This is a genomic window from Salinibacter ruber DSM 13855 (assembly GCF_000013045.1).
GTDB classification, from domain to species: Bacteria; Bacteroidota; Rhodothermia; order Rhodothermales; family Salinibacteraceae; genus Salinibacter; species Salinibacter ruber.
Genome location: NC_007677.1, coordinates 2,755,598 through 2,813,268, shown reverse-complemented (window position 1 = coordinate 2,813,268; position 57,671 = coordinate 2,755,598). Strand labels below are relative to the sequence as shown.

The following is a 57,671-nucleotide window of genomic DNA, read 5'->3' as shown; positions in this document are numbered from 1 at the left end:
CCCACACGCGCAAAGCGCCCCGACCAGAACGAGGACCAGTGGAAGTGTCAGCCGACGAGGCGGAGACGGAAACCGCATGAGAAGAACCTCTTGTCTTCCTGGGAATTCCTCCAAGGCGCCGGCCGGTGCGGAGCTGCGTTTCAGGGAGGCCCTCGGAGGCCTGATTGAGGTCGTCATCGGGACTCTCCTTTCAGCACTCACGCGCCGGATTGATCCGAAGAATCGTTGTTGTCGTCCGCCTCGCTCCCCGATACGTTGTAGATCATCGCCAAACGGGCCCGGCTCTCGCCCCCAATGGCCGCCGGAATGACGACTCCGTTACGGACATGCGGCGTACGCCCCAAACCGCCCGGCCCCTCCCGCTGTTGGGGATTTGCATTTCATGTTGAAAGAAAGCTCCAATCATGGCTCAGTCAGGGGACCGATCTCCAACGGCACGCCTGGGGCTTCTCGACGCCACGATGGTGGGGATGGGGGCCATGATTGGGGCGGGCATCTTCGTTCTTACGGGACTGGCCGCGGAGATTGCGGGGCCGGCGGCCATCCTGGTCTTTGCACTCAACGGGGTGGTGACGGTCCTCACGGGCATCTCGTACGCGGAGCTCGCGAGTGCCATTCCGAAGAGCGGCGGCGGGTACGTGTTTGTCCGAGAGGTCTTTTCGGGGCCGACCTCGTTTCTCATGGGGTGGATGCTCTCGTTTGCCTACATGATTGCGGGGGCGCTCTACGCGCTCGGGTTTTCCTCCAACTTCGTCGAGTTCGTCCACCTGTACTGGGCGGGGCTGCCCACGGGGCCCGTGTGGCACATTCTGTACGCCCTGACGGTGGTCGGCCTCTTTGCCCTGCTCAACGCCGTCTCCACGGAAGCCAGCGGCGGGGCGGAGACCGTCGTCACCATCATCAAGATCATCATCCTGCTCGTCTTCGCCGGGTTTGGCGCCTTTGCCGTGGAGGGGAGCAACTTCGAGCCGTTCTTCGCGAAGGACGACTCCTCGGTCGCAATATTGAAGGCGATGGGCCTCACGTTCATCGCCTTCGAGGGGTACGACCTCATCGCCACCGTCACCGAAGAGGTCGAAAACCCCCGGGAGAACATCCCGAAGGCGATCTTTATCAGCCTCGTTGCCACGGTGGCCATTTATCTGATCGTCGTATGGGTGGCCATCGGCACGCTCGGGGCCGAAGAGCTCGGGCGGGCCGGCGAAACGGGCATCGCGGAGGCCGCGACGAGCTTCATGCCGACGATTCCGCTGCTGGGGGAGGGCGCCGCGCTCATCGTCTTCGGTGCCGTCTTTTCGACGGTGAGTGCCCTCAACGCCGTCGTCATCGCGTCCAGCCGGGTCGTGTTCGCGATGGGGCGGGAGGATCAACTTCCGAATCCCCTCGGCCAGATCAGTGCGCGGTTTGGCACCCCCCTCGCGGCCGTCGTCGTGAGCGCCGCCGTGATGCTCGGAAGCGTGGTCTTCCTGCCCATCGAGCAGGTGGGGCGCGTGTCGAGCCTCTTCTTCCTCGTCTCGTTCGTGGTGGTCAACTGGAGCGTCATCCGCCTGCGCAACCGGCGCCCCAACATGCGCCGCCCCTTCGAGATGCCGTTCTACCCGGCCATCCCCATCCTCGCCATCGTGTTAAACCTCGTGCTCGCCTACTTCCTGCTCCGCGACGACCCGTACACGCTGGTGCTGGGGGTGGGGTGGATCGCAATCGGCGGTCTCGTGTACGCGGCACTGCAGTGGCGCCGGACGGAAACGGAGGCGGCCGGGGCGTAATCCCTCTCTCATCGATTCCTGCTCCCCCATGAGCGTATCCGGAAAAGACCTTCGCATCATTATCGCCGGCGGCGGCGAGGTTGGCTTTCGCACGGCCGAATTTCTCGACGAGCGCGGGCACGATGTCGTCGTCATCGAACGCGACCCCGACCGGTGTCAGGAAATTGCCGACGAGTACGTGGCGACCATCATCGAGGGCGACGCGACCCTGCCCGAGATCTTCCAGCAGGCCGGGCCGGAACAGGCCGACGTTCTGGCGGCGATGTCGGACCATCCGCTGACCAACCTCGCCGTGTGCATGATCGGCCAACGGATGAACCCGGACCTCCACACCGTGATGCGGACCGATGCCGAGACGGGCAACGCCCACGCCGAGCTCGTCGACGCGGTGATCTATCCGCGGCGGGCCAGTGCGCTGCTGGCGGTCAACGCCATTTTGTCCGGGGATGTGCGCTCGCTGGAGCACGCCATGGGGGTGCTCGACATCGCGGAGGTGCGCATCGGGGAGGACGCGCCGGTGGTGGGCAAAGTGCTGGACGAGATCAGCCTCCCGGAAGGCAGTCTCGTGGTGAGCGACGTGGAGGGGGCGCGCGTGGCCCGGGCCGACACGGTGATGAAGGCCGGCCAACGCTACATCGTGGCCGCCGAGCCGGACGTCATCGAGGAGGTGATGCGGCTGCTGCGAGGATAGCGGCCCGCCCCCAATCGTCCTGTGACAAGGGGCCCGGTCCGCACGTCCCTCGGGGTGGAACGGTCAACGGGACGCGCCTTGTTCTCTCTTCACATCAGTCTGCCTGGGTGGCCCGCTCGGCCATTTCGGCCGCCTCCTCCCCGTGGCGTACCACGATGATCGGCACGTTAACGGCCTCTACGATCTGTTCCGGCATCGTGCCGAAGAGCACCTCTCGGACCGAGGGCTGGGTCTCGCCCAGCACCACGAGGTCGTGCTCGCCGGCCCACTCCACGATGGTGTCGGCCGGGCTGTCGGCGGCCACGGAATTGAGTTCCAGCAGGCCCGCTTCGATGCCGGCGCTCCGCATCCTCTCCGCGGCGGGCTCCAGCACGTCCTCGCGCGAGGCGGCGGTCGTTTCGTCTCCTTCGAGAATGTGGAGGAGAGTCACCCGGGCGGTGCCGTCCTGGCAGAGGTCGGCGACGAAGGGGGCGATCTCCCGCACGTTCTGGATCCCGCGCAGCGGCACGAGGACGCGGCGCAACTGCTCCACCGGGCCGGGAATCAGCACGGCGTCGCAGGACTCCTCCACGCTCACCCGACTGATGGTGTCCAGCTCGTCGCCCGTAAACACGAGGCGCGTGGTGACCTCCGCCCCGGCCTCTTCGAACCGCCGCGCCGCCGCGCCGAGCGTGTCCTCGGCCTCGGCGCCGAACTGGTCCCGCGCCTGGGCCGGGCTCGTCTGCTCCGGCACCGAAAACCACCCGAGGAGGACCACGCGCAGGGGCGACAGTGCGTCGATGAGTGCCGGCGACAACGACTCCGGTTCGGGCAGTTCCACGTCCACGAGAATGGAGGACGGCGGCGTAATCGAGCTCATGACGACGAGATCTCAGAAATGGTGACGGCACGCGCGTAGAGGAGGTACCATCCTGCCGTGGCGAGCAGGATCCCGCCCCCGATTGCAATCGACAGCGGGTTCATGAAGGCCACGAGCCCGAAGCTCGTGAGGGCGCCGAGGACGGGCACGACCGGATATCCGGGGCACCGAAAGGAGGGCTGGTACCCACTGGGGGGCGACTGCCGAAGGACGAGGAGGGCCACGCAGATGAGGCCGTACATGAAGAGGTGCAGCAGCGAGGCGACCTCGGCCAGCACCTCCACGCGCCCGAAGAGGATGAGGGCCACGATGATTCCGCCGGTCAGGAGCAGCGCCACGTGCGGCGTGCGGTACCGCCGGTTGATGCGCTCGACCTGGCTCGGCACGAGCTCATCCCGGCTCAGGGCGTAGATGGAGCGGGAGGCGCTCAGGATGGAGGCGTTGGCGCTCGACAGCGTGGCGAGCAGCCCGCCGCCCAGGAGGGCCGCGGCGCCGAACGTCCCGGCGATGCTGCGCCCCACGTTCACGGCGGCCGTTTCCCCCATCTCGGCGAGGGACTCGCTGCCTAGCAGGCTGGTGCTGATAAAGATCGTGAGCACGTAGAGCGTCCCCACGAGCAGCACGCTTCCAATCATCGACCGGGGCAGGTTTCGGCTCGGGGCCTTGATCTCCCCCGCCACGGTGGCAATCTGCACGAAGCCGAGGTAGGAGGTAAACACCAGCGCCGCGGTGGTCAAGACGGGCATGGTGCCGTACGGGAAGAATGCCTCCGGCGTCTGCTGCCGCCCGAAGACGCCGAGCGCATCCAGCCCGCCGTGGCCGAGGAAGCCCGCGAGGATGGCGAGCAGGCTGCCCACGATCCAGTTCTGCAGGTCGCCCGTGTTCTCCGTCCCCGTGACGCTGACGCCCGTCAGGAGAATGCCCATGCCGAAGGCCAGGCCCACCACGGGAAGGGGGAGGGTGACGCCCAACTCGCGGGCCAGGTCGGACAGGTAGTGCCCGAAGCCGATCAGGTAGAACGCCGAGGCGAAGATCAGGCCCAGCCACTGCCCGACGCCGACCATGCAGCCGAGGAGGGTGCCGAGGGCGCGGGAGACGAAAAAGTATCCCCCACCGCTCTCGGGCATGGCCGTAGCGAGTTCGGACGTGGGCAGGGCCACCAGCAGGGCGATGACGGCCCCGATGGCGAAGGAGAGCATGGCCGCCGGCCCGGCCCTGCCTGCCGCGAGCCCCGGAAACACGAAGATGCCGGCCCCGACCATGGTCCCGGTGCCGATGGCCAGGGCGGGGACCAGCCCGAGCGTACGCTCCAGTTCCTCCTGGTTCGCAGAAGACTCCGGCATACGATTCGTGGTGGTTGTTATCAGGAGGGATATCGACCGACGATCCGGTGCATAGCGTCCAGCCGGTTCCCGGCATCGTCAGGCCAGCACGTCCCGGAACGAAATTTCTTCGGCGGCCAGCACGAACACGGTTGGCGGCAGGCCTGCGGTGCGTTCGTGCAGGCGGGTGTAGTACGTCACGTAATCGCCCTCCTCGTCCGGCGTCGCCATGCCCAGAAAGACAATGTCGGCGTCGGCGGAGGCGTCGTGCACGATCTCGTCGAAGATGCGCCCGTCGGCCTCAATCACGTTGAGCGCAGCGCCCGTCCGCAGCTGGTCCAGAATGGGGCCAACCGTTTGGCGCTGCTCTTCGGCCTCCTCGTCGTCGTCGGCCACGACGTTGACCCGCACCTGTGCGTTCTGCCACTCCAGGTTCGTCTGCAACAGGTAGGCAAGGATTTTCATGAGGCCGCCATTGCCCTTGAGCCCGCTCCACCACACGTCGATCCGTTCCCGATTCCCAAAGCCCTGATTGCCCCCGCGGAGGACCGCGACGTTGCGCCGGGCCGCGTACAAGTGTTTGATGAGGGTGCAGAACTGCTCGTGGTGGGTCGGGTCCTCGGTGTGCCCGAGCATGATGGTGTTGGGCTTGAGCACCCCGAGCCCGTAGTCCTCAATGAGCCGCTCGCCGCCCGCGAACGGATCCTCCGCCGTCGTGGTGCGGACGAGGCTCTGCACGCCCCGGCTTCCGAGGTACTCACGGAGGGTGGCTTCCGCCTCCCGCTGCGCCTCGAAGTCCGACGCCTCGCTCGGGCGAAGCACCGTGCCCACCGTCATGAGCGCCTGGTTGTGCGTGAGGGCGCTCGCCAGCTCGATAACGGGCCAGCGCCGCCGGGGCGCGCCCGAGAGCACGAGGATGTGCGGCCGCCAGTTCTTCGGGTCCGGGTCGGCGTTGAGGTGCAACAACCCCGCTCGGGTCAGGCTCATCCAGAGGCCCTGCCGCACGTCGCCCCACGTTGCGCGCAGGCTGCGGCGCTGGAGCCAGGCGAAGACGGCAAACACGAACACGATGGCAATGAGCGTCGCCCACCAGTTGATGAGAAACATGACCGCCGTACATCCCGCCGCGCCCAGCAGCGAGAGCGACCAGTGCACCTTGAACTCGGGCCGGAAGGAGGGACTGTCTAGGAAGGTCTCCACCCCGGCGGCGACGTTGAGCACCGCGTACGTCGTGAGGAAGAACATCGTGAGGACCGGGGCAATGGCGTTGAGGTTGCCCATCATGACGGCGCCCAGGGCGAGCCCCAGCGTGAGGACCGTACCGCCCCGCGGGATGTTCTCCTCGCCGGCCCCCTTCCCCAGCCACTTCAGAGACTGGGGAAGGACGCCGTCGAGCGCCAGCGCCTGCAGCACGCGCGGGGCGCCGAGGATTGACCCGATGGCGCTGGAGAGCGTGGCGCCCCAGACGCCCAGCAAGATGGCGTCGCCCCACCACGCCATCCGCCGCATGATGAGCGTGTCTTCGATCAGGGTCGCGGAGTTGGCCCACAGGCCCAGCAGAAGGGGCAGCGTCATGTAGACGAGGTACCCCACCCCCACGGCCCCGAAGGTGCCCCACGGAATGGCCTTATTGGGGTTTTCGAGGTCGCCGGACAGGTTGACGCCCGCCATGATGCCGGTCACCGCCGGAAAGAAGACGGCGAACACCTCCCAGAAGCCCGCGGCCTGATTGGCGTCTACGGCCCCCCACATCCGAATGTCGGATTGCTCCACCGGGCTCCCCGCCACCAGCGACACCAGCGAGACCACAATGGCCGCGAGAATGAAGTACTGCGCCTTGATGGCGATATTCGGAGACCCGAGGGCGAGCACCGCCACGAGAATCGTGATGATGAGGCCCACGATTTGAATCCCAGAGAGGCCCAGCACGCTCAGTGTGCTGAGCGTCGGAAACGCGTTGATGACGCTTTCGGCAAACCCAACCGTGTAGAGGGCCACGGAGAGCCCCTGTGCGATGTAGAGCGGGATGCCCACGGCCCCGCCGATCTCGATCCCAAGCGACCGGCTGATCATGTAGTACGCCCCCCCGACGCGTACCCGCTGGTCCGTGGCGATGGCTGCGATCGAGAGCGCCGTGAGGAAGGTAATGCCCGTCGAGATGGTGACGATGAGCAGCGTCCCCAGCAATCCGGCATTGCCGACCACCCACCCGAACCGCAGGTACATGATGACGCCGAGGATCGTCAGGATCGACGGCGTAAACACGCCGCCGAACGTTCCGAGGCCGCCGGGCTTTCCCGACGCCACGACCTCCTCCTGGTCGGCCTCGGCGGAGCGTTGGAGTGAATCGAGGTCGGGTTTCATTGCCGGGAGCGAGTGGTTCGAAAGAATGAGTGTCGGTTCCCTTCACGCGAGCGTACTCCGCACGCCTCCGCGCTACTCTTCCGGAGACGTGGTCAGCCCGACCGTTTCTTTGAGGCGCTTCACGCCCTCCACGGCCCGCACCGAAAGGGTGTTCGGCACGTAGCGGCGCACCATCAGGACCGAGCAGTCGGCCCGGTCGGCCACCACGTCCGGGATGGAGCCGAAGAGCACCTGGCGCAGGCTCCACTCGCGCGAGGCGCCGATAATGGCGAAGTCGTAGTCCGCCTCGGTGAGCGTGGCGTCGATGCCGCCGGTGACGCTGTCGGACTGTCGGACGAGATACTCCACACGGTCGGTGTCGACGAGGCCCTGGACCGTGTCGTCGAGCGCTGCCTTCTCGTCCTCGACGTCCACGTCCTCGCGCACCACCCGAAGCAGATGCACCGTGGCGTCGGTAATGCGGGCGACGCGGACGGCAATTTCGAGACCGAGCTGCGCGTGCAGGCCGCCGCCCCAGGGCAGGAGAATCTGGTCGACGGAGTCAAACCCACGGTCCTTGAGCACGCCGAGATCCGCCGGCAGATCCGAGACGATGCGCTGGATGGGACTGTTGTAGATGCGGCCCACGTTGAAGCCGCCCTGCCAGCCCATCAGCAGCATGTCGGACGTCTGGGCCTGCGTCTCGTCGATCAGGCCGCCGAACACGTCGTGGGCGACGTCGATGACGGACTCGATGTCGGTCGCCTCAAGAGGAGTGTGGTCCAGGTCGTTTGTTGAGGGGCGAGCTGCTGCCTCCTGGGGCAAGTCGGCAATGGCGCGCTCCAGGGAGGGCCGCTCCGTAAACTGCGCGCGGGCGGACCGGAGTGGGGTTTGCAGGGGCACGTCCACGAGGTGGATGCCGGCCACGTGGCCGCCCTCGGTCCGCCCCGTGGCGATGTACCGGCCCAGTTGCAGGAGGTCGTGCTCGTGCTCGGGGTTGGCCAGCGCCACCGACACGCGACGTGGCCCGTCGGCGTCGACGGCCCGCTCAGCCGCCGACAGCACCTCCGGCACCTGCACGGCGAACTCGGGCGCCGGGGCCGCGAGGGCACTCCAGCCCTGCGCCGCCCACTGCTCGCGAAATTCGGGGACCGCGTGCTCAATCTCGACGCGGCTCCGGCCCCAGACGTAGTACCAGCCCAGGCTCGCGAGGATGAGTACGACGATGGCGATCTGGGCGAAGGGGCCCGAGTACAGAATGATCCCGATACACGCGAGAGCGGCCAATCCTTGTACAAACGGAAAGCCGGGCGTGCGGTAGGAGGGCTCGTACCAATCCGGCTGCGCCACGCGCAGGGCCACGCACCCCACGTTCAGCGCCGCATAGCTGTAGAGCTGCAGCACGCTGGCAATCTTGGCGAGCTGCTCCAGGCTTTCGATGAACAGGAATGCCAGGGCCAATACGCCCGTCAGCAGGATGGCGCGGTGGGGCGTCAGGAGCGTCTCGTGGATGGCGCTCAGCCAGTTGGGCACCATGCGGTCGCGCGCCATCGCCAGGTTGATGCGGGAGGAGGCCATAATGCTCGCGTTGGCCGACGACACGGTGGCCAGCAGCCCGGCAAAGATGATGGCGCCCGCCCCAATCGGGCCCGCCAGGGTCCGGGCCGCCTGCGTGAGCGGATCCCGCACCTCGCCGATCGTCTCCTGCTCGAAGATGCCGCCGATCACGAGCAGGATCACGACGTAGAGCAGCGTCACGAGGGCGACCGAGCCGATGAGCGTGCGCGGCAGATTCTTGGCGGGGTTCTTAATCTCCTCCGCCACCGCCGCAATTTTCACGAATCCGAGGAAGGAGACGAACACGAGGGCCGTCGTGGACGCCACCGGGGCGCCGCCGAAAGGAAAGAACGGCGTGAAGTTGCTCCATTCGATGTAGAAGGCGCCGATGCCACAGAACGCCCCCAGGATGCCCATCAGGGTGAGGACCACGATCACCTGCATCTGACCCGACTCCTTGGCCCCATACACATTGATGGCCGTAAGCAGAAGCCCTCCTGCGAACGCGCCCCAGAACGGCGTGAGGGGCAGGAACTGCGACAGGTACTCCCCGAGCCCGAAGAGGTAGAACGAGATGGCGAACGTGAGGCTCAGCCAGATCCCGACGCCCGAGATGGCCCCGAGCGCCGGGCCGAGCGAGCGGGAGACAAAGAAGTAGTCGCCGCCCGATGTCGGCATGCCCGTGGCCAGCTCGGCCGCACTGGCGGCCGTGATCATGCAGACGATGCCCGCCGCGAGGTAGGAGAAGATGGCGGCCGGCCCGGTGAGCTCTAGGGCCACGCCGGCGAGGAGAAAAATGCCGGCCCCGATCATGGTGCCGGCCCCGATGGTGAGCGCGTCCCAAAAGCCGAGCTCTCGGCGGAGATCATCTTGTGCCATCGGCGAGTAGAGAGCGGTTCAGGAACGTAGGGTGAGGGCGGAGCGGGGCCCGTTGGGTGGGCTCCATTGCGGAGGGGGCGTGACGTGCGGCAACGGGTGGCGGACCGTCTGCCTCCGCTTTACATGGCACGAAGTGATATAGTACGAGATGGGCCGAGCCCAATCAATTCCCTTTTGCGCACAAACGCCAGTCTCCTGGGCTCAGTCCGGAGCCGGTCTCACAGGGTCGGGAGGGAGTCGAAGAATCGCTCCGGCTCGGCGAGGATGCTGGGTTCGAGACTCAGATGCTGGGTTCGAGACTCATCGATCTGACGGGTGCTTCTACTGCCCGTCGAAGAGATTTATTTCATCAGTCGCTACGCTCGGAATGACGCATCAGGACGGTTCTTTTGCGTGTCTACTGGGTCAGGCCAATGCGGATTCCCGCCCCGAGTCGCGCACGAACATGCAGGTCGAGTCGGTTTGATCCACGAGGCGGCGGATCGTGTCGAAGTCCGGCTCGGGCTGGAGGCCGAAGATGTTCAGGTCGGCCTGCGGCGCAGCCTTAATGTAGGCGTCGAAGGGATCCGTGCCCACCACGGCGGTGGAGTCTGGGAAGCGGCCCAGGTCGATCAGCTTCTCCAAGAAGTCCTGTGCCGTGCCCTGCTGGTCGGGGTCGGCGACGGCCGTGACGAGGCGCATCTGCGCGTCCCAGTTCTGCGACAGCTTGTAGCCGGTGAGGAGGGCGAGGTCGAGGTTGCCAATCTCCATCGAGATGCGCCAGTCCGGGCTCCGGTCGCGGATCCAGACGTTGATGGTCTGGCGCTGGCCCAAGGCGGCCCGCGGGTGCGGCGCGTAGAGCAGTGTGCCCACGTTCTCCCGGTCCGCCTCCGCGATGACGTGGCGGTAGTCCGCCTCCCGCTCGGGGGAGGTCGGCATCCGCAGAAATACGATGTTCGGGTTGAAGAAGGCCCCGCGGAGCGCCTGCATGCCCGCCCGCAGCCCCTCGGCAAAGCCTCCGGCATCGATGACCGTGGCAGAGGTAAAGATATCGCGCTCGCGAAAGGCCGCGGTGAGCGTGTCGAGCTGATCGGTCAGCACGTCGGGCCGTCCGTTTGGGCTCAGGCCCACAATCTTCACCGAGCCCTGCGGCGCAGTGAGGTCTTGCAATGTGAGGAACGAGCCGCGGAGGGCGCTGCTCTGCTCCACCGGCACCAGCAGGTTCGGCTTCCAGGCCCGCTCCTGCATCGTGGGCAGCTCGGTCACCTTCTTGGCCGCCCACTCCGCGAGCGCCACGAACATGCCGCTTCGCACGTCCTCGAACGGCGCGTCGAGCTGGTGCCGGGCCAGAATCACGTAGAAGCCGAGGGTCACGACGAGCGCGACGACGCTGACCGTGGGGTTGATGATGAACATCGCCAGCAGGGACCCGGCGAGGCCGAGGAACGACACCCAGATGGGGATGCGGAGGCGGGGCCGAAAGCTCACAAGGCCGAGGCCCTGCTCGATGAGCACCGCCGCACAGATCATCGCGTAGGTGACGAGGAAGAACATGGTGATAAGCGGCGCAATGGCGTTCAGGTCGCGCACCATGAGGGAGGCGAAAATGATGGCCCCCGTCACCATCATCGAGTGGCGCGGCTCGCCGTCGGGGGCGAGGTGGGCGAGCCAGTCCGCTTTGGGCACGACCCGGTGGGCGCCCATGGCCTGCAAGATGCGCCCCGCCCCCACCAACGAGGCGAGGGCCGAGGAGAACGTGGCGCCCAACAGGCCGGCCAAGACCGCCGGGGGCCAGTACGCCTTGTCTACCATCACCGTGTAGCTGCTCACCATCTCTTCGGGCGTGGCCGATAGGGCAAGCCAGACCGCCAGCACGACGTAAATCACGAACGACACGCCGACGGCCGCTAGGGTGCCCACCGGAATACTGCGCTTCGGGTCCTTGAGGTCACCGCTCATATTCGCCCCGGCCATGATGCCGGTCGTGGCGGGAAAGAAGACGGCGAAGACGATCCAGAACGAGTTGGGCCGGGTCGGGTCCGCGGGCGTGCCCGTGAAATCGCCCCAGAGCTGGACCTCGCCGAGGCCGTACTGCATCGACCCGGTGGCGGCCGCCGCGGCGATGGAGACGAGCGAGGCCCCGATGAGGGCCATGATGAGGTACTGCACGCGGATGGCAAAGTCGGCGCTCACGTACGCGATGCCGTACAGGGTGGCGAACGTGGCGATGTCGACCAGGAGGGCCGGATGACTGGGGAAGACGAAGAGCCAGCCCTCGCGGAAGCCGAAAACGTACATCGTCACCGCGAAGGCCTGCGAGAGGTACCGGGGGATGCCGACGCTTCCGCCCACCTCCAGCCCCAGCGATTGGGCAATGACCGCGTAGGCCCCGCCCGCCCCGATGCGGATGTTCGTCGTGATGGACGACATCGCGAGGGCGGTGCAGAGCGTGATCGCAAACCCAAGGGTAATGATTAGCAGTCCCCCGAGCAGCCCTGCGTTCCCAATAATCCATCCCTCTCGGAGGTACATGATCACCCCGAGAATTGTGAGCACCGTGGGGGTGAACACGCCGCCGAACGTGCCAAACTTCTTGCGTCCCGAGATGGGCGCCTCCTCCGGCGTCATGCGTGCATCCATCTCGGCGGTGTCGTCGGGGGCCGCTTGGGCATCCGGGTTGGATGGGGCAGGGGGCGTTTCTGCCCCGTTGTCCGGCTGGGGGGCGGTCATGGCTGCGGCGGCGATCGGTTGTTTCGTAGAACAATGGCACCGGGCGGGGTCCCCTGTCCCCGTCGCGAATTGCGCCCCTCGGACCGGCCGCTGTGGGGAAGACGGCGAGGCCGGGAGGGGCGCCCCGTACTCGTGCGAGACCACGGAGGCGCAGGGAGCGGCAGGAGCGGTCCGGGCCCCCCGTCGGTTGGCTCGGGGACACCAGGTGCCGCCGCACACAGGTGGCTGGCGCCGCCCCCGGTCGCCGTTAGCCGGTCGCCGTCAGCCGGTCTCCGTCGCGTCGGCGGTTTCGTCGTCGGGCGGTTCCGGAGACGACTCTTCGATCTCCAGAATCCCGTCGCCCTTCGTCTGCTCCACCTCCGGGGTCTTGTGGTCGCGGCCGCGCGTCTCCGTGCCCGCCCCGACGAGGGCGAGGAGCCGGTCTTGGGGGCGCAGCCGAAACTGGTTCGTCTCCGACACGATCTCTAACGTGTCGTTCTCGCGCAGGATGAAGAGCGGGATGACGGACTCGTCCTCGTACTCGTTCGACAGGTCCTCGTGGCTGTAGTACTCCTGCGTCTCGTCCGACGTCTCGTCGCTCAGCGTGAGCACCTCGATGGTGTCGCCCCGATTCAGGCAGGCCTTCAGCAACTGGTAGCTGGTGTCCTCCCCGAAGAGCGGGCGGCCGCGAAGGTGGCCGGGCATCACGCCCTCCCCGCCGTGACGGCTGTCGGGCTGCGCGGCCAGCTGGTAAATGTCGGTGCTCTCGAAGACCTCCGAAAAGTGGAGGGCCGTCAACGAGGCCACCTCGTCGTTTGGGATCGTGATGAGCAGGTGCCCGATGCCGCTGAGGGTGATCTCGTCGACGATGTTCTCCGACAGCGCGTTGCCCTGGTGCGCCGTGAGGCCCTCCTCGCGGGCCGACCGGACGTGAACCGGGTTGTTGTCGAGCAGGGCGACGGAGTAGCCGAGCTCCTGCACGTGCCGGGCCACCGTGCGCACCCAGGGGGCCGCCCCCACGAAGAGGAGGCCGTTCGGGTTCGGCTCGGCCAGGTCGAGCCACCGGGCGAGGGGGGCCAGCGTGAGGCCGTAGATGGCCACCGTGCCGACGATCACGGCAAAGATGACCGGCACCATCCCGTCCACCGCCCCGGGGTAGACGGGGCGCAGCTGGTACGCAAAGAGCGAGGCCACGGCCGCGGCCACGATGCCCCGCGGGGCCAGCCACGACAGGAACGCCTTCTCCTCCCACTCCAGGTTCGACCCGAAGGAGGAGACGAAGACGGCGAGCGGGCGCACGATCACGACCAGAATGCCCAGGAAGATGAGCACCCGCAGGTCGATGTACTCCAGGGCGCTCATCTCCAACCGGGCGCTCAGAAGCACAAAGAGCGACCCGATGAGCAGCACCTGCAGGTTCTCTTTAAACTCGATGATGCGCTGCACGGACACGTACGGCTGGTTCGCCAGGGCGATGCCCATGAGCGTCGTGGCGAGCAGGCCGGACTCGTGCTGCAGCACATTGGCGACGACGAAGGCCACGACCACCACCATCAGGGTAACCGGGTTCCGGAGAAAGTCGGGAACCATGCGCCGCCGCAGGATCACCACGAGCAGCATGGTGGCCACCACGCTGATGCCCAGGGCCACGAAGATTTCGAGGCCGAGCCCGATCGCAACGTGCTCGGCGGCGGCCGAGGTGCCGGCGCCCGCCCGCGCCGGGTCGTTCATCAGGATCAGGGTCTCGAGGACCAGCACGGCCAGAATGGCCCCCACCGGGTCGATCGTGATGCCCTCCCACTTGGCAATGGTGCCGACGCGGCCTTTGGGCCGGACGTGGCGCAGAAGGGGGACGATGACCGTCGGCCCCGTCACCGTCAGGATGGCCCCGATGAGCACGGACAGCCCCACATCGAACTCCAGGATGTAGTAGGCCCCGGCCGCCCCGAGGCCCCACGTGAGCAGCACCCCGATCGTGATGAGGTTGAAGACCGTACTGCCCACCTCCCGCAGCTCGGAGAGCCGGAGGCTCAGCCCGCCCTCAAACAAAATAATTCCGATGGACAGGGAGACGAAGGCGAACAGCCAGTCCCCGCGGAGGGACTGCGGGTCGAGCACCCCCAGCACCGGGCCGGCGAGAAACCCGACCAGGAGCAGCAGGAGGATGGAGGGCAGCCGAAACCGCCACGCGGCCCACTGTGCCCCAATGCCCAGCATGACGACGACGGTAATGTTGAGGAGAATGGATTCAGGCACGGCCTGGAGGGCGTCGGCGAGAAAAACGCGAGCTCGGAGCGTTCGGAACCGTAGAGTCCAGCACAGCTCGTTGACCGGTTGCACCCCGGCGCCCCGATCATCCGGAGCGAGGGGCCGGAAAAGCCGGCGACCCGGTGGAACCAAAAGGGATGGATGTACACACTACTGACGAATCGCGTGTGTGTCCCCTCGCGTCCGTGGGCGGCCCATCGGGGGGGCGCTGCTCGGACGAACGCCACAGAGCCTCCGAAGAAATTTCGCAGTGAACGGACGTGGAAGCGCTTGCGGTTCGGCGTGGTCCCCGCTTTTATAAGCACACCGCGCCCTTTTTTACAAGCTGTCTCTTCTTTTCCCATGGAAGGCTCGAACGCAACCCCGCAGGCGAATGGCCAGGCCGAATCGTCCGACGGCTTCTTCGGCGAGGTGAATCAGATGTTTGACGAAGCCGCCGCCCGGACCGACCATCCACGCGGCGTGCTCCACCAGATTCGGGCCTGCGACAACATCATCCGGTTCGAGTTTCCGATCGAGCGGGACGACGGCAGCATTCAGGTCATCCGCGGCTACCGGGGGGAGCACAGCCACCACATGCAGCCCACGAAGGGCGGCATCCGATACGCCCCCAGCGTGAACGTGGACGAGGTGATGGCCCTCTCGGCCCTCATGAGCTACAAGTGCGCCATCGTGGACGTCCCGTTTGGTGGGGCCAAGGGCGGGGTGTGCATCGACGCGCGCAACTACTCGACGACGGAGCTGGAACGCATCACGCGCCGGTACACCTTCGAGCTCGAGCGAAAAGACTTCATCGGCCCCGGAACGGACGTGCCGGCCCCCGACTACGGCACGGGGCCGCAGGAGATGGCGTGGATCATGGACACCTACAACCAGATCGGCGACGAGGACCTCAACGCCCTGGCGTGCGTCACCGGAAAGCCGGTGGGGCAGGGCGGCGTGCGGGGCCGCACGGAAGCGACCGGGCGCGGGGTCTACTACGGCATCCGGGAGGCGTGCGCGTACCCGAAGGACATGAAGCGCCTCGGGCTGGAGATGGGGCTGGAGGGGAAAAGCGTCGTCATCCAGGGGCTGGGGAACGTCGGCTACCACGCCGCCCGGTTCCTGGAAGACGGAGGGGCCAAAATCGTAGGCATCGCCGAAATCGAAGGCGCGATTCACGACCCGGACGGGCTCGACGTGGACGACGTGGTGGCCCACCGCGAAGAGACAGGGTCGATCCTGGGCTTCGCCGACGCCGAAAACATCGAAACCTCCGCGGCAGCGCTCGAACTCCCCTGCGACATCCTGATCCCGGCGGCGCTGGAGGGCGTGATTACGACCGAAAACGCCCCGGACATCCAGGCGAGCATCATTGCGGAGGCGGCCAACGGCCCCGTCACCTCGGAGGCCGACGAGATTCTTCAGGAGAAGAACGCCATGATCATTCCGGACGTCTACCTCAACGCGGGCGGCGTCACGGTGTCGTACTTCGAGTGGCTCCGGAATCTCTCCCACGTGCGGCACGGGCGCATGAGCCGCCGCTTCGAAGAGCGCAACGCGGAGCGCATCCTCCGGGCCGTGGACGAGCTGACCGCGGAGGACTTCAGCGAAGACCTCCTGGAGTCGCTCATCGAGCAGGTCGGCTTCGGGGCCGGCGAGCGGGACCTCGTGCACTCCGGGCTGGAAGACACCATGAGCCACGCCTACGATGAGATTCGGGCCATCCGTGAGAAGAAGGGCGTCGACATGCGCACGGCGGCCTTCGTGAGCGCCATCGACAAGATTGCGGGCTCCTACGATCAGATGGGCATCTTTCCGTAGTGCCGGGCACGATTCCGTTCACCGCGACGGAGACGGAAGATCCGGTAAGGTTTGGTTGACAAATCGTGACAATCGCGTTATGTTGAGGGTAGCCTCCACGATGGACTCCCAACCTTACGGCGTCTCCTGCCATGCACACGGTTCGGCGTCTCGTCGGTCTCCTCGTCGCGGTCGTGCTCGTCAGTACACCGGGGGCCTGGGCCCAGCTCCCGTCCAACGAGCTGGAGGGCACGTGGAGAATGGTGTCGCAGGAGCTGGTCTACCCGGACTCGGTCGTGGACCAGAGCGGCAGCTGGGGGGCCAACGTTAAAATTCTGAACTCGACCCACTTCGCCTGGGGGCGAGAGACGAAGGATGGGGAATCGGTGCTCGCGGGGGGCGGGCGCTACGAGTACCACCCGGAGCGGGACGTGTACGTCGAGCACATCCAGTACCACTCGGATCCCTCGATGAATGGGGTCACCCTTCGCTTCGAGGCCCGGGTGGAGGGCGACACCTGGTACCACATCGGAGAGGTGGGAGACTACAAGCTGCGCGAGGTGTGGAAGCGGGTCGATCCGAGACAGGTCCAGGCCGAGCTTCGAACCGACACGACGAGAGGCGAGGGAACGGCTGTCGGCGCCGGAGACCCGTAGACAGCGTCGCTACGCCGTGCGGGTCGGGGCGTGTGCCGCGATGGACGAGACGGCCGTATCCGTGCCGCCTGTGGCCGCAAGACGAGGGGGCGCGGCGAGGTTTCCCCCCGCGGTCGGCGGTGTCTCGTCCGAACGGGTGGCCGCCCATGCGGCTGCCCACCCGTCGCGTGGCCTCCTCACTGCAGACAAGAGGCCGCGCAGGACACTGTTGATGGGGGACGTAGACCCGAACGGCCAGAGCGTCCATCACCGGCGCGTCGCGTCCGTCGTGCCTTTACTTCTTGGGGGACCGGCAGATGCAGGCGCCGGTGGTGTGGTCTCGTGTCTTGGGGCGGCCGTACCGGTAACTGTCCATCAGTTCGGAAAGGAAGGGCGGGCCGGAAGGGGCGGTAGGGCACGCTACGATGCAAGGAACGACCCTCCTGTCGGTCTTGCGGATGGGCGGCTCGGCCGGAGCGCGTCGCAGTCGGAGGCATCCCGGAGGCACTGGGGCGAAGCCTTTGGGTTTTCTCGCCACAGGCCGTATCCTGACGAGCGTCCGCTAAAGATCTCTAGCGCTTCGGGCGGGGAACGCCCCTCCGTTCGTGTGTTCTACGTCGCTTTCGACCGTTGTGATGTCCGTCCGCCTCGCGCTCAGTGTCGCCGCCGCACTCGTCCTGTCCCTAACCGCCTGCTCGACCGACGCCCCCATGACCACAACCTCTCCCGACGGCGCCCTCACCATTGGCGTTGAGTTGCAGGACGGGCGTCCCCACTACCACGTGGCGGCCGACGGCGACTCGCTCGTCGCGTCGTCGCCCCTCGGCTTCGAGCTGGACGGGGGGGCGCCCCTGCGCGACGGGTTTGAGGTGGTCGGGACGACCCGGCGCACGGTGGACACGTCGTGGACGCCCGTGTGGGGCACACAGGACTCGGTGCGCAACCACTTTTCCGAGCGCACAATTCGACTGCGGGAGACCGACGCGCCGAAGCGGCGGCTGACCCTCGTCCTGCGGGCGTACAACGACGGGGTGGCGTTCCGCTACCGCTGGCCCGAACAGCCCACCCTCGACTCCCTCCGCATCGCGTCGGAGGAGACGCAGTTCCGCCTCACGGCGGACCACACCGCCTGGTGGATTCCCGACGACTACGACAACTACGAGTGGGTCTACCGCGAGACGCCGCTCAGCGCCATCCGCGACAGTGCCTCAAAAATCAGCTACAACTCGTACCTCGAAGAGGTGGACGGGGGCGCGCCCGACACGAGCGAGAAGGAGGCCGCCCCCGGCACCGTCAACCCGCCGCTCACGCTGCGCAGCCCGGACGAGAAGCGGTACCTTGCCCTCCACGAGGCCGCCCTCACCGACTACTCGAGCATGACGCTGCGGGCCGACCCGGAGACCGCCACCACGCTCCACACCAATCTCGTGCCCTGGCCCGACGGCGTGAAGGTGAAGGCGAGCGTGCCGCACCAGACGCCCTGGCGCGTGATTCAGGTGGCCGATCGGCCCGGCGGGCTTATCGAGTCCCACATTCTGCAGAACCTCAACGAGCCCTCGAAGATTGAGGACCCCTCCTGGATCGAGCCGATGACGTACGTCGGCATCTGGTGGGGCATGCACATCAACAAATACACGTGGGACCGAAGCGGCACGCACGGCGCCACCACCGAGCGCACGAAGCGCTACATGGACTTCGCGGCGGCGCACGACATCGACGGCGTACTGGTGGAAGGGTGGAATGAAGGCTGGTCGACGTGGCTGTCCGGCGATAGCTTTTCGTTCACGGAGTCGTACCCGGACTTCGACCTCCAAGAGGTCGTGGCGTATGGACGCGAAAAGGGCGTGGCGCTCGTGGGCCACCACGAGACCGGGGGCGACATTCCCGCCTACGAGCGTCAGCTGGACGACGCCTTTGCGCTGTACGACTCGGTGGGCGTGCCCGCCGTGAAGACCGGCTACGCGGGCCCCATCCGGCCCGAGGGCGTGCACCACCACGGCCAGCAGATGGTCAACCACTACCGACGGGTCGTGAAAAAAGCCGCCGAGCACGAAATTGTGCTGGACGTGCACGAGCCGGTCATGGGCACGGGCATCGAGCGCACCTGGCCCAACATGATGACGCGGGAGGGCGTGCGCGGCATGGAGTACAACGCGTGGGCCGAGCCGAGCCCGCCGTCGCACACCGTAACCCTGCCCTTCACGCGCATGCTGGCCGGCCCGCTCGACTACACGCCCGGCGTCTTCAACCTCACGCCCGAGGAGACGATGCCGGACCACCGCGTGCTCACCACGCTGTCGAAGCAGCTGGCGAACATGGTCGTGCTCTACAGCCCGGTGCAGATGGCGGCCGACCTCGTCGAGAACTACGAGGGCGAAGAGGCCGTCGCGTTCATCGAACGGGTCCCCGCGGACTGGTCGGAGAGCCACGTCCTGAACGCCCGCATCGGTGAGCACATCTCCATCGCCCGCCAGGCGGCGGAGGGGGAGGCCTGGTACATCGGGACGACCACAAACGAGGAGGCGCGAACCGTCGAGGTCCCGCTCGATGTGCTCGATGCGGGGCCGTCGTACGTCGCCCACGTCTATGAGGACACGCCGGACGCTGACTACCGGGACAATCCGCACGCGTACCGGGTCCGCCGCGGCCTCGTCACGGCGTCCGATACGATCGAGGCCGACCTAGCGCGGGGCGGGGGGCAGGCGGTGATCCTGGACCCCGCGACGGCGGAGGACGAGGCGCAGTACGACGCGCTGGAGTAGAGGAATTCCCCGAGGCGCGTTTCGGACGGGGGCCTGCCCGCTGGAAAAACGGGCTGGTTGCGTAAATTTGGCCTCCGGAATCCGCACTACAAGTTCGTCGTCCGCTCCACGGCACCGCTGTAGTGCTCCTTCCAGCCCTCGATGCTCTCCTCGGAAATATTTTCGATCTCGTCGGCGATGTCCTCGATCGACGCCCGGACGCCGTCCAGTTCCTGTTTCACCATTTCCTCGTCGGCGTCTTCGGGCAGGTACATGTTGATGGCGGCGAGCTTGTTTTTGAGGACGTCCGAGAGCATCTGCTGAATCTCACGGATGGACTGTCGGCGCACCTGACGCTGGCGCCGCCGCACGGCCCAGAAAATGAATCCGTGCACGACGCCGATGCCGACGGCAATGACCGCGATCAACCGCCAGAAGGCCGGGCCGGACGGGCCGGAGGCGTACCCGACGCCGAAGATGATGCCAAGGCCCGCGGCACTGAGCCAGAGTTCGATGTGCTTGACGAAAGAGGACGGCAGTCGCTCCAACATGACGGGGGCACAGAAACTGAGCAATGCGATGTCGCGGTGCACAACACTGTCCCGCAAATTCTCGGCCATCGTTGCGGCACGACAGGGGAGGGGCCCGAACGGAGAGACCGAAGCGGCCCCGTCCCCGAGGCAGACGTCGCCGGTCGGAGGGGAGCGAGTTGTAATACTGAGGGGGCCGCGGGGCAGCGAGGCGGGAGGGGGACACCTGTCGGCCAGACGACCATCTGGCCAGAAGGGACGGGCAAGGTGGGGTCAATACTTCAGCCCCAGAGAGACGAACAGGCGGCGGCCCGGAAGGGTGCGGCGGACCGGCGTGGAGCGAGGGCCCGTCGGGTCGAGGCTCCAGTCGAAGGCGTTGTGGCGGTCGAGCACGTTTACGAGGTTCAGCCGAGCCTCGAGGGTGAAGGTACGGAGACGGGTCTCCGCCGAGAGGCCGAGGTCGAGGCGCGAGAAGGGTGAAAGGACCTGGTTGCCGGGCCGAGTCAGGTCGTATGAGAGATCCCGGGTGTCTCCCGCGAGGGCGAGGTAATCGTAGTAGGCGCGCCGCAGGGCCCACGGACGCTCCCAGGTGCCCTGCCAGTGGGCATGGGCCTCAAGGCCTTCGGCGAGCGACACGTCGAGGTCGGTGGTGAGACGGACCGGCTGGGACCACGGGGCCGGGACCGACCGGCCGCCAAATCGGCCCGGGTAGCGGCGCGTCACGCGGCTCCACTCGGCACTGGCACTTGCCAAAACGCGTTCGCCCTGACGCTGCACGTGAACGGCTCCGCCGTAGGCACGCCCACGGCCTGCGGCCATGAAAGCAGACTGGTCCCCGAATCGACGAACGTCCCCCGACGTGCTGCCGATCGGAGAGTGCACGAGTCCGGCGTAGTCAATGTGGAGGGTGCGCGGCTGCCACTTGTGATACAACTCGAGGCGAGCCGTCCACGGGTCTGAGGGGGTAAGCAGGACGGATCCGGCGGTGTGGAGCGCCCGCGGCGGGGCGAGGGACCGGTCGATGGGCAACCAGAACTGCACCGATGGCACGACGGACGTGGGACCAGTGCCACTGATTTCGGACTGCATCATGTACTGCCGGTAGAGGCCGCCGGCCAGGCGCACGGCCACCCCGCCCAGCGGGGTCGAGGCCCGGTCGTACCGCAGGGAGAGCCGCGGCTCGGCGTAGACGGTGCGCCGCGGTGCGACGTACGTGAGGCGCGTGCCGGCAGTGGCGGTCCAACGGAGCCCGAGCGACGTCTCGGCCTCCAGGTAGCTCCCCACCTGCCAGGCGCTCGTCTCGTGCGCGATGGCCCCGAGGAACTGATTTCGTGTCCGAAACGCGCCGCGGTGATGACGAGGCTCCAAGGCGGCTCGGAGGCGGACATTCGGGGTCAGGCTCGCGTCGGCCTCGATCCGAAGTCCCCATTCTTCGATTTCGTTTCCCTCTCCCGAATGAGGGCCCGCCCGTAGGTCGAATGACGGAGGGGTGAGTGTGCCTCCCTCCTGCACGGTTGAGTCTCGAAATCCGTAGAGCGACTCGGCGTCGTGGCGGCTTCCCCAAAGCTGTGCGCTCCCCGTGACACGACTCCCCACGACCCACTCGTATCGACCCTGAAGGGCCGTATTGGTCCAGTTGTACCGTTCACGGGAGAGCAAGCGGCGATCCTGACCCTCTGGAGTCGACAACGTCGTCGCCACGTCTGTACTGAGCCGGGTGGAACCGTGATGCCCCGACACGTACAGCTCCTGGAAGGGCGTCAGTTCCTGCCGGACCGCCGCGTGGAGGTCGGAAAACTGAGCGTGCGGCGCCTGAACCTGGCTCGATGACGATTGGAGTCCGTTCGTGCCTCCGGGCCACGTGGCGGTGAGAATAGGATCGAGGGCCGTGCGCGCGTTGAGGAGGCGCCGCAGCGAGGGGGTGCGGTAAATGTCCCACAGACTTCGGCGAGCGGCCACCATGGCGCGACCGGTTCTCGTCCCCGACTCATTCCAGCTGGCCTCAGCCCGCCCATTTGCACTGACGGGGTCGAGGGTGGCCGCGGCGTAGGCCGTGCCGGAGCGGGAAAGATCGTGGGTGGCCTCCAGCACGCCGGCGGTGTAACTACCCTGGGCCACGCCGAAACCGGTCTTGTGAACCGTCATTCGCTCCAGGGCTTGTGGGCTGAAGGCGCCCAACAGACCGCCCAAGCTCACGGGCTCCCGCACGGGGGTCCCATCGAGCAAGGTGACTTGCTCCCCGCCGTCGCCGCCCTGAATGTTGAGCTCGGCAAGCGGACGATTGAGCGACACCCCTACGCGTTGGCCGGCGGCACGAACCACGTCCGGGGTGCCCGCACTGGAAAGGTGCCTGAGCCCAGACGCATTTACGGTGGACTTGCCGAGGCGGGCGGAGGGCAGGCGCCGCTGCAGGCCGTCCACGACGATGGGCTCGGTGTCCAGCACCCGCCGCGAGAGGGACACTCGGATCGTATCACGACCGTCGGGAGGAACCCGCACGCTGTCGACGGCCGTGCGGTAGCCGACGTACGTCACGACGAGGCGGTGCTTGCCGGCTAGGACGGGAGCCACAGTAAACCGCCCAGCCTGATTCGTGGCTGTTCCCGTCCCGGCGTCGGCGAGGAGGACGTTGGCGTTCGGGAGGGGCTCGCCGGTGGCCGCGTCCACCACCCGGCCGGCGACGCGGCCCACGGGCGGGGCTGTCCTGCGCGACTCGACGAGAAGGTAGCTGCCGCTGGCCGTGCGGAGGTAATCGACGCCCGTCCCGCTAAGGATGCAGGAGAGCAGGGTCTCCACCGGCACCTGCTGCGAGCGGCAGTAGACCGAGCGGCCCTTGACGAGGTCCGTCGAGTAGGCGAGGTCGGCGTTGGTGCGGCCCACGAACCGCTGCAGGGCGGTCTTGAGGGGGACGTCGCGGAGGGCAATCGTGTACGTGGCGACCGAACGGGTCGAGTCTGGCGCCTGGGCCTGCACCGGCGTCGCTCCGGCGAAGAGAAGCCCAAGAACCAGACACAGCCCTGGTGTGCTCCACCAAGTAGAGGGAGGAGACAACCCCGAAGTAACAAATGAAGTGAAGCCACCCTGCATTATGGGAATTAGCTGGTTGCGCGAGGGCGGGCGGGAAGGGGCTACTCAGTCCCGAACCAGCTCGTATCCCTGGCTCGTCTCGCGGTAGGTGAGGCCCTGTACGATGCAAACGTCGCGGAGCACGTCCTCCAGGCGAGCATCTCGGGCGTAGTGGAGCGTCATCGTGTCGGTCTCGGCCGCGGGCACCTTAAGGCGGAGCGACACGCCGAAGCGGTGCTCCAACTCGCGCAAAATGGCCGGGAGCGACGCCTCCGCCAGTCCGAAGCCGCCGGTCCGCCAGGCCTGCACGTACTTGAGGTCGGTGAGGGTCGGGGCGCTCGGGGGGGCGTTCCGACCGGACACTCGGCTCGCCTCGCCGCGCTCATCGAGCACGACCGCTCCGGTCTCCGAGGAGGTTCCCGCGACCCGTACTTCGCCGCTAGCAACGGCCACGCGGGTCTCCGGTGTGTCGTCCTGCGGACGGGCATGAACGTGAAATTCGGTCCCGAGCACCTCCACCTGGGCGTTTGGAGTCTCGACCCGGAAGGGCCGGTCCCCGTCCACAACGGAGAAGAAGGCCTCCCCTTCCAGCCGAACCTCGCGGGCGGAGGCCTCCACCAGTGGAAGCGTGGAGAAGCCCCGCGCATATTCGATCGTGGTGCCCCCGTTCAACTCGACGGTCGAGCCGTCCGGCAGGGTGATGGAGGTGCGCTCCCCGGCCGCCGCGGTTACGGAGGCCGGCTGGCTCCACCACAGGGCGCCGCCCCCGACGAGACAGAGCACGAGCGCCGCGACCGTTAGGACCTGCGTCCAGCGCTGGCGCCGACCGGCTGCGGAGCCCGGAGCCCGGGCGGGGCGGTCGTCGGCCCGTCGCGACGGGGGGGACGTGTCGGAGGGCCCCTCCTCCGCGTCGGCAGCGTCGAGGTCGAGGCGGCCGGCAAGCTGGTCCCATTCCTCATCTACGTTGTACGCCTCGGCCCGCTCCTCGTCGGTGCGCTGTAGGAGGCGCCAGATGCGTTCATTGTCCTGCTTCTCGTCGCCACCGTCGGCCGGGTCGTCAGAATGGGAGGAAAGCGAGGGCATATCCATGGGCGATCGGGAAGCCATCAAGGGGCAAATAGTGACGTCTGTGTCCGTCTCTCGTTCAGAGCGCGGAGTCACGGCTCGGACCGTACATCTGGACGGTATTCACCAAGACGCTCGCGCAGGGTACGCATGGCCCGGACGATGTGATTGTTGACCGTGTTCGGCGACACGTCCATGATCTCGGCGATCTCGTCGTGACTGAGGTCCTTCTGCCGGCGCAGCGTCAATGCCTCGCGCTGCCGGTCGGGCAGTTCCGCGATCCATCGTTCGAGCAGGGACCGAAGCAGATCGGCGTCGAGGGTCTCGTCCGGAGCGGGCGGGGAGGCATCGGGATGGGCGTCCCGCACGTCCTGCTCATGATCGCGGCGTACCGCCTCGTCGCGCTGATGGTTGTACACGCGATTTCGGGCCATCTGAAACACGTAGGCCTGAAGCGAGTCGACCGTGTCCATCCGGTCGCGAATCGACCAGAGCTTCGCAAATGTATCCTGCGTGATGTCGTGGGCGAGAGCCTCATCCTGCACCATGCCGCACACGAAGCGAAAGACCGGTTCGGAGAGCCGCCGAAAAATGCGTTCGAAGGCCGCCTCGTCGCCCGTCCCAAGGCGGTTCCGCAAGACGTCGAAGGAGAGCTCGTCGTCTTCCGGGGGCGAAGCACCCGCCCGCGGCGCAGCGCCGGGCCGGGGCGTCGAATCCTCAGACGAGGAGGGGGACATCGTCATCGGAAGGGCGAAACAGCAATGGATGAAGAACCACCGAGAGAAACTCGTCGATCAAAAGTTGTCCGACCCAATAAGCACGTCCATAAGCATCCGTTAGACCCGTACGATCTTGATCACAACCACCCATAGTAATGAAAATAATGTAACAAGACTTCTCTTCGTAGACGAGAGCGCACCAGGACGCCGATCCTCCACCCACTCCGCGAGCGTCGATCATAAAAAACGCCGGACCTCCCCCCCTGGGTGAGGGAGGAGATCCGGCGCGGCCACGGGTTGCTAGGGGTCTTCTCCTTGAAGGAGAAGGAGGCCCGTGGGACATCGGTCATCGGACGTGGAAGCGCCTTTAGTAGCCGCCGCCTCCCCCGCTGCTGGAGCCCACGTCACCCTGAGAGACGACGTACTGCAGGTTGGCGGCACTCTCGTGCACGTTCACGTAGATGCCGTCGCTGTTGAGGACGTCGTTCGGTACAATCTGGCTACTTCGCGCCTTCGAATCGGTCCCATCCACCGGGCTGAGGTAGTCCTGAATGGCGCCCCCCGAACCGTGAATGTGGGCCGGGTGGGAAACGGTGGCCTGCGTCGGCCCATCCCCAAATTCGCCGTCGCCATCCGGGTCGAGCCGGACAGTGACGAGGGTCTGATCGGCCGTGAGTTCACGGAGTCGAAGCTGGCCGGGCACGCCATTCGAAAAGTCGCCGTTGTTGGGCTGGGCGGTCAGCTCCTTCGTGTTCGTCGTCGGGTTATCGGCCAGCGAGAGTCCCGCGCCGAGTGTGCCCGTCGCATTGGACCCGATGTCGCCCTGGGCGACAATGTTGCCGAGGTTTTCGACACTCTCGTGGATGTTCACGTATCCATTGAAGCCCGCAAGGGTATCGAAGGACCGGTCTACGAGACGGGCCGAGGTGCCGTCGTTTGCCTCGTTTCTATTCGTTCCGTCCAGAGATGAGAGGTAAATCGCGATTTCTCCATCCCCCTCGTTGTGGATATGCGCCGGGTGCGAGACGCTGGCCCCGGTCGGGCCGTTGTCCAACGACAGCGTCACGAGCGTCTGGCTGTCGTTGTACTCCCAGAACGTGACGGTTCCCTCAACCCCGCTCGAGATGGCGCCGCTGTTGGACTGGGCGGCGAGGTCGTAGCTTACGCGTCGCGGAAAGCTTTCCGGAATCAGCACGCCGCCGATGACGTGGGCGACGCCGTTGCTGGCCTCAACGTCGGACTGGCTCACCGGTACGCCCCCGACCGTGAGCGTGCCATTCTCGGATCCGATCTGGAGCTCCTGGCCCTCAACGGTCGTGACGCTCTCGCGTCCCTCCAAGTCGCTGGCGGTGAGCGCCTCCCCCTGCACGACGTGGAAGTTCAAGAGGTCCCGAAGAGGGTCCGGGTTGTTGGTCAGGCTCTGCACGTCGACGTTGTCGAACGCCGGATTGGCCGGGGCAAAGACCGTAAAGGTGGCATTCTCATTGCCAAGGGTTTCGGCGGGATCCGCGGCCTGGAGCGCGGAGGCGAGGGTGCCAAGGTCGTTGTCGTTACTGAAAACCTGGATTATTGAGAATTGCGGGTTCGTCGTCCATTGGAAGCAGGAATGCAGTAACACAGGAATGCAGCAACGAAGGTGATCGGAGGCAGGCCCGTCGGTCCAAATGGACGTACGGGGCAGAAACACGAGCAGGAAAAGGGACCCCCCGACACGTGGTCGGACGGTCCCTTTTCCGGTTCGTGTGATACGTGACGCTAAGCGGGGATGCACTAGTATCCGCCGCCCCCACCTCCACCGCCGCCCCCGCCGCCATCGTCGCCGCCACTGGCATTGGCGCCGATGTCGCCCTGCGCGACGACATTGCCAAGCTTCGCGGCGCTCTGGTGAACGTTAACGTAGCCGTCGAAGCTCGTCAGGTTGTCGTAGGAGCGGTCGACGAGCTTGCTGCTCCGAGCCGCAGGGTCGGTGCCGTCAACAGGGCTGAGGTAGATTGCGATGTTACCCCCCTCCGATGCACTGTTGTTGTGGATGTGCGCCGGGTGGGATACGCTCGCTCCCGTTGCATCGTCCTCGTACTGCTCGTCACCGTCGACATCGAGCTTCCAGGTGACGATTGTCATTCCGTTGGTCACCTCGTTAAACGTCACCTGGCCCGGGATGCCGTCCGGAGCGACGCTGCCATCGTTCGAGCTGGCGGACAGTGAGTACGTCGTTGATTGGGGATTGTCCACTACGTTGAAGCCTTCGCTGGTCTGGCCGTCGGCGTTGGCCCCAATGTTGCCCTGCGCGACGACATTGCCGAGGTTCGCGGCGCTCTGGTGGATGTTGATGTATCCGTCGAAGTCGGCAAGCTGATCAAACGATCGGTCCACGACCCGAGCACTTGTCCCCCCTCCGCCGGTGCCGTCGATTGGGCTGAGGTAGATCGCGATGTTACCCCCCTCCGATGCACTGTTGTTGTGGATGTGTGCCGGGTGGGACACGTCTGTGTTTGTGGCTCCACCGTCGAGTTCAAGCGTGACGAGTGTCTGGTTGGGGCCCAATTCCCGAAAAGTGGCCGTGGCGCTCACGCCGTCGGAGAGCGCCCCGTCGTTGGACTGGGCCGACAGGTCGTAGCTCACTTGGCGGAGAGGCTGATCTGCATTCATTCCCGAATCGCTGCTGTCACAGCCGGCCAGTACCCCGAGGGCCAGTGGAAGAAGGCAGAGGATTGGGAGGGTGGAAGTACGGAAGACGTCCATGAGACTAAACTTGGTGTGTATCCGAAAGAACATGGGTTAAAGTGTTAAGAGGCTCCTTCATCCCGGAGCCTTCGCTGTTGCAGCCTACGAGGACGGGCCCGAAGACCAGCAGTCCCATCCAGAGACCGATCGTCCACCGGTTCTCTGGAAGAACAGATTGAGGGAAGGTGAATCACATGGTGGCGGGATTCGTGTCGGTCGAAGGGCTACATGTAGGCTAACCTTCTATTTGCAGTTCTACGACACGGAGGAGACAACCAATACCCATCGGAGAATGAAACGGGAGCGTAATAGGGGGACCGACCGAGTCTTTTTCCGTCGGTCGTTGGCCGATGCGTCCGTTCGGTCTTGCGTTGACGAATCCCGTGCTACCACCTACCTTCATGGAGCAATTCCCTGCCCCAACTCTCTTGCACGACCCTGCCTGTCACATGAGCGACCCCGACGACACCCCTGCCGACACGTCTTCTCGTGATGACCGGTACGACGACCTGGAGCGCCGCCGCGCGGAGGCCGCCAAGGGGGGCGGGGAGGAGCGCATCGAGCGCCAGCACGAGAAGGACAAGCTGACGGCCCGCGAGCGGCTCGACATTCTGCTCGACGACGACTCGTTCGAGGAGCTCGGCACGTTCGTGCGCCACCAGGAAACCAACTTTGGCCTCGACGAGGACCGCCCGCCCGGCGACGGGGTGGTCACCGGCTACGGCACCATCCAAGGGCGCCTTGTCTACATCTTCAGCCAGGACTTTACCGTCTACGGCGGGTCGCTGGGCCGGGCCCACGCCGACAAAATTGTGAACGTGATGGAGAAGGCGCTCGAAAACGGGGCGCCCGTGATCGGCCTCAACGACTCCGGGGGCGCCCGCATCCAGGAGGGCGTCAAGAGCCTCGGCGGCTACGCGGACATCTTTAAGCTGAACACGGAGGCCTCGGGCGTCGTCCCCCAGATTTCGGCAATCATGGGGCCGTGCGCCGGGGGGGCGGTCTACAGCCCGGCCATCACCGACTTCACCCTCATGGTGGAGGACTCCAGCTACATGTTCGTGACCGGGCCGAACGTGGTGAAGACCGTCACACAGGAGGAGGTAACGGCGAACGACCTGGGCGGGGCCCGGACCCACGCCACCAAGAGCGGCGTGAGCCACCTCACCTGCAGCAACGACGTGGACTGCCTCCGCCGCATCCGCGAGCTGGTGGGCTACCTGCCCCAAAACTGTGAGGAGGATCCGCCGCGCGTGCCGCGGGAGGAGGTGGAGAGTGCCCACGACGGGGACGCACTGGACGGGCTCGTGCCGGAGGACCCGAACCAGCCCTATGACATGCGCGACGTCATCCGGCATCTCGTCGATGCGGACGACTTTTTCGAGATCCAGCCCGACTTCGGTGAGAACCTCCTCACCGGCTTCTCGCGCATCGGCGGGCGGCCGGTGGGTATTGTGGCGAACCAGCCCGCCGTGCTGGCCGGCACGCTCGACATCGACGCCTCCATCAAAGGGGCTCGGTTCGTACGCACCTGCGACGCCTTCAACGTGCCGCTGCTCGTGTTGGAGGACGTGCCCGGCTTTCTGCCCGGCACCGATCAGGAGTGGAACGGCATCATCAAGCACGGGGCCAAGCTGCTCTACGCCTTCTGCGAGGCGACTGTCCCGCGCATCACCGTCATCACGCGCAAGGCGTACGGCGGGGCCTACGACGTGATGAACTCGAAGCACATCGGTGGCGACCTCAACTTTGCTTGGCCCACCGCCGAGGTGGCCGTGATGGGGCCGAAAAGTGCCGTCGAGATCATCTACCGCGACGAACTGGACGATGCGGACGACACGGAGGCGGCGAAGGACGACTTCGTGGAGCAGTACCGCGACCGCTTTGCGACGCCCTATGTGGCGGCGGAGTACGGCTACGTCGACGACGTCATCAAGCCGAGCGAGACCCGCAAGCGCCTCATCTGTGGCTTCGACATGCTGGAGAACAAGGTGGTCAACAATCCGCGCAAGAAGCACGGCAACCTGCCGCTGTAGCGGGCCTGGGAGCTACGCCGAGTCGGATGTCTCCGTCCCGTTCTGCACAAGCCGCTCTTTTTCCCTTCGTCGGAGCTGCTTGATCGCGTACTCCCGCTGCATGGCGGCGGACTGACTGTCGTACGTTTCGACGTGAACCAGCGTCACCGGGCGTCGCCCGCGGGTGTACTTGGCCGCCGTACCCTCGTTGTGCTCTTCGACCCGCCGCTCCACGTCCGTCGTGTAGCCGGTGTAGTAGGTGCCGTCACGGCACTCAATGACGTATACGTAGTGCCCGCCGGCGGACGCTTCATTCGTTGAGGGCGTAGGGGACATGGGAGCGAACTGTGATCTCGGAGCAGTGCGTTTGGCCGTCTGGGGATTTTGGTGTATGTTGCCCACACAAATGCTTACCTCATCTCTCCGCACAAAACACGTCCAGGCAACATGGTCACCGCAATCGTTCTGCTCGACACCAAGCGCGGCAAAGTCAACGAGGTGGCCGACGCGCTCGCGGCCCTCGATGGCATCACGGAGGTCCACTCCGTGGCGGGACGCGTCGACCTCGTCGCCATGTTGCGCGTCGACGAGAACGAGGCGCTCGCCGACCTCGTGACGAACGAGATCCGCCAGGTGGACGGCATCACCGACACCGAGACGCTCATCGGCTTCCGCGTGCACTCCAGCCACGACCTGGAAAACATGTTCGGGGTCGGCATGGACTGAATCCCTGTGGGGGAGAGGGAAAGGGATTGGGGGAAGAGGTGAAGAGCGATTCCAGTTTCCCCTTCCTGCTTCCCTCTGCCCCCTTGCCCAAGAACCACTACCCATTGCCGACAAAGAAGACAGCGTTGGCGAAGAGCACCTGCCCGTTGTACCAGAAGCCCCGGAAGAGGGGGTTGTCGACGAAGTAGGTCACCCGGCCGTCCCCGAGTGGCTGCGTGCCGAAGAGGAACGTGTCGCCAATGGCCCGCTGCGCCTCGTGGCCCATGAAGCCGTCGACAGGAGCCGGGGCCTCAAGGGCGCCCACGGTGTGTCCGGAATCGAGGTACGCGAACGCGTCGTCGTTGCGCTTGAGGGTGAAGTACGGGGGCTCGACGCCGAACCCGAGCGGATGGGAGTCGTCCAGTCGCACGCGATGAATGCTGCCCGGCGTGGCCCCGGCCAGGCGCTGCCGGGTCTGGGCGTCGTAGGACGTGAGTGCATCGTCTCCGCCGGTCTCCGAGGCGTCGGGGGACTTCCGCGTGAGGGCGTAGGGGGGGCGGTCCGCGAGGGCGCCGGTGGCGGCCCCCATGGCGATGAGGCGCCCACCCTGCCGCACCCAGCCCGTGAGGGCCTCAGCCCGCGCCTCCGTGAGCCACTCGCTGTATTCCCCACTCGGAAGCACCAGCACGTCCACGTCGTCCAGCATCGAGGCCTCAAAGTCATCGGCCGGCAGGAGCGTGACCGGGTAGTTGAGCTGCCGGTCGAAGAAGTGCCACACCTCCCCGACCCGAGTTGGGCTCACAGGGGCGCCCGAGAGGGCGGCCACGTGCGGGGGCTCCACGAACCCGACGTTGTCGGATCCGAAGTCCGGCCCCTGTGCGGTAAATCCGGTCGAGGCGCCGTGGAGCGACTGGTCGTGGGCCTCGGCCAGCCGGCGCACTGTCGCGTCGAAGCGGCCGGTCCGGTTCGTATTCCCGGCACGGGTGAGGAGGAGGGCGCCCGGGTCGAAGGACCGATCGTCCACCGTGAACGACTCCGTGGCGAACCGGAGGCGAAGGCCCTCGTCGAGCAGCGCCGCCGCGAAGCGGGCGTCGGCCCGGCTCGTCCAGGGGGTAACGTAGGCGTAGGGCGCATCCGTGTCCCCGGTCATCGCGGCGGGCGGGCCCGGAGCGGCGTTGGTGTCGGGGGCAATCGACTCCGGAAGCGCGAGGGCCTCCAGGCCGTAGGCGTACGGCAGGCTCCAGGCGGTGATGTCGTACGTCAGGGAGTCGACGATCGTGGTCGTCGGTTCCAGGAGCACTTTCGCGAGGCGGGCCTTCGGCTGGGCCGCATTCACGAGGAGGTCGCCCTCCTGGAGGCGCGCCTGCTCGGTCTCCCCGCGGCGATAGCTGCGTCCGCGCACCGTCTGCGGGTCCGTGACGTAGCCGTAGCGGATGCGTTGTCGGTCGAGGTGGTCGGCGAGGGCCGCGAGCCGGTGCCCCTGCGCGTCCCGCCGCACGACGTAGGTCCGGTACTCGCCAGGCGGGTCCTCCTGGGCCGACGCGTAGTAGTCCGCAAACTGGCGGACCACCTGCTCGTGGTGCTCGGCCGTGGCCTCCACGGTGGAGAGACCGGTGGTGTGATGGCGGCGGAGACGGTCCCGCAGGGTGAGCGTGTCGCCCTCGGCGGTCACGATGGCGCGCCCGGCCCGCCCCGAGCCGCCCTGCTCGTAGGTCATGCCGATGGCGCCGTTGAAGAGGGGCCACGTGTCGCCGTAGCCGGGATAAAACAGGTCGAAGACCTCCTCGGTGAAGTAGAGCCAGCCGTTCTCGTCGAAGTAGTCGGCGTTGTTGCGGCCGATGGTAAACTGAAAGTCGCGCTGCCACTCGGTCAGGTTTTCGTGGTACGGGGCGGCGCCGGGGGCGAAGTAGTACGGCTCGTTCACGCCCATCTCGTGGAAGTCGACGTGGACGTGCGGCATCCAGCGGTGGTAGGCCGCCAGGCGCTGCCGCGTCTCCGGCTGGATGCCCCAGGCCCAGTCGCGGTTAAGGTCGAAGTAGTAGTGGTTCGTGCGGCCGCCGGGCCAAGGCTCGTGGTGCTCGCGGGCCGCGGGACGGGCGTTGGGCTGGTCCCCGGTCATGCGCTTGTACCACTGCACGTACCGGGCGCGGCCGTCCGGATTCAGGAGCGGATCAAGCAACACCACCGTGTTGCCGAGCCAGGTGCCCGTCCGCTCGTTTTGGGGATTGCCGAGGGCGTAGAGGGTGCGGAGCGCCGCCTCGGTGGAGACGGACTCGTTGCCGTGCACCCCGTAGCTGAGCCAGACGACGGCGGTGGGCTCGGCCTGGGGGGCGCCGTCGGCCAGCCCGGCGCGCCTCCGGTTGTCCCGACGAAGCGTCTCGATGCGGTCGTGGTTCTCGGGGGCGGTCACGGTGGCGAGGAGGAGAGGACGGCCCTCCACCGACGTGCCGTACTGGCGGTGCGCCACGCGGGGCGAGTACTCGGCCACGTGCCGCACGTAGTCCACGACCCGGTGGTGCGGCGTAAACTGCTCGCCGAGCGCGTAGCCCAGGAAGGTGGCAGGGGACTGCAGGGGCTCCGCCGGCTGGGCCAGGGCCGTGAGGGGGAGAACCAGAAGGGCACAAACCACGAGGCCGAGGCGGGGACGAACAGCAGGGCGCATGGTGGGGAGAGCGATGAGAAGAACGGGCGGTGCGCCTCCACAACAAACGACGACGGCAGGGCACTTACAAGGGGGACGGACACGAACGAGTCGCAGGCGGAGCGAACGGATCCCGTGGTTCCCCGTACCTCCTCTTCGAATCCAACGCTTCGAAAAACATCCCCGACAATGGCCGACATCGACATCACCCGCTCGCATTCTCTAGGGCTCGACGACGGCCGGGCGGCCGTCGGGCGCGTCGCCGACAAGCTCGAAACCGAACTCGGGGTCGACGCCGAGTGGACGGGCGACACGTTGCAATTTAGTGGGCAGGGGGCCGACGGCCACATCGAGGTGGAGGCCGACGCGGTGCACGTTGCCATCAACCTCAGTGCCTTCCTGCAGCCGATGCGCAGTCGGGTGCAGGCGGAGGCCGAAGACTACCTGGACCAGTCCCTGCAGTCGCAGTCGTAGGGGCCGCCGGTCACTCGGCGTCCCCGCTCGGGGGCCAGAGGCCGAGCGCGCGGCGTACGGTCACAATCTGTCCGACGTGGTAGGCGGTGTGGTCGGCCACGAGCATGACCTCTCGGAGGTACGTGTGCTCGTCGCTGGACGGGACCGTCTCGTAGAGGTCGATCGTCTCGTCGGTGACGAGATCGCACAGGGCCTCCTGGTCCGTCTGCACCTGGGCCACGGACGCGTCCCACGCCGTGGGGGTGGAGGGGGCCGGCGCATCGGGCCAGTAGTCGTGGGGCCAGTCGGCGGCCTCGTAGTCCGGCGTGCGGCAGTAGTCGAGAATGTCGCGCTGGGCGCGCCGGATGTGCTCGGCGAGCTCCCACACCGAGTACGGCAGGGATTCGGGACGGTCGCCCCGGTGCTCCGTGGGCATGTGGGCCACGGCGTCCGCGAACGTGCAGTGGGCCTGTCGGGCGGTGAGGAGGTCCGTGAGGTGGGAACGGAGGGCGGCGTTTGGGTCCATGGGGGGCTCGCTGATTCCAGGAACGTCGTACAGCCTCAGCATAGCCACTGGGCGGCGCGAATGCAGGACGGGGGGGACGCCTCGGCGGAATGCCTTGGGGAATATTTTGGACCTTGAGAACGGCGTCGCTGATTGAAGGAGGCCCTCGCTGTTCTTTTCACCTCGCGCGTCCGAGCACATGCAGTGGTGGCGCAGTCTTCTCCTCGGCGCGGGGGCCGTCTGGCTCGTCGTGCTGGCGGCCCGCTGTCACCTGCCGCGGCGGTCCGTCTCGGCGGGCGGAGGGCCCGACAGCACGGGTGTCCTCTATGTCGTGCAGCACGGCTGGCACGCCGGCATCGCCGTCCGCCGGGCCGACGTCCCCGCCGGCCGGTGGCCCGTCCTGGACGACGTCGCCGACGCGCCGTACGTGGAAGTGGGCTGGGGGGAGGCGCAGTACTACCCCGGCGCGTCGCGGGGCGTGTGGGGGGTGCTTCGGGCCGGCGCCTGGCCCACGGGCAGCGTGGTGCACGTCGTGCCCATCGACCGGCCCGTGCCCGACCGGTTTCCGGCGCGGACCGTCGTCCGGGTGCCAGTGTCGCCCGCCGAGCTGGACGCCTTCACTACGTTCGTGGCGGCGTCGTTCGCCGTCGACTCCACGGGACGAGTGCCCACGGCGGCGCCGGGGTACTACGCCGACAGTCGGTTCTACGCGTCGCCGCTCCCGTACCACGTCTTCAACAACTGCAACCACTGGGCTGCGGCGGCGCTCGAAGCGGCCGGGTGCGACGCATCCCCGCGGTGGGCCTTCACCGTGGGGCAGGTCATCTCCAGGGCGAAGGCGTGTGGGACGCTCGTTCAGGGGGAAGGCTAGGACCCGGGGCGGCCTCGTGCCCACCGCGATCACTGCGCGTGCTACGACGCCGCGGGCGTGGCCTCCGTCTCCTCCGAGTCCGCCATGTTGAAGTAGTGCGTGACGCGGTCGGTCCCCTCCGCGGCGTCCCAGCGCTCCAGCACGCTCACGACGGCCTGGTGCGGATCGAGGTGAAACTTGTTCTCGCCGAGCAGGGCGTGCAGCCCCGAGCGCCGCACCACCTCGCGCACCGGGCCAATGAGGCCGGTCAGGTGGAGCTCAATGCCCTCCTCCTCCAGCGACTCGGTGACCGAAAACAGGGCATCGATGGCCGTCGTGTCGAGGCCGTTGATGCTGCTCCCGTCCACGATCACGACCTTCACGGGGCGCCCCTCGCGCTCGCTTTTCTCCAAAATGAAGTCCTTGAAGTACTCGGCGTTCGCGAACGAGAAGGCCGCGTCCACCCGAAGGACCATGATGTCCCGCAGGCGGGCGGCCTGCTCGAACCGGTCCAGGTCGCGGAAGAGACGGGTGCCCGGGACGTGTCCGAGCTCGGCCACGTTGGGGCGGCTGATGCGGTAGAGCATGGCGACGACGGACGTGCCGATGCCGAGCAGAATGCCCTCCTGAATCCCGATAAAAAGGGTGCAGCCCGCCGTAAAGAGGGCGATGTATCCGTCCCGCCGCCGCGCCTTGAACAGGCTGCGCAGCTCCCGCAGGTCGAACAGCCCGAAGCCCGATACGATAATGATGGCCGCGAGCACCGGCGTGGGGAGGTGGTAGAACAGCGGCGTGAGGAAGAGCAGGGTGAGCGCGATCACCCCGGCCGCAAAGACGTTGGCGAGGGCCGTCTGGGCGCCCGACTGTTCGTTCACGGCCGACCGGGAGAAGCTGCCCGACGCGGGAATGCTCTGGAACAGGCTGCCGAAGAAGTTGCCGGCCCCGACCCCGATGAGCTCCCGGTTGGCGTCGATCGTGTAGCCGTGCCGGGCCGCGAAGATGCGGTCCAGCGAGATGTCCTTCATAAACTGCACGAGCGCAAGGGTAATGGCCGCCGGCAGGAGCGTGTTGAGGTCCGAGAAGCTGAGCGTCCACAGTTCGGGCGCGGGGAGGCCCTGCGGGATGGACCCGACGACCGAGACGCCCTTCTCCCGAAGCCCAAAGCCCCACCCGGCGAGCGTGCCGGCGACGACCACGATCAGGGCCTCGGGGACCTTGGGGAGCCAGCGGGGGAGGCCCATGAGCAGCACAATGCTCGCGGTTCCGATGCCCAGTGTGAGCAGGTGGGTGTTGCCCGCATTCTGAACGGCCTCAATGAGCAACACGTGAATGTACTGGGAGCGCCCCAGCTCCACCCCGAGCAGGCTTCCAATCTGGCTGATGGCGATAATGAACGAGGCGGCCGTCGTGAGGCCGGCGATGACCGGTCGGGACAACAGGTTGGCCACGAATCCAAGCTTCATGGCCCCCATCGCCATCTGCAGCAGCCCCACCATGGCGGTGAGCAGAATGGCGAGGGCCACGTAGCGCTCCGTCCCGGCCTGGGCGATCGCCCCCACGCCCGCCGCGATGATCAGCATGTCGATCGACACGGGCCCGAGCGCAAGGTGCCGCGAGCTCCCGATCAGCGGGTAGACGAGCAGCGGCACGAGGCCGGCATACAGCCCGTAGATCGGCGGGACCCCCGCGATGACGGCGTAGGCCATGCCCTGCGGGATGAGCATGACGCCCACGGTGAGCCCCGCCGTCGCGTCCCCGCGCAGGGCCTCCGTCGTATAGTCCGGGAGCCACTGAAGCAGCGGAAGCGTATCGCGAAGCCACGCCCAGGCTTGATTCCACATGGTGTGCGCCTTGCGGGCGACCTAGTCTCGGAGGGAAACGAGTGTAGCCGGACGGGCCCGGCTGAGAACCGGGACGAGTGCAGACCACCGGAAAGAGGCGCGGCGGCTGTTGATCCGGGCCGATTGTGAAGTGAATACAAGAATGCAATTCCCCAACCAGGCAAACCGCATGCCTACCGGGCCCCAGGGGATGCTCCCTCGTGTTCGCGGGGGAATTACGGCGGAAAGGGCAGCGGAATTCGTGTCCGGGGCCAAACAAGGCCCTACGGCATACGTCTACGTACTGCCGAATTGGCCCGCAGTCCCGTACCCCCGAAGGAACGTACACACGGCCCTGGAGGGGCAGGGCGGCGGGCACGGCACGATGGCTCGTTCACTGTGTGTCGTGTACATGCTCCTGTTTGCGTCCGTCTCGGCCCCCGACGCCTCGGTGTCTGCCGTGGCGGAGCGTGGGCTCTCTGCGTCCAACGGGGGCGTACGGCTGTGGAAAACCCTGGGGGCGGTGCCCGATGGCACGGATCCCGTGCTCGTGGTGGACCCGCGGGCGCTTCCCGCCCCCAGTGCGGAGACAGAGGCCGCGGTGCGCGTGCCGTCCGTGCCGCCGGCCGCCCTCCGCAACGTCGCCCCCTACCGTCCCCCTGCACCGGTGGCCGCCGGCGGGGGCTACGTGGGCTGCCCGCTGCCGAACGACGTGGTGCTGCTGGTGATCTTTCGGCGCGGCGTGTGGGACCTGCCGAAGGGGACCCAAGACCCCGGCGAGTCCATCGAGGCCTGTGCCCGGCGCGAGGTGCAGGAGGAGGTGGGGATCGAGAGCCTTCGCGTCGTCCGTGGGCTCGGCACCACCCAGCACGGCTATCCGGACGGGACGCGCTACGCCGTAAAGACGACACACTGGTACCTCATGCGAACGCCGGAGCGCGCCTTTGAGCCGGACCGGCGCGAGGGCATCCGACGGGTGACGCGGGGCCGATGGGCGGTGGCCCGGGCGCACATGGGCTACGACACGCTCCGGCAACACATGGACCGGGTTGAGGGAACGGTCCGCGCGGCATTGGGAACGTAGTCCGTACGGCGCCTCCGACGGGCAGGCCGCGGGCGGACCCACGCGACCCGGAGGCTGACTGCACGGCGGTGGCCGTGTCGCATGTTGCATTCGAGTTGCCCAGTGGGGACTTTAGAGACTCCTCATCATTCTGTGCCCAATGTCTCGTCGGGGCCATGCGCTTCTTGTTCGGGCTTCTTTCGGCGGTCGTCCTCGTGGGGTGCCAGCAGGGCAACCAGGGCACCGGGCCGCAGCCGCTGCAGGGACGGATCGACTCCTTCCGGACGGCCAACCAGAACCTGACCCGTCAGGTGCAGGCGCTCCGTGATTCGCTGCGGGCACGGGAGGCGGGCACCACGCTCCAACCGCCGATCTATTTCCCCTCGGGCAGCGCCTGGATCCCGGACCGCGGGCGCCGGCGGCTCGACGAGCACGCCGCCACGATCAAGGACGAGTACCCGAACGCGGGCTTTCGCATACAGGGGTACACCGACCCCGTGCCCATCGGGCCCAGTCTCCAAGACACGTACCCGAGCAACTGGTACCTATCGGCCCAGCGGGCGGCGGCGGTGGCCCACTACCTCGACACGAACCACGACATCCGGACGGCGAGCCTTGAGATCGAGGCGTTCGGGCCGCGGACGATGGTGGGGCCAGACGAGACGCCGGAGCGGCGCCGGGAAGACCGCCGGGTGGAGATTGTCGTGGAGGACGGCCCGTAGCCGCCCCAGGCCTGTATGGCCGGGCACCAAAAAACGGCAGACCCGGGACATCCCCGGTCTGCCGCATCTGTACGGGCCTGAGCCCCACGAACGTGGCGGGGCCTACCGCGTCGACCGGGCGGGCGTGCGCTCGTCCAGGGTGGACAGGACGTCGGGCAGGGTGTTGAGGTCGTCGATGACGACGTGCGCCCCATGCTCCTCCAGCAGCGGCTTGTGCTCGTCGGTCTCTACGTACGGGGGAACGACCCCGATGCGCCACATGCCGGCCTCCCGGGCCGCGTCCATGTCGTCGACCGAGTCGCCGATGTACACCGCCTCTTCCGGGTCGATGGGGCAGCCGGCGGCGGCCAGCATGGTGAGGGAGTGTTCGAGGGGGAAGGGATTGGGCTTTGCGCGGTCCCCCTGCTTCTCTTTGCCCACGAGAAGGGGAAAGTAGTCCGTCCAGTTCTGGTGGTCGAGGGTCCACTGGGCCTCCTCCTCGGGCCGCCCGGTGACGATGCCCAAGATGTGGCTCTGATTGAGCCGGTCGAGGGTTTGATCGTCGATCAGCGGGGGCTCTTCCGTGATGAAGCCGTCCCAATCGTCGCCGCGATAGCGGTCCTGAAACTCGTCGATCACGCGGCTGATGGGGACCTCCATCGCCGTGTCGGTGACGATGGCGTGGGTCAGCTTCCAGTCGTCCTCGAAGCCGCCGTAGTTCTTGTACCGCTGGATGGCATTCTCACCGATCTGGCGGCCGGTGAAGTGCTCGACGGTCTCCTCGATCGCGCGCCGGTACGAGCGGGAGACGTCCACCAGGACGCCATCCATGTCGAACAGCAACGCATTGAGGTCTACGTTCTCGGGCATGGAGCGGAGTTGTGGGTGTGGGGAAGACGATTGCGACCAATCTTTCTACACAGCGCGCCGGCCGTTCGGTTCCGGAGTTGCCCGTCGGGGCGGGCGTCACGGCCCGGAGGCCGTCTCGCCCGGGGACGTGGCGTCCGTCAGGGAAAAGGGAAGGACCCGCCTGCCTACTCGCTGTTCTCGTTCAGGAGGGCCTCCACGGAGCGTCGCAGCTGTGGGTCCTCGCCCTCCGCCTTGATGCCCGGAGGGTTTTCGACCTGAATGTCGGGCCGGGCGGGGCCGTGCTCCATGTTTTTGTCGGTCTGGTAGACATACCACGCCCGGAAGGGCATGCGCACGTAGGAGCCGTCGAGCAGGCCCGCCCCGCCGGTCGAGATGACGGCCCCGAAGGTGGGCTGGCCCACGAGCGTTCCGTGGTCGAGGTTCTTGAAGGCGTGGGAGAAAATCTCGGCGTTGGAGTAGCTGTTTTCGTTGGCGAGGGCGGCCACCGGCTTCGTCCAGGCCGCGTAGGGGAGGCGCTCGCCAAACGGATAGTGCCCGCGGAACTGCTCGTGGTTCCGGTCGAGGTCGTCCGTGGCACCGCGGGGCACGGTGTAGGCGTGCCGGCGCACGTTGAGCACCGTCATGAGGTAGTCGGTCGTCCAGCCGCCGCCGTTGTAGCGCACGTCGATGATGAGCCCCTCTTTGTCGTGGCCGCTGGCGTACAGCTCCCGCTCGAAGTGCTCGAAGCTCTCCCAGTTCATGCCCTCCACGTGGACGTAGCCGAGGCGCCCGTCGGAATACTCGTCGACGAGCTCCTTGCGGTCCTCCACCCACTCGCGGTACAGTGCATCGTCGAGGCTCCCGGTGGGGCGGATCCGCACCGTGCGCGTCTCCCCGTCGGGGCTCGTGACGCCCAGGAGGATTTTCTCCTCGACGGTCCCTTCCAGCAGCCCGTAGAAGTTGTTGGCCGCCGCCACGGACTGTCCGTTCACGGTGGTAATCACGTCTCCTTCCCGAAGCGTGCTGACCTCCCGGTCGGCGGGGGAACGGGGCACCACCCGTTGCACCTCCACGCCGGCCTCGACCGGGTCAAGCTCCACGCCGAGGCGGCCGGTGCGCTCGTCCTGCGTCTCGGCCCGGTCGCCGGCGTAATACCCCATGTGGCTGGCGTTGAGCTCGCCGAGCATGCGGTTGACGACGGCCTGAAAGTCCTGGGCGGTGGAGGCCTCCAGGGCGCGCGGCCGGTATTCCTCGAGCAGTGCGTCCCAGTCGTCGCCGTGGAAGTCGGGGTCGTAGAAGCCCTGGTTCAGGGCCCGGCCCACCTCGTCGAAGATCTGGGTCCGCTCCGCCTCGTGGTCCACCGTCATCGAGGCGGTGAAGGAGAGGCGCTCCAGCTCGTTCTGCGCGACGGGCACGCGGGCCAGCCGGCCGCCGGAGTGGGTGAAGAGGATCTGGGAGTCGTCCGGCGAGAGGCGGACGTCGGAAGGGCCGACGTTGCGCTCCGTGACGCGCGTCCGCTCGGAGCCGTCCCACTGGATGCGGTAGAGGTCGACCTCGGAATCGTAGTCGGCCGGGCCGGCGTCCCGGCCGCCCACGAAGTAGAAGGTGTCGCCGTCCGCGGCGATGACGGGATCGCCCTCGCCCCCGGGCAGGGCCGTGACGCGCTCGAGGCGGTCGTGGATGTTTGCGAGGTCGATGTTTACCTCGGGGGGCGCGTCGTCCTCGGAGCGTTCCGCACCGGACTCGTCTTCGTCCTCAAGTGCCTCCCAATCGCGCTTCGTTTTTTCCCAGTCCTCCTCCTCCAGCCACACGAACCAGATGTCCGCGTCGTTGCCGCTGCGGTCGGAGACGAAGCCCAGCTTCGAGCCGTCGGGGCTCCACACCGGTTCGGTGTCGCTCTTGGGATGCTGGCTTACGTTGACCGGGCCGGTGGAGCCGTCGGCGGCGTGGACGTAGACGTCGGCGTTGAAGTTGAGGTTGTTCTGGCTATAGGCGAGCCAGTCGCCGTCGGGGCTCCAGGCCACGTCGGTGGGGGCGTTCCAGCCCTCTGCGAGCACGGTCGCGTCCTCGATCGTTCCGTCCGCCACGGCGGCCGTTAGGAGCTGGCCGGCCCCGTAGGGCGTCATGGCGCCCCGGCGAAGGGCGACGTGCGAGCGGTCGGGATCCATGGCCAGCACCCGCTCATCCTCCGGCGTGTCCGTAAGCTGGGTCACGTGGTGCTGCAGGGCGTCGTACAGGTCGCCCGGGTGCTCGGGGTCGGCGGACTCGAGTCTGTACAGGTCGTACTGATTCCCCCCCCGGTCCGAGGAAAAGACGAGGGTGGAGTCGCTCATCCAGGCCACGCCCCGATCGCGGTGGGTGTGGTCGGTGAGGCGCGTGGTGCGGGGCTCCTCCGGGTCGTTCTGCATGAGGAAGATTTCTCCGCGGAGCACGAGGGCCACCTGTTCGCCGTCGGGCGAGACGGCGTAGTCGCGGAGGCCGTCGGTCATCTGCATCTTTTCGGTGGGGTCGAACCGGTAGTCGGCCGGAACGGTAACGTCCAGCGGGCGCGGCTCGCCGCCGTTTTCAATCAGGTAGATGTCGGTTTGCCGCTGGACGGCGACGACCGACCCGTCCTGGCTTGCGCTGAGGCTCCGCACGTCGTGGTCGTCGAACGTGGTGACGGCCTCGGGCGCCCCGTCGGCCGCGCCCTGGTCGGTGAGGGCGAGCCGGTGAACGTTGTAGGTGCCGCTCTGCTCGCTCACGTACAGCAGCGTGCGCGGGCCGGTCCAGACCGGCGTGTGGTCGTTGCCCGCGTAGGTGGTCACCTGCGTGTACGTGTCGTTTTCGGTGTCGTAGACCCACACGTTGCGGTCGGCAGGGCCCTCGTAGCCCTTCTTGGTGATGTCGTTGTACCCGCGCTCGAAGGCGATGAACCGGCCGTCGGGCGACATGCGAGGCGCGCTGCCCACGGCGTCGAGTCGCCGGTCGGGCGTGCCGCCGTCCCCGTCCACTGCGTAGATTTCGTCCGACCACTCGGCCTGTGCGTAGGTGCGTCGCGTGGTAAAGAGGAGCTTCCCGGTCGGGGTCCACCCCCCGATGGCGTCGCCCGTGGAGTGGTGCGTGAGGCGCGTCGGCGTGCTGCCGGCGGCGTCCATCACGTACAGGTCGTCGTTGCCAAAGCGGTCGCTCGTGAAGGCGATCCGGTCGCCGTCGGGGCCCCAGCGGGGCTCCCCCTCGTAGGCCTCGTGGATCGTGAGGCGCTCGGGCGCACCGCCGTCGACGGGGACGGTCCAGAGGTCCCCTTGATAGGAAAAGGCGATCCGGTCGCCGTCCGGGTGCACGGCTGGGTGGCGCACGAACGGATCGGCGTCCTGGGCCGAGGTCGGCGCGACGACGAAGAGGAGCCAAAGAAGCGAGAGTCCAAGGGTGCGCAGGGCGGTTCGCATGGGGGCGAAGAAGGGCAGTTGGAAACGGAACGACACGCAGAGTCGGAGAGGACTCCGTCCGGTAAGAAAGAGGCGGCCGAACAGAATTTCTAATTCATCATCTCCAGGAACTCCTCGTTGTCCGCTGTGTCCTTCATCTTGTCGAGCAGGAACTCCATGGCCTCGATCGGCTCCATGTCGGCCAGAATTTTGCGCATGACCCAGACGCGCTTCAGCATCGGCTTGGGCAGCAGTTCCTCCTCCCGACGGGTGCCGGACAGAATGAGGTCGATGGCCGGGTAGAGGCGCCGGTCGGCCATCTCGCGGTCCAGAACGAGCTCCATGTTGCCGGTGCCCTTAAACTCCTCGAAGATGACCTGGTCCATGCGGCTGCCCGTGTCGATGAGGGCGGTGCCGATGATGGTGAGGGACCCGCTCTCCTCAACGTTTCGGGCCGCGCCGAAGAACCGTTTCGGGCCGCGCAGCGCCCCGGCCTCGATGCCGCCGGACAGCGTGCGTCCCTTCTCCGGCGTCACGGCGTTGTGGGCCCGCGCCAGGCGTGTGATCGAGTCGAGCAGCACGCACACGTCCTGTCCCGATTCCACGAGGCGACGCACCTTCAGAAGCACCGTGTCCGCCACCTCCACGTGGCGCTCCGGCTCCTCGTCGAAGGTGGAGGCGACGACCTCCCCTTCCACGGTCCGGTCCATGTCGGTGACCTCCTCCGGACGCTCGTCGATGAGGAGGGTTAGGAGGTGGGTGTCGGGGTGGTTGGTCGCAATGCCATGGGCGATCTTCTGCAGGAGCACCGTCTTGCCCGCCTTGGGGGGGGAGACGATGAGGCCGCGCTGCCCCTTCCCGATCGGGGCGAACAGGTCGAGAATACGCGGGCCGTAGCTGTCCGCCTCCACCTCCAGCGTAAAGCGCTCGTCGGGGAAAATTGGGGTCAGAAACTCGAAGTCGGCCCGTTCGCCGAGCTCGCCCGGGTCGCAGCCGTTGATCGACGCGACCTGGATGAGGGCGAAGAACTTTTCGCCTTCCTTCGGGGGACGCACGCGGCCCTCTACCGTGTCGCCTTCCTGCAGGCCGAAGCGCTTAATCTGAGACGGCGAGACGTAAATGTCGTCGGGGCTCGACTGGTAGCTGTACTCGTCGGAGCGGAGAAAGCCGTAACCGTCCGGGAGAATCTCGAGCACACCGGCCTTCTTGATCATCCCCCGGAGCTCCGTCTGATTGGGGTCGTATCGGCGCATGTAGTCCGGCTTCCCGGAGCTCCGGGTCTGGGACGCATCGGAGGACGTGCGGTCGGTCTCCCCGGCGCCGTTGTCCGGCGTGGAGGAGGGGCCCGTCTCGTTGAGGTCGGGCTCCTCCCCCGACGCGGCCCCCTCGGCCTGCGCCTCGAGGATGCGGTAGATGAGGTCTTGTTTTCGCAGGTCGGAGTAGCCGGTGAGGTCCAGCTCCCGCGCGATCTCGCGGAGTTCATCGAGCTTCTTGTCCTGCAGCGTGGAGATTTTCATTGAGTTGCTCACGGGTCAAAAGGGCCGCTCGGGCCCGATGGGTTATCGAAGGGACCGAGGTGAAAACGACCTGCCGGGGGGGAGAACAGCGCGACGAGTCGGGCGCTTGCAAGGGCGGCAATGGCAGGGGCCGTCGTAACGGAGGGGCATGGTGGCGAGGAAGCTAAATCAGTTGGGTCCGGCGTGAAACAGACGATCCGGACCGTCAGTGCTCGGACAGGGAGTGGGACGCCTGTCCGTTCAACGCGATGCGGCCGAGGCCCCGGAAGGCAGGAGAGGCCTACTCAAGGCGGTACGTACGGCAAATCGGACTCGCTGCTACGGGCGGGTTCCCCAGTTGGTTCACGGGAGCATGAGGCCTGGAACGGGAGAATGAGAAGCGCGTCGCGAGCCGTCCGGGACGAGCGAAGGGGGGTTCGCGTGCTGACCGCCGTCCGGGACCGAGCGCCAAATGTCACCATTTCTCCATGTCCGCTTGTTTTTTAAGAGGAATCAGTCCGTCGCGTTACAACGGGGGCTCTGGTGTGTCTTATATATTCCAACCCCGTTACGCGTCTTGTTCGGCCACTTTAGCCTGTTGTTGATGACCTACCGATGGACCCCGCGTGCCCTCGACGAGCCCGACGTGGTGCCTCGTCTGCAGCGCGAGCTCAACGACCTGCCCGCGCCCCTCGCCCGTGCCCTCGCCCTGCGCGAGGTCACAACCCTTGAGGAAGCGAAGCACTTCTTCCGGGCCGACCGCTCGGCCCTGCACGACCCGTTTGGGATGGCGGGGATGGATGCGGCGGCGGCCCGCCTGTCCGATGCCATCGACGATGGGACGTCCGTGCTGGTGTACGGCGACTATGACGTGGACGGGACGACGGGCACGGCGCTCTTCACGGACTTTCTTCGCGACCGGGGCGTGGACGTGTCGTTCTTTATCCCGGACCGCTACGAGGACGGGTACGGGCTCTGCCGGCGGGGCCTCGACGCGGCGGCCGAGCGCGGGGCCTCGCTGGTCGTGGCCCTCGACTGTGGCATCACGGCCCACGAGGAGGCGGCCTACGCGCAGGAGCTGGGGCTCGACCTCATCATTGCGGACCACCACACGCCGAAGGAGACGCTGCCGGAGGCATTGGCCGTGCTTGATCCGAAGCGCCCGGACGACGACTACCCGTTCGAGGAGCTGCCCGGATGCGGGCTGGCCTTCAAGCTCGTCCAGGCGGTCCTCGCGCACCGCGACGAGGCCCCCGACGCGGCCTACGAGTACCTCGACCTTCTGGCCCTCTCTACGGCGAGCGACATCGTTCCGCTCTACGGCGAAAACCGGGTCCTGATGGCCGAGGGGCTGGAGGCCCTGCAGCGGAGCACGCGCCCGGGCGTTCAGGCCCTGGCGGATGCCGCCGACCTCGATCTGCAGACCGTCACCTCCACCGGCAACATCGTCTTCACCCTCGGCCCCCGCATCAACGCCGCGGGGCGCATGGAGCACGCCTCCTCGGCGGTCGAGCTGCTCCTCGCCCGGAGCTACGAGGAGGCCGAGCCCCACGCCGCTGAGCTGGAACAGCTGAACCGCGAGCGGCGCCGCATCGACGACACCATCGAGGAGGAGGCGGTCGAACGGGCGGAGCGCCAGATCACGTCTCGCAGCCCGCACGCGCTGGTGCTGTACGACCCGGACTGGCACCTCGGTGTGATCGGCATTGTGGCCAGCAGCATCGTCGAGCGCTTCCACAAGCCGACCATTCTGCTCACCCACAACGGGGAGGCGGTCAAGGGCTCGGCCCGCTCCATCGAGGGCATCAACATCTACGAGGCCCTCGCGGACTGCGAGGACGTGCTCACGCAGTTTGGGGGACACGACCACGCGGCCGGCATGTCGCTGGAGGCCGACGACATCGACGCCTTCCGCGATCGCTTCGACGACGCCGTGGGCGAGCGGGTGACGCCGGAGCTGCTCACCCCGTCGATCAAGGTGGACGCGTCGGTCGACCTCGATACGATCGGATCGGTCGCGGACCGCTTCTGGGCGGTGCTCAAGCAGTTCGGCCCGTTCGGGCCCGCCAACCCGACGCCCGTCTTTCACGCCGAGGACCTGGACGTGGTCTCGGCCCGCACGGTGGGGAGCGACGATTCGCACCTTAAGTTTGAGGTGCGGCAGCGGGATGCCTCAAGCGGTCAGACGTACGACGCAATCGGGTTCGGGATGGGCGAGAAGCTGTCGGTGCTCCGGGAGAGCCAGGACACCGGGACGCCCGTGGAGCTGCTCTTTTCTTTGGAGGAGAACACCTGGAACGGGCGCACGACCCTGCAACTGAAGGCCCGGGACGTGCGCCTGGACGAGGCGTGAGTGAGAGACCGGAGCGCGAGCAAAGAGCGACGGAGAGGGCGCCCGACATCACGACGGGGACAGAAACGACGCGGCGCGGCGCTCGGACCAGTACTCTCCGGCGTCGTTGAAGGAGACGAACCCGACGTGGCCCCCGCTCTCCGGGACCTCCAGGGCCAACTGGTCGTGGGGCCGGGCGATGGGGTATGGGTAGCACGAGGCGGGCAGGAACGGGTCGTTGGCGGCGTTGAGGAGGAGCGTCGGCACGGCAAGCGCGGAAAGCGACGGCCTGCTGCTGGCGCGCCGGTAGTAGTCGGCGGCCCCATCGAAGCCGTGGAGGGGGGCGGTGTAGACGTCGTCGAATTCCCGGAGGGAGCGGATGCGGCTGAGGGGGGCGATGGACACGCGGGCGGGATGCTGATCGGCCTTCACGCGCATCTTGTGCCGGAGCGACCGGAGGAAGTATTGGACGTAGTGCCAGTTCGACCACCGGTCGATCCGGTCGGCGGAGGCATCGAGGTCGACGGGGGCGGAAAGGGCCACGGCGCCCCGAATGCGGTCGTCGACCTGGGGGCCGCGCTCGCCGAGGTATTTGAGCGTGAGGTTGCCGCCGAGGCTGAAGCCGATCAGGGCCACGGACGTGTATCCGTGGTCGAGCACGTGGTGGACCACGAGGGCGAGATCGTCGGTCTTGCCGCTGTGGTAGGTGGCCACCTGCCGGTTCGGCGTGCCGCTGCAGCCGCGCAGGTTGAGGGCACAGGCGTCCCACCCGCGCCGGACGAAGGCCCGGGCCATGCCCCGCATGTATCCGCGTCCGGCACTGCCCTCCAGTCCATGCGTCAGGATGACGGCACGATCCGACGAAGCCGCGCGCGGCCGGGCCCAGTCGAGGTCGAGAAAGTCGTCGTCCGGAGTGTCGATGCGTTCGCGGTAGTCGTACTCAAAGTCGACGCGCCGTACCAGCGACGCGTACAGGGTCTGTCGGTGGCCCCCGTCGAGGCCTGTCGGGGCGGTGTAGCTGGAGGGACGGACGGGCACGTTGGCGAGAGGGCGTCTTGGTGTGGGCGTGGAGGGATGGGGGACGCGGAGATGCAGGGCGGTGGGAGTCGGCACTCACGCAATGCACGTTGCGCAATACGCTCTCCGGAGTCCCGACGTGCGACACAGAGCGTAGCGCCGGGTCTGAAGAGTCCGGAGCGTCAATGCCGGAGCACGAGGGCCCCAAACATGCGTCCGGTAGGGCCGTCGGCGGCGCGGTAGGAGAAGAAGTCGTCCGCGTCTTGCAGCGTACAGCGGGGCGACGCCTCAATAGCGTCGCCCGGCACGCCCGCGGCTTCGAGTTGGCGGTGGAGGGCGGCCTTGAGGTCAACGTGCGGCCGATCGGCGCCTTGGGGGCGTGCCACCACGGCGTCGTCGAACTCGGCCGCGACCTCCGGCCCCACCTCGAAGGCCGTCCGGGACAGACACGGCCCCACGTACGCTCGAATCTGGGCCGGGACCGCGCCGCAGTCCGCCATGGCCGCGACCGTTTTGGCGGCGATTTGGCGGACCGTGCCCCGCCACCCGGCGTGGCAGGCCCCCACGACCTCGTGTTTGGGGTCGGCCAGGAGCACGGGCGCACAGTCGGCCACGGCGATGGCGAGGAGGAGGCCGGGCGTGGTCGTGACGAGGCCGTCGCAGAAGGGCTCGTATCGCGGCGCGTCGATCACACGGACCGTCGACCCGTGCACCTGCCCGGCCGTGGCCAGCCAGGCGGGGTCGGTCTGGAGGGAGGCACAGAACCGGCGCCGGTTCTCTTCCACACAACTGGCCGTATCGCCCACGTGGCGTCCCAGGTTGAGGGTGTCGTAGGGCGGGCCGCTCACGCCCCCGTGTCGGGTGCTCATGCCGGCCGTCACGGACGGCACGTGGGCAAAGATGCGGGGGCGCAGAAGGGGCGACCGGTTGGTACCAGGGGCCGGCGGGGGCACGATGCGGGGTCGGTAGACAGGAAAGAGCCTCGTCGGTCCAATCAACCGAAAGCATACGAATCGGTTCGCGCAATGGCCTCTTCCGATGCAACCTCTGTCCCCTTCGCGCGTGGTATAAACGTCTTCGATTACTTCGAAGGGCGGGCACTCACAGACACGGTCTTCCTTGCTCCATGGACCTGGACCCAACCCTTCTCACCTGGGCTTTCGTCGTCGGCGGCGCGCTCCTCATGTTGATTGAGGCGGTGGTGCCGGGCGGCATCGCGTTCTTCCTCGGCATTGGGGGCGTGGTGGTGGGGGGGCTCCGTGCGCTGGGCCTCCTGGTCGACCCCCTGTCGTCGGTCGTGACGTGGGTCTTTCTGTCGACCGGTCTCACGATTGCACTGCGGCCCCTCATGCTGCGCTTCGTGCAGGGCGACGTGTCGCTGGCCATGACCGACGAGGACGCGGAGGCGATGGGGGAGACCGTGACGGTTGTCGAGGCGGTGGGGCCCGAGAGCCCGGGGCGCATTCGCTTTCGGGGGGCCACGTGGGACGCCCGTACCCTTGAGGGCCGGCTGCCGGACGGCGCCGAGGCCCAGTTGCTCTACCGCGACAACCTGACGTGGGTCGTGGAGCCCGCCGACCACGCCGATCTCGACGCGGAGCTGTCGGCGGCGATCGGTTCCGACGTGTCCGAGGGAGATGCAAACCGGTCCCCGAGTACCGACGACACGACGTCGGACGACTCCGGGCTGGGCTACGACCCGTCGGCCCGCTCGTCCAGCTAGCCCGCTTCCCGTTCGCTTCTTCCACCCGTTCTCTCCGCTCCCATGTGGACGCTTCTGCTCGCCCTCATTCTCCTCGGGCTGTTTATTTTCTACAACACGTTCGTGATCGTCGAGATGCGCGAGGAGGTGATCCTGGAGCGCTTCGGCAAGTATCACGACACGCTGCATCCCGGGCTCCACTTCACCATTCCGCTGGTCGACCGCGTGGCCTACCGGCAGGAGACCCGCGAGCAGGTGCTCGACGTCCCGCACCAGAAGTGCATCACGCAGGACAACATTGAGGTGGACGTGGACGGCATCGTCTACCTGAAGGTGATGGACGCCTACAAGGCCAGCTACGGCATCAACGACTACCGCCTGGCCGCCGTCAACCTGGCGCAGACGACCATGCGGAGCGAGGTGGGCAAGATTACGCTCGACGACACGTTCAGCGAGCGGGACTCGATGAATGAGGCCATCGTGGAGGAGCTGGACAAGGCCTCCGACCCGTGGGGCGTGAAGGTGATGCGCTACGAGCTGAAGGACATCCAGCCGTCGCAGGACATCGTGCTCACGATGGAGAAGCAGATGGAGGCCGAGCGCGAGAAGCGAGCCGAGATCACCGAATCCAGCGGGGAGCGGGACGCCCGAATCAACGTGTCGGAGGGAAACCGGCAGAAGTCGATCCTGATGTCGGAGGGCCAGCGGGAGGCCCGCGTGAACGAGGCGGAAGGGGAGGCCCGCGAGATGGAGCTCATCGCGGAGGCGACGGCCAACGGCATCGAGCGCATCGCGGACGCCATCGCCCAGCCCGGCGGCTCCCTGGCCGTCAAGATGCGGCTCACCGAGCAGTTCATCGACCGCCTCGGCGAGATCGTGGACGGCGCCAACGTGAGCGTGCTCCCGATGGAGGCCGCCAATCTGAAGTCGTTCTTCGAAGGCGCATCCGAAGTTACGAATCCGATCCAGAATAAGTAGCCGTCCTTCCTGCCCACGCGCTCATCACGCCAATTTCCCTGAATCCCATGGATGCCTCCCCCTTCGAATTCCTCAACACCCTCAGCCTCGGCATTTTGTCGATACTGGCCCTCTACGTGGCCTACAAGTTCCTGCGGGCCATCCGGTTCGTGCCGCAGCAGAACGCCTACGTGGTGGAGCGGCTCGGCAACTACCACAAGACGCTGCGCGCCGGCTTCCACGCCCTGATCCCGTTCATCGACCGCGTGGCCTACACGCTCGACCTCCGCGAGCAGGCCATCCCGGTGGAGCCGCAGGAGTGCTTTACGGAGGACAACGTGCGGGTGGAGGTGGACGGCATCATCTACCTGAGCGTGACCAACCCCGAAAACGCGGCCTACGGCGTGACCGACTACCGCCGCGGGGCCATTCAGCTGGCGCAGACCACCACCCGCTCGGTCATCGGGCGGATGGAGCTGGACACCACCTTTCAGGAGCGGGCGGCCATCAGCCAGGCGGTCGTGGAGGTGCTCAGTGAGGTGGAGCAGACCTGGGGCATCAAGGTGCACCGCTACGAGATCAAAAACATCGACACGCCGCGCACGGTGCAGCAGGCGATGGAGCGGCAGATGACGGCGGAGCGGGAGCGCCGCGCCACGGTGGCCCGGTCGGAGGGCAAGCAGCAGTCCACGGTCAACGACGCCGAGGGCGAGAAGCAGGAGCTGATCAACCAGTCGGAGGGCGAAAAGCAGCGCCGCATCAACGAGGCCGAAGGACGCGCGCAGGAAATTGAGGCCCTGGCCGAGGCGACGGCGGAGGCAATTGAGCGGGTGGCCGCGTCCGTCTCCGCACCGGGGGGCGAGGAGGCGGTGAAGCTACGACTCGCGGAGCAGTACCTCGACACCATTGCCAAGCTGGGCAAGGAGGAGAACGAGGTGCTCCTGCCGGCGGACCTCACGAAGTACGAGTCGGTCATCGACGGTCTCTCGCTCGACGAATTCACGCTCCGGCCCGACGGCGAGACGCCCCGGCCGTCCGGGGATGGGGCGGCAGGGGAGAGCCGATCACAGGACGACTAGACCCGTGTCGGGGCCGAGAAGGGAGGACTAACTACTCCACCGGCTTCCGGAAGACCATGAAGTGCTGGCGGGGAAGCATGTCTTTGGTCTCCACCCATTCCAGGCCCACGGCCCGCATCTCCTTCTTGGCCTGGGCCTCCGTCATCTTGTGGAGCGTCTTGATGGGGATGCTCGGGTCCTCCCGGGGGTACTCGACGAGGACGACGCGGCCGCCCGGCGTTAAATCCTCCATGAGCGCCGTCATCATCTCGTAGGGGTGGGAAAACTCGTGGTAGGCGTCCACCATGTAGGCGAGATCGACCGAGTCGGCCGGAAGCTGGGGGTCCGTGACCGTGCCGCGGATCGGGGTCACGTTGTCTACCCCCCGCTCATCGATGCGCTCCCGCATCATATTAAGCATCTCCGGTTGAATGTCGACCGCGAGGATGTTGCCCTGCGGCACCCGTGGGGCCACGCGGAACGAGAGGTACCCTGTCCCGGCCCCAATGTCGGCCACGGTGTCGGACGGGCCGAGCGGCAGGCTATCGACGAGCAGGTCGGGACGCTCCTTTTCCGCCCGTGCGGGGCGCTCCAACCAGTTGGCCCCGCGGTGGCCCATTACCTTCGAGATCTCGCGGCCCATGTACACCTTGCCGATGCCGTTTCGGCTCGGGGCGCGCTGGCTGTAGACGCCGGAGGTATCGGTCGTGTCCGGCGGGGTGGGGGCCGCCCGCGCACGGCGCTCGTCCGGACCGAACGAATACAGCAGCCCGCCGGCTGCGAGCAGAAGCGCGAGGCCTGCAGTTCCGAATACCAAAGACCTGGACATGAGAGACCGGAATACCGATGAGGAGAACCTATGGACCCGCCCGAATGCAAATGGCCGCTGGGGGTTGTCCCCACAGCGGCCAGATGGACGGGCGTATCAGCCTTCTTACAATGTCGTTCCGGGGTGCCAAACGCAGCCCCGGAAGGGCCCTACCCAATCAGCTTCTTGCGGTCGGTTCGGGCGAACCGTTGCTTCGACGCCCACGCGGCCCGGTAGGCCGTCTCGACGCGTTCCCGAAGCACACCGCCCGTCGCGGAAAGCGCGAACGAGACAGGGGCAAGCAGCGTGTTGAGGAGCAAAAACCCCACAATGTACGGACGCGACTGGGGGCGCCCAAAAATGTAGGTCTCAAGTCCGATGTACGCAGTCCAAAGAAAAGCGAGTGTGAGATATACAGCCATATGAAGCTTATATAATTTGATTAGAAGGTATGGTTTTTCGCGACGGGTCCACCCGAAGGAAAAGTCTGCGGGGACACCGTCAATGGAGACAATGTGGTCTTTAAGCCGGTTTGTGTCATTTTGTCTCCGTAAAATCGGATCAGTTCATACGGAAGGGAGGCACGGCAGTTTTGCGACATACAGATCTTTACGACGACGATCATCAGATGAAGGAGGGAGGTCCACATTGTTGTGGATGGATGAAGAAACGTGTACAGAAGTGTATGGGCTCTTACTCAAAGCCGGGACGTGTAGGCGGTACGCTCCGGTTCTGGAGAAAGCGCCGATGGGCCTTGGGCCTGCATCTTGAAGACCGCATCCGTCACGGCGACCACGAGGAAAGAATGGACGGGGGGCCTGCCTGAGAGGCGGTCCTCGCGTCCCACTGAGGCCGACCGACGGCGTCGCTCTCGGCCGCCAGCGCCGAGGCGTGCGGAATGCGGAGACCAGATGGATCTGGGGCGTCGAATCGAACCCCACTCGTCTGCATGCATTGCACTTGAATCCATCCGTATTGCCGGCCGAAGCGTCTCTCGTCGGCCCAGGCATTTGCGCTCCTCATACTTTCCCGTCGCCTTATGTCGATTCTCCGGTCGAGTCGTCTCCTCCAGATTCTGCTCGGCATTATCGGGGTCGTGTTCACCGTGCTGCTCGTCACCCCGGGCCTGGTCGTCGAGTACTTCTGGTTGAGCGAGCTGGACTACTCGAGCGTGTTCTGGACGATCCGGGGCGCGCAGGTACTGCTGTTCGTGCTCGTCTTTCTGGTCGCGGGGCTGTACTTCGGGGGCAACTTCCGTGTCCTGATCGGCAACATCCCGCCCCTCTGGGCCTCGCGCTGGGCCCAAGAGGGCGAGGCGCCCGAGGTGGGGGGGGAGCCCCTCACCCGCGATCGACTGCAGCGCCTGGGCTACGTCGTCGCGGGCGTGCTCAGCCTGCTCTTCGCCGCCGGGTTCTCGGGGCGGTGGAATGACCTGCTCCGGTTCTGGTACGCGGGGTCCTACGGACAGGCCGATCCCGTCTACGGGGTGGACCTGGCGTTTTACATGCTGGAGCTTCCGTTCCTGCAGTCGCTACAGAGTGCCGTCGTCGGACTGGCCTTCCTCGGCCTCCTGGCCCTCGTAACCGGATACGTCATCGCCGGGCAGATCGGCATCCAGGACGGCGGGTTCGAGGCGGATTCCGGGGCCCTCCGGCACCTTGGGGCGAACCTGATCTTCCTCCTGCTGGGATGGGCATGGGGCTTCTACCTGGACCTGTACGAGCTTCTGCAGGAGGGCGGCGGCGCGGTGTACGGCGCGGGCTACACGGACGTGAACGTCGTGATTCCGGCCCTGTACGTCATGGTCGCCGCCACACTGGTGCTTGCGGGGCTGGTCGGCCTCAACCTGTACCGGCGGCGCCTCCGTCTGCTGGGCATCGGAGGGGCCGGGTACCTCGTCCTCCTGGTCGGTGGGCTCGTGCTGGCGCCGTCGCTCGTGACGCAGCTCACGGTGCTGCCCAGCGAGCTGCAGGTGGAGCGTCCCTACCTGGAAAACAACATTGACATGACCCGCGAGGCGTACGCGCTCGGGGACTTCAAAGAGCGCTCGTACCCGGCCCAGCCGGACCTGCCGGCGGACGCTGTGGAGCAAAACGAGGAGACCATCGACAACGTGCGGCTCTGGGACCCCCGCCTCCTGATCGACACCTACCGCCAGCTCCAGGAGATTCGCCTCTATTACGAGTTTTACAGCGTGGACGTCGACCGCTACATGCTCGACGGCGACTACCGGCAGGTGATGGTGTCGCCCCGCGAGCTCACCCAGCAGTTGCCGGAGGACACCTGGGACAACCGGCACGTCCGCTTCACGCACGGCTACGGCTCGGTCTCCAACCTCGTGGCGCGAGAGGGCTCGGAAGGCAGTCCGGAATTTCTCACGCAGGACATTCCGCCCCAGTCGAAGTACGAGTCGCTCGACGTGGACAACCCGGCGCTCTACTACGGGGAGCGCACGCCCACCTACCGAATCGTGCCCGCGGGCGTCCCGGGCGACTCGTTGGAGCTGGACTACCCCCGCTCCGGCGAAAACAAGTACACCCGGTACGGCGGGGAGGGGGGCGTTTCCGTCGGGAGCTTCTGGAAGCAGCTGCTCTTCTCCTACTACATGGGCGACTTTAACATTCTTCTCACCGACTACATCCAGGACGACAGCCAGATCCAGTTCTGGAATCAGGTGGAAGAGCGAGTGCGTCACGTCGCCCCCTTCCTGAAGCTCGACAAGGACCCCTACCTGGTTCACGGCGACGACCGTCACTACTACATCGCGGACGCCTACACGACCAGCAACTCGTTTCCCTACTCGGAGCCCATTCGGGGGCAGCAGGGCTACCAGGGCACACGCTACATCCGAAACTCGGTGAAGGTCGTGGTGGATGCGTACAACGGGGACGTTTCCCTGTACGTCTCGAACCCGGAGGATCCGATCATCCAGACCTACCAGCGGATCTTCCCGGACCTCTTCCAGCCGCTCGACGCGATGCCGGAGCTGCTGCAGAACCACATCCGGTACCCGCAGGACTTTTTTGAGATCCAGATGGAGCGGTACCGGCGCTACCACCAGACGCAGCCGCAGGTGTTCTACAACAACGAGGACCTTTGGACGCGGCCGCAGGAGCAATACGCGAACCAGCAGCGCAAGATGGAGCCGTATTACATCCTCACGGACCTGCCGGGAAAGGACGATGCCGGGCTGGAGTTCATGCTCATGTTGCCGATGACGCCCGACGGGCGTGACAACATGATCGGCTGGGTGGCCGCCCGGTCCGACCCGCCGAACTACGGGGAGGTGGTTGTCTACGAGCTCCCGAAGGACCGGCTCATTCGCGGCCCCAATCAGATTGAGTCGCGCATCGACCAGGACACCGAAATTTCCCAGCAGCTGTCGCTGTGGGACCAGCGGGGATCGAGCGTCATCCGCGGCAACCTGATTGTGGTGCCCATTGAGGAGTCGTTCCTCTACGTCGAGCCGATCTACCTGATCGCCGACGAGATTCAGATTCCGGAGATGCAGCGCGTCATCGCGGCGACCGACCAGGATGTTGCGATGAAGCGGACCCTGCGCCAGTCGCTCAACAGCGTGCTGGGCGAGCAGGTCGTGGAGACGCGCGACCAGGCGTTGGCCCAGATGCAACAGGCGGCACAGACGGCCCAGGCCGCGTCGCCGGAGCAGGTGGAGGGGCTGGAGCGGGCCAAAGAGCTGATTCAGGAGGCGCGAGACGCCCTTCAGGGCGGCGACTTCGCCACCTTCGGCGATCGGTTCGACGAGCTACAGCAGGTGCTCAACGATGTGCCGCTCCCCGACACCACCGGCACCGTTCCGCCCCCGACGTCCTCCGACACGACCGGCACCATGACGGCCCCGACGGGGGACGTGTCGGAGGTGACCGGCGGGTCGTAGGGCCACTCCGCCTCACCGCTTCTGAATCAGGATCCAGTTGTTCTCCGCCTCGTCGCGGTAGAGCCGCACGTCGACGAGGGTGGGGCGCATCTGGTAGGTGAACGTGTACGTGAAGTACTCGTCGAGCCCCCCCTCCCGAACCCCGTCCTTGAAGCGGCCGAAGAACAGCGGGTTGTTGCTGCACGGCGCCAGCTCCGTGAAGAAGTTGGCCCCGACGGCGTCTGCCGGATCGATGCCGCTTAGGTTCGACTCGTAGCGGTTGTAGAACTGCACGACCCCCGCGTCGTCAATCTGAATGATGCCGAACGGGGCCGCATTTAGCTCGTCCTCGTCGACGTGACGCAGCTCCTCCCCCACCCCCTCGTCGTCGAACGCGAGGTCCGTTGCCGGCGGCTCAGGCTCGTCGGCGTCGCCCGAGTCGCCGGGGGCGGAGTCCGGGTCGTCTTCACGCAGGTACGAGTACGGATTCTGAGAGTCAGCCATGAGGACGGACGCAGTGAAGAGACGGGCGATCAGGACGCGACCACGGTCACGCCTGTGAGCAACCGAGGCCCGGAGGCCTCAGCATGCGGATTCTCAACCTCAGTGCGGTACTCTCGTATTCGTCATGCGGGGCATCGATCCGTCGTGTCGGACATCGGGCTTGCTTTGGGGGCCGGAATTGGATGTAACCAAGTCGCTATGAACAAGAGCGAGAATAAGTGCCAAGAATCCTCGGTTGATGCCTTCTATACCATCTCACTGGAGTCCCCAATCTATGCATTGGAAGTGACTTTTCGAAGTCGCCACTGAGGTGGGAGCGCGCAACGGTTGTCGTCGAATCTGAGGCAGAGGCGAATGGCACAAGACGTAGGTGAGTCGACAGGCGTCGACTCTGAATTTGAAAAACTCAAACAGCGTGTCAGGACAGACCTGCGCGATCCACTAGAAGAGCAGTGGACGGAGGTGCTGGAGCAGTGGCCGGAGGCGTCTCCCTCTGAGCGTCAGGCCGTGCGCCAGTACGTAACTGAACTCCGCGATCGGGTGCTCAACAGCCTGCTGGCGGCCGACACCGCCGACGAACTCAAGCGGGGGCTCGCCCTCGGGTACGCCGAGATGAAATGTCACTGGACAATGCTTAACACGCGCATACAGCATCAGACGGCGCAAAATGGCCGTCCCGACGAGCCGCTCATCTATCGTGCGACCTGCGTGAGCCTCATCGTGCAGACCCTGGAACCGCTTCTCAGCCGGGAGCACGTGCAGAACCTTGCGTCCTTTTTGGCCGAGCCGCTCAGCTGACCGAACCGGCAGGCCACCGGCTCCATCGAAGATTTTGGGAGAATCTGGTTCAGATCCGCTCCGTCGAGGGGGCGCCCGTTGCGAAGCGGGGGCGCCCTTTTCTACATTCTGCGCCGTTGTAGCCCCCTCGAACCCGAGTGGGGGCGTGTGTACCCTCGACGCAGATTTGACACAACACCTCAGCCCCATGGAGTGGATTGCCTCCCCCGAAGCGTGGATCGCGCTCGGTACACTGACGGTCCTTGAGATCGTCCTGGGCATCGACAACATCGTGTTCATCTCAATCCTGTCGAACAAGCTGCCGGCGAAGCAGCAGCCGCTCGCGCGGCGTGTGGGGCTGGGACTGGCCCTCGCCGGGCGCATCGTGCTTCTGCTCTCGATCAGCTGGGTGATGTCCCTCACCGCGCCGCTCTTTTCGGTGCTAGCACACGCCTTCAGCGGGCGCGACCTGATTCTGCTGATCGGCGGGTTCTTTCTC

General features: G+C 66.6%; 43 protein-coding genes (2 of these 43 running past the window's edge). 18 read left to right on the top strand and 25 right to left on the bottom strand.

Features of this window, described 5'->3' with window-relative positions; all coding sequences use genetic code 11:
- A protein-coding gene (locus SRU_RS11920; RefSeq protein ID WP_118841308.1) for a DUF3124 domain-containing protein crosses the window boundary here: on the bottom strand, nt 1-78 show its 5' end (the start). 537 nt of this gene lie to the left of the window's left edge; the window shows 78 of its 615 coding nt (coding positions 1-78); it begins with the start codon at nt 76-78; the stop codon falls past the left edge of the window.
- Nucleotides 79-404: 326 nt separating this feature from the next.
- Between SRU_RS11920 and SRU_RS11915 the strand changes: the two genes are divergently transcribed.
- The gene (locus tag SRU_RS11915; protein ID WP_011404989.1) at nt 405-1,766 is read left to right on the top strand and encodes an APC family permease; all 1,362 of its coding nucleotides are present in this window, start codon (nt 405-407) and stop codon (nt 1,764-1,766) included.
- Between the two features lie 28 nt (nt 1,767-1,794).
- Nucleotides 1,795-2,457, top strand: a complete 663-nt coding sequence (locus SRU_RS11910; RefSeq protein ID WP_011404988.1) for a potassium channel family protein — start codon at nt 1,795-1,797, stop codon at nt 2,455-2,457.
- Nucleotides 2,458-2,551: 94 nt separating this feature from the next.
- Here SRU_RS11910 and SRU_RS11905 read toward each other — a convergent pair whose 3' ends face one another.
- The 6 genes from SRU_RS11905 to SRU_RS11880 form a co-directional block, all read right to left on the bottom strand.
- Nucleotides 2,552-3,316 (bottom strand): universal stress protein, encoded by a 765-nt coding sequence (locus SRU_RS11905; protein WP_011404987.1) that lies wholly within the window; start codon nt 3,314-3,316, stop codon nt 2,552-2,554.
- Nucleotides 3,313-4,659 (bottom strand): APC family permease, encoded by a 1,347-nt coding sequence (locus SRU_RS11900; protein ID WP_011404986.1) that lies wholly within the window; start codon nt 4,657-4,659, stop codon nt 3,313-3,315. The genes SRU_RS11905 and SRU_RS11900 overlap by 4 nt, the downstream gene beginning before the upstream one ends.
- A gap of 78 nt (nt 4,660-4,737) precedes the next feature.
- Nucleotides 4,738-7,002 (bottom strand): Na-K-Cl cotransporter, encoded by a 2,265-nt coding sequence (locus SRU_RS11895; RefSeq protein ID WP_011404985.1) that lies wholly within the window; start codon nt 7,000-7,002, stop codon nt 4,738-4,740.
- A gap of 72 nt (nt 7,003-7,074) precedes the next feature.
- Complete coding sequence (locus SRU_RS11890; protein ID WP_011404984.1) at nt 7,075-9,417, bottom strand: amino acid permease; 2,343 nt, start codon at nt 9,415-9,417, stop codon at nt 7,075-7,077.
- Nucleotides 9,418-9,822: 405 nt separating this feature from the next.
- The gene (locus SRU_RS11885; protein ID WP_197537012.1) at nt 9,823-12,126 is read right to left on the bottom strand and encodes an amino acid permease; all 2,304 of its coding nucleotides are present in this window, start codon (nt 12,124-12,126) and stop codon (nt 9,823-9,825) included.
- Between the two features lie 261 nt (nt 12,127-12,387).
- On the bottom strand, nt 12,388-14,361 hold the full coding sequence (locus SRU_RS11880; protein WP_112904447.1) for a cation:proton antiporter: 1,974 nt from the start codon (nt 14,359-14,361) through the stop codon (nt 12,388-12,390).
- Between the two features lie 354 nt (nt 14,362-14,715).
- Between SRU_RS11880 and SRU_RS11875 the strand changes: the two genes are divergently transcribed.
- The 3 genes from SRU_RS11875 (at nt 14,716) to SRU_RS11865 (ending at nt 19,552) form a co-directional block, all read left to right on the top strand.
- Nucleotides 14,716-16,176, top strand: coding sequence for a Glu/Leu/Phe/Val family dehydrogenase (locus SRU_RS11875; RefSeq protein WP_013062500.1), 1,461 nt, complete (start codon nt 14,716-14,718; stop codon nt 16,174-16,176).
- Nucleotides 16,177-16,307: 131 nt separating this feature from the next.
- The gene (locus SRU_RS11870) at nt 16,308-16,811 is read left to right on the top strand and encodes a hypothetical protein (protein ID WP_013062499.1); all 504 of its coding nucleotides are present in this window, start codon (nt 16,308-16,310) and stop codon (nt 16,809-16,811) included.
- A 614-nt stretch (nt 16,812-17,425) separates the two neighbouring features.
- Nucleotides 17,426-19,552 (top strand): glycoside hydrolase family 97 protein, encoded by a 2,127-nt coding sequence (locus tag SRU_RS11865; protein WP_011404979.1) that lies wholly within the window; start codon nt 17,426-17,428, stop codon nt 19,550-19,552.
- A gap of 86 nt (nt 19,553-19,638) precedes the next feature.
- Here SRU_RS11865 and SRU_RS11860 read toward each other — a convergent pair whose 3' ends face one another.
- From SRU_RS11860 to SRU_RS11835, 6 genes are all read right to left on the bottom strand, one after another.
- A complete protein-coding gene (locus tag SRU_RS11860; protein WP_231847145.1) occupies nt 19,639-20,082 on the bottom strand; it encodes a hypothetical protein in 444 nt (147 codons plus the stop codon).
- A 252-nt stretch (nt 20,083-20,334) separates the two neighbouring features.
- Nucleotides 20,335-23,112, bottom strand: coding sequence for a carboxypeptidase-like regulatory domain-containing protein (locus tag SRU_RS11855; protein WP_237701726.1), 2,778 nt, complete (start codon nt 23,110-23,112; stop codon nt 20,335-20,337).
- An 81-nt stretch (nt 23,113-23,193) separates the two neighbouring features.
- Complete coding sequence (locus SRU_RS11850) at nt 23,194-24,210, bottom strand: FecR family protein (RefSeq protein WP_237701725.1); 1,017 nt, start codon at nt 24,208-24,210, stop codon at nt 23,194-23,196.
- Nucleotides 24,211-24,284: 74 nt separating this feature from the next.
- The gene (locus tag SRU_RS11845; RefSeq protein ID WP_011404975.1) at nt 24,285-24,935 is read right to left on the bottom strand and encodes an RNA polymerase sigma factor; all 651 of its coding nucleotides are present in this window, start codon (nt 24,933-24,935) and stop codon (nt 24,285-24,287) included.
- Between the two features lie 343 nt (nt 24,936-25,278).
- Nucleotides 25,279-26,529: a fasciclin domain-containing protein gene (locus tag SRU_RS11840; protein WP_231847142.1), complete on the bottom strand. Its 1,251-nt coding sequence runs from the start codon at nt 26,527-26,529 to the stop codon at nt 25,279-25,281.
- Between the two features lie 152 nt (nt 26,530-26,681).
- A complete protein-coding gene (locus tag SRU_RS11835) occupies nt 26,682-27,653 on the bottom strand; it encodes a hypothetical protein (RefSeq protein WP_231847141.1) in 972 nt (323 codons plus the stop codon).
- A 431-nt stretch (nt 27,654-28,084) separates the two neighbouring features.
- On the opposite strand from SRU_RS11835, the gene SRU_RS11830 reads away from it, so the two are divergent.
- Complete coding sequence (locus tag SRU_RS11830; RefSeq protein WP_173387050.1) at nt 28,085-29,671, top strand: acyl-CoA carboxylase subunit beta; 1,587 nt, start codon at nt 28,085-28,087, stop codon at nt 29,669-29,671.
- 12 nt (nt 29,672-29,683) lie between these two features.
- On the opposite strand, the gene SRU_RS11825 is transcribed toward SRU_RS11830, so the two are convergent.
- The gene (locus SRU_RS11825) at nt 29,684-29,986 is read right to left on the bottom strand and encodes a GIY-YIG nuclease family protein (protein ID WP_011404971.1); all 303 of its coding nucleotides are present in this window, start codon (nt 29,984-29,986) and stop codon (nt 29,684-29,686) included.
- A gap of 111 nt (nt 29,987-30,097) precedes the next feature.
- Between SRU_RS11825 and SRU_RS11820 the strand changes: the two genes are divergently transcribed.
- Nucleotides 30,098-30,376 (top strand): Lrp/AsnC family transcriptional regulator, encoded by a 279-nt coding sequence (locus SRU_RS11820; RefSeq protein WP_043552528.1) that lies wholly within the window; start codon nt 30,098-30,100, stop codon nt 30,374-30,376.
- A 97-nt stretch (nt 30,377-30,473) separates the two neighbouring features.
- Here SRU_RS11820 and SRU_RS11815 read toward each other — a convergent pair whose 3' ends face one another.
- Nucleotides 30,474-33,017 carry a M14 family metallopeptidase gene (locus SRU_RS11815; RefSeq protein WP_011404969.1) on the bottom strand — a complete coding sequence of 848 codons (2,544 nt, stop codon included), beginning with the start codon at nt 33,015-33,017 and terminating at the stop codon, nt 30,474-30,476.
- Nucleotides 33,018-33,185: 168 nt separating this feature from the next.
- Between SRU_RS11815 and SRU_RS11810 the strand changes: the two genes are divergently transcribed.
- A complete protein-coding gene (locus SRU_RS11810; RefSeq protein WP_221231545.1) occupies nt 33,186-33,470 on the top strand; it encodes a polyhydroxyalkanoic acid system family protein in 285 nt (94 codons plus the stop codon).
- Nucleotides 33,471-33,480: 10 nt separating this feature from the next.
- Here SRU_RS11810 and SRU_RS11805 read toward each other — a convergent pair whose 3' ends face one another.
- The gene (locus tag SRU_RS11805; RefSeq protein WP_231847140.1) at nt 33,481-33,975 is read right to left on the bottom strand and encodes a DinB family protein; all 495 of its coding nucleotides are present in this window, start codon (nt 33,973-33,975) and stop codon (nt 33,481-33,483) included.
- A gap of 178 nt (nt 33,976-34,153) precedes the next feature.
- Between SRU_RS11805 and SRU_RS11800 the strand changes: the two genes are divergently transcribed.
- Nucleotides 34,154-34,825, top strand: a complete 672-nt coding sequence (locus SRU_RS11800; RefSeq protein WP_011404966.1) for a DUF2459 domain-containing protein — start codon at nt 34,154-34,156, stop codon at nt 34,823-34,825.
- 41 nt (nt 34,826-34,866) lie between these two features.
- Here the strand turns inward: SRU_RS11800 and SRU_RS11795 are convergent, their stop codons facing one another.
- Nucleotides 34,867-36,645 (bottom strand): SulP family inorganic anion transporter, encoded by a 1,779-nt coding sequence (locus SRU_RS11795; protein WP_011404965.1) that lies wholly within the window; start codon nt 36,643-36,645, stop codon nt 34,867-34,869.
- 391 nt (nt 36,646-37,036) lie between these two features.
- Between SRU_RS11795 and SRU_RS11790 the strand changes: the two genes are divergently transcribed.
- Nucleotides 37,037-37,708, top strand: a complete 672-nt coding sequence (locus SRU_RS11790; protein WP_237701724.1) for an NUDIX hydrolase — start codon at nt 37,037-37,039, stop codon at nt 37,706-37,708.
- 155 nt (nt 37,709-37,863) lie between these two features.
- Nucleotides 37,864-38,409, top strand: coding sequence for an OmpA family protein (locus SRU_RS11785; RefSeq protein ID WP_013062494.1), 546 nt, complete (start codon nt 37,864-37,866; stop codon nt 38,407-38,409).
- Between the two features lie 102 nt (nt 38,410-38,511).
- Here the strand turns inward: SRU_RS11785 and SRU_RS11780 are convergent, their stop codons facing one another.
- The 3 genes from SRU_RS11780 to rho form a co-directional block, all read right to left on the bottom strand.
- Nucleotides 38,512-39,258 (bottom strand): HAD family hydrolase, encoded by a 747-nt coding sequence (locus tag SRU_RS11780; RefSeq protein ID WP_011404962.1) that lies wholly within the window; start codon nt 39,256-39,258, stop codon nt 38,512-38,514.
- A 164-nt stretch (nt 39,259-39,422) separates the two neighbouring features.
- Nucleotides 39,423-42,665 (bottom strand): S41 family peptidase, encoded by a 3,243-nt coding sequence (locus SRU_RS11775; protein ID WP_231847138.1) that lies wholly within the window; start codon nt 42,663-42,665, stop codon nt 39,423-39,425.
- 89 nt (nt 42,666-42,754) lie between these two features.
- Nucleotides 42,755-44,161 carry a transcription termination factor Rho gene (gene rho / locus SRU_RS11770; protein ID WP_013062493.1) on the bottom strand — a complete coding sequence of 469 codons (1,407 nt, stop codon included), beginning with the start codon at nt 44,159-44,161 and terminating at the stop codon, nt 42,755-42,757.
- A 583-nt stretch (nt 44,162-44,744) separates the two neighbouring features.
- Between rho and recJ the strand changes: the two genes are divergently transcribed.
- Nucleotides 44,745-46,493, top strand: a complete 1,749-nt coding sequence (gene recJ / locus SRU_RS11765; protein ID WP_043552525.1) for a single-stranded-DNA-specific exonuclease RecJ — start codon at nt 44,745-44,747, stop codon at nt 46,491-46,493.
- Nucleotides 46,494-46,541: 48 nt separating this feature from the next.
- Here the strand turns inward: recJ and SRU_RS11760 are convergent, their stop codons facing one another.
- Both SRU_RS11760 and pgeF read right to left on the bottom strand, forming a co-directional pair.
- Nucleotides 46,542-47,585, bottom strand: coding sequence for a YheT family hydrolase (locus tag SRU_RS11760; protein WP_011404958.1), 1,044 nt, complete (start codon nt 47,583-47,585; stop codon nt 46,542-46,544).
- A gap of 86 nt (nt 47,586-47,671) precedes the next feature.
- On the bottom strand, nt 47,672-48,358 hold the full coding sequence (gene pgeF, locus SRU_RS11755) for a peptidoglycan editing factor PgeF (RefSeq protein ID WP_158442704.1): 687 nt from the start codon (nt 48,356-48,358) through the stop codon (nt 47,672-47,674).
- A gap of 257 nt (nt 48,359-48,615) precedes the next feature.
- Between pgeF and SRU_RS11750 the strand changes: the two genes are divergently transcribed.
- The 3 genes from SRU_RS11750 to SRU_RS11740 are packed head-to-tail and all read left to right on the top strand — an operon-like array spanning nt 48,616 to nt 51,227.
- Complete coding sequence (locus tag SRU_RS11750) at nt 48,616-49,212, top strand: NfeD family protein (RefSeq protein WP_011404956.1); 597 nt, start codon at nt 48,616-48,618, stop codon at nt 49,210-49,212.
- Between the two features lie 42 nt (nt 49,213-49,254).
- The gene (locus SRU_RS11745) at nt 49,255-50,169 is read left to right on the top strand and encodes a stomatin-like protein (protein ID WP_011404955.1); all 915 of its coding nucleotides are present in this window, start codon (nt 49,255-49,257) and stop codon (nt 50,167-50,169) included.
- 47 nt (nt 50,170-50,216) lie between these two features.
- Entirely contained in the window at nt 50,217-51,227 is a 1,011-nt protein-coding gene (locus tag SRU_RS11740) for an SPFH domain-containing protein (protein WP_011404954.1), read from the top strand.
- 31 nt (nt 51,228-51,258) lie between these two features.
- Here the strand turns inward: SRU_RS11740 and SRU_RS11735 are convergent, their stop codons facing one another.
- The gene (locus SRU_RS11735) at nt 51,259-52,035 is read right to left on the bottom strand and encodes a class I SAM-dependent methyltransferase (RefSeq protein ID WP_011404953.1); all 777 of its coding nucleotides are present in this window, start codon (nt 52,033-52,035) and stop codon (nt 51,259-51,261) included.
- Between the two features lie 149 nt (nt 52,036-52,184).
- Nucleotides 52,185-52,436, bottom strand: a complete 252-nt coding sequence (locus SRU_RS11730) for a hypothetical protein (protein WP_011404952.1) — start codon at nt 52,434-52,436, stop codon at nt 52,185-52,187.
- A gap of 617 nt (nt 52,437-53,053) precedes the next feature.
- Between SRU_RS11730 and SRU_RS11725 the strand changes: the two genes are divergently transcribed.
- The gene (locus SRU_RS11725) at nt 53,054-55,912 is read left to right on the top strand and encodes a UPF0182 family membrane protein (RefSeq protein WP_011404951.1); all 2,859 of its coding nucleotides are present in this window, start codon (nt 53,054-53,056) and stop codon (nt 55,910-55,912) included.
- Nucleotides 55,913-55,924: 12 nt separating this feature from the next.
- Here SRU_RS11725 and SRU_RS11720 read toward each other — a convergent pair whose 3' ends face one another.
- The gene (locus tag SRU_RS11720) at nt 55,925-56,395 is read right to left on the bottom strand and encodes a PAS domain-containing protein (protein WP_011404950.1); all 471 of its coding nucleotides are present in this window, start codon (nt 56,393-56,395) and stop codon (nt 55,925-55,927) included.
- Nucleotides 56,396-56,749: 354 nt separating this feature from the next.
- Here SRU_RS11720 and SRU_RS11715 point away from each other — a divergent pair, with 354 nt between their 5' ends.
- Together SRU_RS11715 and SRU_RS11710 are read left to right on the top strand one after the other, a co-directional pair.
- Nucleotides 56,750-57,193, top strand: coding sequence for a hypothetical protein (locus SRU_RS11715; RefSeq protein WP_011404949.1), 444 nt, complete (start codon nt 56,750-56,752; stop codon nt 57,191-57,193).
- 187 nt (nt 57,194-57,380) lie between these two features.
- Nucleotides 57,381-57,671, top strand: partial view of a TerC family protein gene (locus tag SRU_RS11710; protein WP_011404948.1) — the 5' end (the start) only. It continues 507 nt past the right edge of the window; the window shows 291 of its 798 coding nt (coding positions 1-291); its start codon is at nt 57,381-57,383; the stop codon falls past the right edge of the window.

Coding starts and splice junctions, on each gene's coding strand:
- SRU_RS11915 (WP_011404989.1), top strand. CDS start 405: ATGGCTCAGTCAGGGGACCGATCTCCAACGGCACGCCTGGGGCTTCTC.
- SRU_RS11910 (WP_011404988.1), top strand. CDS start 1,795: ATGAGCGTATCCGGAAAAGACCTTCGCATCATTATCGCCGGCGGCGGC.
- SRU_RS11905 (WP_011404987.1), bottom strand. CDS start 3,316: ATGAGCTCGATTACGCCGCCGTCCTCCATTCTCGTGGACGTGGAACTG.
- SRU_RS11900 (WP_011404986.1), bottom strand. CDS start 4,659: ATGCCGGAGTCTTCTGCGAACCAGGAGGAACTGGAGCGTACGCTCGGG.
- SRU_RS11895 (WP_011404985.1), bottom strand. CDS start 7,002: ATGAAACCCGACCTCGATTCACTCCAACGCTCCGCCGAGGCCGACCAG.
- SRU_RS11890 (WP_011404984.1), bottom strand. CDS start 9,417: ATGGCACAAGATGATCTCCGCCGAGAGCTCGGCTTTTGGGACGCGCTC.
- SRU_RS11885 (WP_197537012.1), bottom strand. CDS start 12,126: ATGACCGCCCCCCAGCCGGACAACGGGGCAGAAACGCCCCCTGCCCCA.
- SRU_RS11875 (WP_013062500.1), top strand. CDS start 14,716: ATGGAAGGCTCGAACGCAACCCCGCAGGCGAATGGCCAGGCCGAATCG.
- SRU_RS11870 (WP_013062499.1), top strand. CDS start 16,308: ATGCACACGGTTCGGCGTCTCGTCGGTCTCCTCGTCGCGGTCGTGCTC.
- SRU_RS11865 (WP_011404979.1), top strand. CDS start 17,426: ATGTCCGTCCGCCTCGCGCTCAGTGTCGCCGCCGCACTCGTCCTGTCC.
- SRU_RS11860 (WP_231847145.1), bottom strand. CDS start 20,082: ATGTTGGAGCGACTGCCGTCCTCTTTCGTCAAGCACATCGAACTCTGG.
- SRU_RS11850 (WP_237701725.1), bottom strand. CDS start 24,210: ATGCCCTCGCTTTCCTCCCATTCTGACGACCCGGCCGACGGTGGCGAC.
- SRU_RS11845 (WP_011404975.1), bottom strand. CDS start 24,935: ATGACGATGTCCCCCTCCTCGTCTGAGGATTCGACGCCCCGGCCCGGC.
- SRU_RS11835 (WP_231847141.1), bottom strand. CDS start 27,653: ATGGACGTCTTCCGTACTTCCACCCTCCCAATCCTCTGCCTTCTTCCA.
- SRU_RS11830 (WP_173387050.1), top strand. CDS start 28,085: ATGAGCGACCCCGACGACACCCCTGCCGACACGTCTTCTCGTGATGAC.
- SRU_RS11825 (WP_011404971.1), bottom strand. CDS start 29,986: ATGTCCCCTACGCCCTCAACGAATGAAGCGTCCGCCGGCGGGCACTAC.
- SRU_RS11820 (WP_043552528.1), top strand. CDS start 30,098: ATGGTCACCGCAATCGTTCTGCTCGACACCAAGCGCGGCAAAGTCAAC.
- SRU_RS11815 (WP_011404969.1), bottom strand. CDS start 33,017: ATGCGCCCTGCTGTTCGTCCCCGCCTCGGCCTCGTGGTTTGTGCCCTT.
- SRU_RS11810 (WP_221231545.1), top strand. CDS start 33,186: ATGGCCGACATCGACATCACCCGCTCGCATTCTCTAGGGCTCGACGAC.
- SRU_RS11805 (WP_231847140.1), bottom strand. CDS start 33,975: ATGGACCCAAACGCCGCCCTCCGTTCCCACCTCACGGACCTCCTCACC.
- SRU_RS11800 (WP_011404966.1), top strand. CDS start 34,154: ATGCAGTGGTGGCGCAGTCTTCTCCTCGGCGCGGGGGCCGTCTGGCTC.
- SRU_RS11795 (WP_011404965.1), bottom strand. CDS start 36,645: ATGTGGAATCAAGCCTGGGCGTGGCTTCGCGATACGCTTCCGCTGCTT.
- SRU_RS11790 (WP_237701724.1), top strand. CDS start 37,037: ATGCTCCTGTTTGCGTCCGTCTCGGCCCCCGACGCCTCGGTGTCTGCC.
- SRU_RS11785 (WP_013062494.1), top strand. CDS start 37,864: ATGCGCTTCTTGTTCGGGCTTCTTTCGGCGGTCGTCCTCGTGGGGTGC.
- SRU_RS11780 (WP_011404962.1), bottom strand. CDS start 39,258: ATGCCCGAGAACGTAGACCTCAATGCGTTGCTGTTCGACATGGATGGC.
- SRU_RS11775 (WP_231847138.1), bottom strand. CDS start 42,665: ATGCGAACCGCCCTGCGCACCCTTGGACTCTCGCTTCTTTGGCTCCTC.
- rho (WP_013062493.1), bottom strand. CDS start 44,161: ATGAAAATCTCCACGCTGCAGGACAAGAAGCTCGATGAACTCCGCGAG.
- recJ (WP_043552525.1), top strand. CDS start 44,745: ATGACCTACCGATGGACCCCGCGTGCCCTCGACGAGCCCGACGTGGTG.
- pgeF (WP_158442704.1), bottom strand. CDS start 48,358: ATGAGCACCCGACACGGGGGCGTGAGCGGCCCGCCCTACGACACCCTC.
- SRU_RS11750 (WP_011404956.1), top strand. CDS start 48,616: ATGGACCTGGACCCAACCCTTCTCACCTGGGCTTTCGTCGTCGGCGGC.
- SRU_RS11745 (WP_011404955.1), top strand. CDS start 49,255: ATGTGGACGCTTCTGCTCGCCCTCATTCTCCTCGGGCTGTTTATTTTC.
- SRU_RS11740 (WP_011404954.1), top strand. CDS start 50,217: ATGGATGCCTCCCCCTTCGAATTCCTCAACACCCTCAGCCTCGGCATT.
- SRU_RS11735 (WP_011404953.1), bottom strand. CDS start 52,035: ATGTCCAGGTCTTTGGTATTCGGAACTGCAGGCCTCGCGCTTCTGCTC.
- SRU_RS11730 (WP_011404952.1), bottom strand. CDS start 52,436: ATGGCTGTATATCTCACACTCGCTTTTCTTTGGACTGCGTACATCGGA.
- SRU_RS11725 (WP_011404951.1), top strand. CDS start 53,054: ATGTCGATTCTCCGGTCGAGTCGTCTCCTCCAGATTCTGCTCGGCATT.
- SRU_RS11720 (WP_011404950.1), bottom strand. CDS start 56,395: ATGGCTGACTCTCAGAATCCGTACTCGTACCTGCGTGAAGACGACCCG.
- SRU_RS11715 (WP_011404949.1), top strand. CDS start 56,750: ATGGCACAAGACGTAGGTGAGTCGACAGGCGTCGACTCTGAATTTGAA.